Here is a 48568-nt window from a genome sequence, read left to right on the forward strand (position 1 = left end):
AAATCTTTTTTACGAAGTTTTGTTCCAACTACCACATCAATGGTTGATAAAATTATTGCAGTTGCCCTCAAGTTAATGAACCCTAAACATTTAAGAAATTGGTTTGCTAATTGCTGCTACTGTACCTCATAATAGCGGGAAACGCTGTAGTTAGTTGTTATCGGATTGAATGAGACTTGTCAGTAATTCCAACCAGCCTCCATCGGATCGGGAGCGGTAGAATCAGCCGTCAAGCAGATAGGTACAAGGCTAAAAAATTCATTCTTCACAGTATAAATCTGAAAGTGTTTCTCAAATGTTACAACTGCGTTGTGCCTACTTGAATGGTTAATTTGCAGTTTAATATTTTTGCAAAATCGGGATGATCCCGCGAAGCCTTCTTGTTAGAAGGATTATATAGAAAGTCTTCCACTTTGTCATATTTGCAAAGACATAAGCTGTTACGCATTTAAATGGGAAATTCGGGACAGGCTAGAAGCCCGTCCCACAAGAGTTTTATTGATTTTTGACACACAGTTTAAATGTAGAACAGCTTATCCATTCTAAACGATCGCCCCCACCCTCCAAACCCACCAACAGCCCCCTATCCCCATTTGTCATCAAATTCTGACATTTGCTGCAACACCGATCCCCCAAATCTCCCTAATGTCAAGATTCCCTGACAAACTGATCCCCAAACTCACGAAAATGCGTATAAGTACCCAGGATTGAGGCAAAAGACCCCTTGACCCGATCGCAAGTTGTCTGCAACATTAAGTCATGACAAAGCGATCCCAAAGAAATGCTTGGATTAAGCAGCCCTGGGAGTCGAATAGCGCGTGTGCTGCCAGCACAGCGTTGCTAGCAGCACCGATCGCACTCACAAAATCGATCTTGTCACTCAAGAATCGACAGATAAAGCTTTATTTAGATCGAACGGTGCGCGCAGAAGCCAATAAGTCCAAACCCTTGATCGCATGGGGGAAAAGACAAGCTAAAAACAAGCAAGGCTTCAAAGGTTGGAGAGATTTGGAAGCTCGATAATATGTGGATTTAAAAGAGTTTCTAACTCAAAAAGTCAACACAATTGTGTTGAAAGAAAAAAATCTAACCCGCCATCCCAAATTAGTGGAGAACGAACTCATGGCAAAAGAACGCCCACCATTAGAAGAGATGACTTTGCGACAACTCCGCAGAGTTGCTAGCGAATGTGGAGTCTCTCGCTACAGCCGGATGCGGAAATCGCAACTCCTGGCATCAATTCAAGAAATTCAGCGCACCAAATTTTCCTACAGCCCATCTCGCAAACTAGAGGCACAAGAAGCAGTGGAAGCAGCAAAGTTTGAACTCGGTCAAGAAGATAGAACAGGCGGTTCTTTGTCGTCTGTGGATGAAGGTTTAGCAGATTTGCCCAACGGCTACGGCGAAAGCCGGGTTGTGTTAATGCCACGCGATCCAGAATGGGCATACACTTACTGGGACATTCCCAATGATCGCAAAGAAGAGTTGCGTCGCCAAGGAGGACAGCAACTAGCCCTGCGGATCTACGATGTTACAGATGTTAACCTCGACATTCAAAGCCCGCACAGCATTCAAGAATATCCCTGCGACGAATTGGCGCGGGAATGGTACGTGCCAATCCCCGTGAGCGATCGAGACTACGCGATCGACATCGGCTACCGCTGTGCAGATGGCCGCTGGCTGGTATTGGCTCGATCGGCAGAAGTCCGCGTTCCTCCCGTCTATCCCAGCGACTGGATTGAAGATCAATTCATCACCCTCGATTGGGAAGAAGAGTTGCAAGGCAAAACCTTCGCCGAACTGGTTCCTCCGGCCAAGAAAATGGCACAAGCAGCCAATGGCTTCGGTTACAGCACCGAAAACGCTATCTACGAACAAATCTTCGGCATGGCAGAATCTGCCGAATCCCTGCGCGTAGCCGGTTCTATCTTCGGTTCCATGCAGCACGTCGCCGGTTCCGTCCAGCAAGTCGGCATCCACGAACAAGCTCTCAGTTCCTACGTGTTCCCCTCCGGCGTCGGAATGTGGGCGGCTCCCACCATGTCCGGCCTCACCGCGTCGGGTGTCGGTATGTCCGGCCTCACCGCGTCGGGTGTCGGTATGTCCGGCCTCACCATGTCGGGTGTCGGTATGTCCGGCCTCACCATGTCCGGTTTCGGTATGTCCGGTGTTGGTATGTCGGGAGTTGGCTTCGCCGCCCCGATGCGCCCCCGCCAGTTCTGGTTAGTTGCTGATGCCGAACTGATCGTTTACGGCGCCACCGAGCCCGACGCTACCGTCTACGTAGGCGGACAGCCGATTAAACTCAATCCGGACGGCACTTTCCGCTTCCAGATGTCCTTCCAAGACGGCTTAATCGACTATCCAATTTTTGCAGTAGCAGCAGACGGCGAACAAAACCGCGCCATCCATTTGAAATTCAACCGCGAAACCCCAGAACGGCGCACCAATACCAAGCAAGATGCCGTTGTGGAATGGTTGGGCTAATCCCAAAGGTCGATCGAGCAACGGGCGATCATGCAGGTTTGTGCCAATTTTTGAACCATCACAAGGTATAGCCTCAGCCGATCGTGATTTGTTAAGGTTAATCCCAGACAACAACCCATAACACCCCCTATACACCGTTCTCCTGTTTTGAGGAGCGGTGTTTTTTGTATTTAGAAGGAAGAAGGAAGTTCGGCAGCGGATTCTGTAACGGATGTAACGGATATAACGGATCCAAGGAAGAAGGAAGAAGGAAGAAGGAAGAAGGAATAGGGAATAAGCTGTTACGCATTTAAATTGGAAATTCGAGACAGGCTAGAAGCCCGTCCCACAAAAGTTTTATTGATTTTTGACACACAATTTAAATGTTGAACAGCTAAGGGAAGAAGGAATAGGGAAGAAGTTGCAATCAACCGTTTATGTTTGTGCGATTAAGAACGTCCTAATCATCTTGGCGGTTGCTATACAAAACCCGGTTGCTGGGTCTCAAAAGTGTGTAATACAAAATCCGGCTTTAATACCCCGTTGATTCTTTAGTCTCAAGCGAGAGGGACGAAAGTTTGACTCTTGAGCTGTTTCAACCGCCGACTTTTATCAAGTCAGACAATTCTCTCAATATCTATCTGTAGATAGATGTTTACTTAAATCCCATTCTAGCTAGTTAAATAAAAATTTGCACTCTTCACTCAAGCATTATTAAGTAAGCTAAAGTTTACTTAAATTTTTATTGCATAAACTCGGTAAATCCAGCGAAACAAAAGAAAGCGAGTTATGAGAGAAAGAAGGCGAGCGCACCGCCATTTCTCAAAAGCAAATGCAAAAAATAAATTCCCCGCAGCAACGAAGCCAGAAGCGTCCCCGTCTTTTAGCCTTATTCGCTGTCACATTAGCCACCGTCTTGCTTTTATTTATTCTGCCGGCACTGACTCAACAGCCAGTCGTGCTCACCATGTTAATGCAAGGTCAAGACCTTGTTAACTGGAAACCCTTTGTCAAAGAATTTGAACAGAAAAACCCCAAGATTCGCATCAACCTCATAGAAGGGCCTTTTGACAGCAACCTCATAGAAAATCTTTACACATCTGCCTTTCTTTTAGGCGAATCGCCCTACGACATCATCAACATGGATATTGTCTGGGTTCCCAAATTTGCAGCCGCAGGTTGGGTAAGCGATTTGACAGATAGAATTCCCCCCGAACAACTATCAAAATTCATCCAAGGTAACGTCGAAGGCGGGCGGTATCGGGGCAAACTTTACCGAATTCCCCATGCTTCCGATGCCGGAATGCTTTATTACCGCAAAGACATTTTAGAACAAGCGAAAATTCCAGCGCCGAAAACCTTTGAAGAGATGGTAAAAATCTCTCAAAACTTGCAGAAACAGGGAAAAGCAACTTGGGGTTATCTGTGGCAAGGCAAACAATACGAGGGAGTATCTGCGATGTTTGTCGAGGTACTCTCCGGTTTTGGCGGCTTCTGGGCAAACCCTCAAACTTTTGAAGTTGGGTTAGATAAACCGGAGGCAATTAAAGCAGTGGAATTTCTCAAAAATACGATCGCCTCTGGCATTTCTCCTCCGGGTGTCACCACCTACGGCGAAGAAGAAACCAGGCTTTTGTTTCAAAATGGCAAAGCGCTGTTTTTGCGAAACTGGCCCTATGTTTGGAAGCTGGCCAATGCCGAAGGATCGAATGTTAGAGGCAAAATTGCGATCGAGCCAATGCTCAGCAGTACGGGTAAAACAGGCGGTTCCTGCTTGGGCGGCTGGGGCTGGGGAATTGCCAAAACCTCAAAACATCCAGAACAAGCGTGGAAAGCAATTCAGTACCTTACCAGCGAGGAAACCCAGCGCAAATTTATTTTACAAACCGGTTTAGTTCCCAGTTATAAATCCCTATTTACCAACAAAGAAATAGTTGCCAAATATCCCCACTACCCGCAACTGCTAAAAGTAGTGGAACGGTCAGCTTTGCGCCCGCCCCTGGCACAATACGCTCAAGCTTCTGATATTTTGCAGCGTTATTTGAGTTCAGCTTTTACCGGGAGAATGAGTGCAGAACAAGCAATGAAAGCAGCAGCTAGCGAAACTCGCAATTTATTAGGCAGTTTGAAACAACCCCAAGCTTCGTAACTTCTTGCTTTCATATCGATCCCCCCTAGCCCCCCTTAATAAGGGGGGGACTGGAACCTTTAAAGTATTTTTTAAAAAGGGAAGAAGTGGAACCTTCAAAGTCCCCCTTATTAAGGGGGATTTAGGGGGATCGAGACTCGGCTACAAGCGAGAGATACAAAGTCCATCTTATTAAGATTAAACGAGAAAAAGGTGAAAAATATGCAATTAGACAAGATGCGAGAGCGCGAACAAACAACCGGATGGATATTAGTAGCACCAGCTTTGATAATTCTGCTGCTAGTATTTGCTTACCCAATATTGCGCGCTTTTTGGCTGAGTTTATTCACCCAAAACCTCGGTACAGAATTAAAACTGGTTTTTTCCGGTTTTGCTAACTACAGTCGAATGTTAGGCGACGGGCGTTTCTGGCAAACTTTAGGCAACACCACTGTATTTACTGTCGCCTCTGTTGTGCTGGAATTAATTCTCGGTATGGGCATTGCCTTAGTCTTAAATCAATCTTTCACAGGGCGCGGCATTGTTCGCACAATCTCCTTGCTACCTTGGGCGCTGCCCACTGCATTGATGGGAGTAGCTTGGGCGTGGATTTTTAATGACCAATACGGCGTAATTAACGATATTTTGATGCGTTTGGGATTGATTAAAAATAGCATTAGTTGGCTTGGAGATCCGACTTTGGCAATGATGGCAGTAATTACAGCAGATGTGTGGAAAACTACGCCCTTTGTCAGCTTGCTTTTGCTAGCGGGATTGCAGTCAATTCCCGGTGATTTGTACGAAGCCCACGCGATTGACGGCGCCAGTAACTGGCAGAGTTTCCGTCAAGTTACCGTTCCCCTGCTCATGCCCCAAATTGTGATTGCTTTGCTGTTTCGATTTGCCCAATCTTTCGGCATTTTTGACTTGATTCAGGTGATGACGGGAGGGGGGCCGGCGGGGGCAACGGAGACGGTTTCTATCTACATTTACAGCACGGTCATGAGGTATTTAGACTTTGGGTACGGGGCGGCTTTGGTGGTGTGTACTTTTTTGATGTTAGTGGCAGCAGTTGCGATCGCCGCTTATTTGTTATCGAGAGCCCGCACCAATGCAGCCGGAGGAAACTAAGACGATGTTAGATTGGGGATTGTAGATTTGAGATAACCCACAGTTGCACATTTATTTGATTGGTATAAATTATGTCGATCGCCCGCGAACAACCTAGCAAAAAAACCTTTGACATCCGGCAATTAATCTTGCCAATTTCAGCGATATTAATCGTCGCATATTTTCTCGCACCCATTATCTGGCAGGTGCTAACTTCTTTCAAAGTAAATGCGGATATTTCAGCGATTCCAAACGTCTACATTCCCAAACGAATTACTTTCGAGCATTACCTGTCGCTGTTCCAACGTCGCCCGTTTGCACTTTACATTTTAAATAGCGCTTTTGTTTCGATTACTTCAACATTACTGTGTTTAGCAGTAGGCGCTCCCGCAGCTTACGCTTTAGCCCGGTTGCGGCTGTGGGGCGAGAGAATCATCTTGGCAACTGTGACGATTGTGACGCTATTTCCGGCGGTGCTGCTATTTTTGGGACTGCTGGAAATTGTCAAAGCTTTGGATTTAGGCAATAATTATTTAGCATTAATTATTCCTTACACTGCTATCAATCTGCCGCTGACAATTTTGGTAATGCGAAGTTTCTTTCAACAGTTGCCAAAAGATTTGGAAGATGCGGCTAAAGTAGACGGATACAACACTTTCCAAATGCTGTGGCAAATCGTACTACCGATGACATTTCCGGCGTTAGTCACAACTGGAATTTTGACATTTATTTCAGCTTGGAACGAGTTTATTTTTGCACTAACATTTATGACTCGCGAATCTCTGAAAACTATTCCTGTCGCCACGGCTCAACTCAGCGGGGTGTCAGTGTTTGAGATTCCTTACGGCCCGATCGCCGCAGCTACCGTTTTGGGAACTTTGCCCTTGGTTTTGTTGGTTTTGGTGTTCCAGCGGCGCATTGTTCAGGGTTTAACTGCGGGGGCCGTAAAAGGATAAATCGATTTTAGATTTTAGATTTTAGATTTTAGATTGAACTGGTTCCGGGGCTCTTGCTGGGAACGAGTCAAACAACACAGTCAACAGTTAACAGTTAACAGTCAACAGTCAACAGTCAACACTTTAAAAATCATGGCAAAATTGCAACTCAAAAACCTCAATAAAACCTACAGCCCTAAAGTAGTTCCCGTAAAAGACATTAGTTTGGATGTCAGCGAAGGAGAATTTCTGACTTTGCTGGGGCCGTCGGGGTGTGGCAAATCTACGACGCTGCGGTTAATTGCAGGGTTGGAACAGCCGACTAGAGGCGAGATTAGAATTGGCGATCGCAATGTCACTTATCTCAGACCGGGCGATCGCGATATTGCAATGGTTTTTCAAAGTTACGCGCTTTATCCGCACATGACAGTATACGAGAACATGGCGTCGAGCCTCAAACTTCGGAAAATCTCCTCTAGCGAAATCAACCGATTAGTGACGGAAGTTGCAACCTCCCTCGGATTGACGGAATTAATCGATCGCAAGCCAGGAAAACTATCAGGCGGACAGCGGCAGCGAGTGGCCCTCGGCCGCGCATTAGTGCGCCAACCGGAAGTATTTTTGCTAGACGAACCTTTGAGCAATCTCGACGCATTATTGCGGGAAAAAGTTAGGGCAGAACTCAAACAATTATTTTCCTCCCAAAAAGCTCCTGTAGTGTACGTAACTCACGACCAAACCGAAGCAATGACGCTTTCTACCAAAGTCGCCGTTCTCAACAGTGGCAGCGTGCAGCAGCTAGACCCGCCACACTTAATTTATACCCGTCCTGCAAATCAGTTTGTAGCCGGTTTTGTGGGCAGCCCGCAAATGAATTTGCTAGTGCTTAAATGCCAGGGCAATTTTGCGATGTTAGGCGATTTTGGAGTTCCACTCCCCAATATGCCGACTGTGCCGCCAGAAATTGTGTTAGGAATTCGCCCGGAACACGTCGGTTTTGCAGATGCAGAGGCCGGCAATATAGCGGCCCCAGAGGCAATTAAAGGTGAGGTTTATTTGGTGGAAAACTTGGGAATGCAAAATTTAGTTAGCGTCCGAGTTAAAGGTGTGGACTCAGTAACGGTGCGGGCTTTGCTGCCAAATGACCGCCACTGGAATTCCAAAATTGTAGAGCTGGTTTTTCCGCCTCAGTTGCTGCACTGGTTTGACGTGAAAACGGGCGATCGCTTGCAATAAGAATTTGCCCTGCAGAGCATGATTGATTAAAAATTGTCTAACCATGTGTATAAAAATATGTTTTTTGCTTCTAACTAAGTTATGACTTTAGTTAGAGGTAGAAATATTTGGCGGCTGTTAACGTGATATTCATGTGTGAAAAAGCTAATTGGCTGACACATAGGTGGCGTGTTTACCAGATTTTATCGCTAGCCTATAACTCTATTTAAGTGGTTAATAGCAAGTTAAAGCTAAGTTGGCTTTACCTCGCATTAGCTGCTGATTTTGGAGCGAGTCAATTAGATGAAAAAATCTTGAAAATTATCACCAATTAACTTAGGGAGTATTACTGAGATGAATTTGATTTCCACAGCCATTGCTCGCATCAGTTCCCTGCTTAAGGGTTTTCAAGTCAAAAGTTTTTTGAGTGTTGTCCTAGTCGGTTTTCTGCTCCTAACAACAAATGTTGATTCGGGAAGCAGTAACAAAGGTTTTGGCGCGCAAGCCAGCTCAAAATCTGAGCTCAACAATCCTGAAAGACCCCAAACAACACGGGAATGGAGGCAAGAAGCTCGCGAAACCTCAGACTCTCCCGGCGAACGAGCCCAGAAGATTGGCCAAGAGGCAGGAGCAGCCGTGAAAGAAATGGGGGAGATGTATCAAGACACTGCTAAGAGAAGTATCCGCGAATTAAAGGATTAGTAGCTCCACCTAAAAAAATATAACACTTTGAGAAACCTGATTGCTTTCGGGGCGCAGCCAAGAGTGCTCGCCCTTCCGGGTTTCTGAACACCTCAAAAGTTTGACGTTTAAATAAGTTGAGCTACTTAATACGGCAGACGCAATCAAGTAGGCGAGCATAAATAAACTAGAACAGACGCTCAAAAACCCAGTTTCTCAGGTGAAACCGGGTTTTTGAGTTGGAAGTTTTTTCTGTGGTTAAATTAAATCAAATATGGGTTAAAAAACCGTTGATCAGACTCGGTGGTTAAAACTGAGATATTGCAGGATTCTCAATCAGCATTTCAAGGGCACGCTAGAAACAATAGCCCACAATATAGAATTTCTGCGTAATTCCTGATGAATAAATATATTAACAGTCTTTGCTTGACAGGCCTGCTGTTCATCTTGCCTGTTTCTCCTGCGACAATTGCCCGCGCTCAACTTCCCGAAACTTCGGAGACTAATGCCAAGCAAACAAATCTCCTCAAAGATGAACTGTATTTTGGCTTAACAAAACCGGGATGCGAGACAATTGATGAATCAGAATAGCAGGAGTTTGTCAAGGCAGTTATTGCCCCTAGCTTTCGGCAAGGGCTAACCGTATTAGACGGCTCCGGGCAGTTTCTCAACAGCTTTGGAATTCTGATTAGAGAAAACTCTAAAATAAATAGTTATTTTAATTTATGAAAGTAGTCCGGCAAAGAATCAAGCTATTCATGAAATTATCGAAACTTACAAGCACACTTTTCAGCAGGAGTAAGTGTTGCGGGCCACCAGCGAAGTTAAAGTATCTTTCTGATTCGGTCATCCAATCAGCGTATTTATGATATTATTCGTGGTAATCAAGGTCATATCCTCAAAGATAAGTAGGGTGCGGGTGCAAGAAAAATCATAATTTGTGGGTATCGATCGCACACTGCAAAAAATCGCTAGACAAACCTGCCCGGGAGAAAACAAAAACATGATGAACGACGGCAACCAAAAAGCTGAAGCGCCTGAAACCGAGGATGCACAAAATTTGTCCGGCATGGCGAAAGCTTTTCTTGTGAGCGTGGCTTGGTCTTACGCAGAGGCACTGGATCGCATGAAACGATCGCGAAATCCACAGCAACCCGCGCCGGAATCTCCGACAGAACAAGTCGAACCCGATCCTGAAAAAAATTAATGAAAGATTATTAATGCGATCGATTTGCCAAACTATCTGGGGGTGCGATCGAACGCAATAGTCAATTAGCTGTTTTGAGTTAAGAACAATCTACTCAGAACAGCGAACTGTGCAGCTTAAGCCGGATTTGTATTGGATTTTACAACAATCAAAAAAACTGAAAGCCCCGTGACAAGCGAATTTCAAAGGTGGTACTCGCCACGTGATTTATCCGTGGAATCAATCCACAATCTAAAATCTCAAATCCTCAACCCCCCAAATTTATCCGTGGGGTCAATCCAAAATCTAAAATCTAAAATCTAAAATCGAATGACCCTTCAACAAGCTCAGGAAAAGCTTTAGTCCGGCGATGACAACTGCGTTGCAGGTTTGAACCTCAATCTATATCTATCCCTAAAAGGAATTTAAACTAAACTAATGTACGGTTTTACCGCTACAGTGTACAAAACAAATAACCAATTTTTAGATCTGTCTCATGTCTAATTCAAAAATGATTGGTAAAGCGATCGCAGGTAGCCTTTGCTTGGGCATCCTCATTAGCTTCAACGCCTCACCCGGCCCCGCATCTGCAGCAACACCAACAATTGCTGAAGCTACAGCCCCGGCCACCAGCAACATCGACACGCAACTTCTAGGCCAATGGCAAGGCACAGCCTCAGGTCAGTCTTTCACCTTCATCTTTGCCCCAGAAGGCAAATTGTTCCTCATGGCTAAAGGCCCCGACGGAGCGGTCCGCGCCCAAGAAATGAGGTACAAAGTTAATCTCGGTGAAAAACCGATGCACCTTGATGTCGGCCTCAGCAGCACACAAACCGTTGAGACTGTTTTTGAGTTGACTGCCGAAGGTCAAATGCGTCTTCAGTTGCAAGGCACCAATCCCGGACAGGCGAGACCTAATGCCTTAAACGAACAGGCAACCGTGTTTAAAAAGGTCTCCGAAGCCACTGCACTTCCTGCTGACACTCAAATCATCGGTTTTTGAGGAAAATTGCAGGCAGAAGGCACTTATGGCAATTGTCAATTGAGTGAGGTACTGATTGGGATTTTCGATTTTCGATTTTCGATTTTCGATTGCGAAATTGGTAAGACAGCCGGCGAGTACCTCACCTGATTGAGATCCGCTATAACTAGCTCTGAGTTTTCTGATTGCCACGCTTCGCGAGGAACGAAGCAATCTTAAAACTTTCCCCGTGCCTTCTGCCTTGAACAGGCCCTGCTACAATCCACTTAATCTCCCTTTAATTTTTGCCATAGACTTCCATGAGTGAAACCGTCCTAGAAGTTCGCAACCTGCGGGTTCAATTTCAATCTGCGGACGCAGGCGATGCGTCTGCAACCGTCAAAGCGGTTGACGGCATTTCCTTTGAGGTCAAGCGAGGGCAAACTCTGGGCATCGTGGGAGAGTCGGGGTCGGGAAAATCGGTAACATCCCTCGCGGTTATGGGTTTGCTGTCGAGTTCGTCAACGAAAATCGATGGCGAAATTTGGTTTTCTCCGACAAAAGACGGCGCTAGCAATGGGCCTGTGAATCTGCTGGAAATGCCGGACAGGGAAAAACAAACATACCGGGGCAGCCAGATTGCGACGATTTTTCAAGAGCCGATGAGTTCGCTAAATCCCGTTTATACGATCGGATTTCAACTCACAGAAGCCATTTGTTTGCACCAACAGGTGTCGCAGACAGAAGCGCGGCGCCAAGCTGCTTCTCTGCTGCAAGAAGTGAAGCTGCTACCGGCCGACGATGAGATAAGGCAGCGGTGTTTGGCTTTGCGGCAAGAGCATTCCCGGACTGCTGCGGGGAATCAAGCACTTATGGAGGACGATCGCGATTTGATGCAGCTCGTCAACGGTCAAAAACAAGCTATGCTCGATCGCTATCCCCACGAACTCTCAGGCGGTCAAATCCAGCGCGTGATGATTGCAATGGCCATTTCTTGCAATCCAACTTTATTAATTGCTGATGAACCGACCACGGCTTTGGACGTAACCGTGCAGGCAACAATCTTAGCTTTGCTGCGCGAGTTGCGGGACTCTAGAGGCATGGCAATGATTTTTATTACTCACGATTTGGGCGTCATTGCGGAAATTGGCGATAAGGTGGCTGTGATGTACCGAGGCAAGATTGTTGAGTGCGGTGCGATCGAACAAATTTTCAGCAATCCCCAACATCCTTACACAAAAGGTCTGTTAGCTTGCCGCCCAACTCTCGATCGGCAACTGCGCCGCTTGCCGACAGTTTCCGATTTTATGGATGTCACCACCAATGCTAGCGGCGAATTAGTAATTGTCGAGAAAAATGCCGATTTAGACGGCGACAACAGCGGGGGAAATCCCGCTTTTGCCATAGGAAAACCGCCGCGGCTGCCGAATATTTCCCAGCCTTTACTAGCTGTTGATAACCTGGGAGTCGGTTTTCCGGTGCAGGGAATGTTTGGCGAAACTAAACGCTTGTTTATGGCGGTAAACGATATTTCTTTTGAGGTTTATCCGGGCGAGACTTTGGGTTTGGTGGGCGAGTCTGGCTGCGGCAAATCTACTTTGGCGAGAGCTTTGCTGCAATTAATTCCAATCACCAGCGGTAAAGTGTTTTTTGAAGGCCAAGAAATTACGCCTCCTGCGAAAAGTATTTCGGCATCGCAGTGGATGGCTAATTATCGGATGAAAAAAGAGTACGATCGCAAATTGCGCTGGCTGCGGCGCGATATGCAAATTATTTTTCAAGACCCTTTTAGTTCTCTCGATCCGCGCCTAAATGTTGGGGATGCGGTGATGGAACCGATGGTGATTCACCGTTTTGGTAAGAACCAGAAAGAACAGCGCGATCGCGCCGCTTATTTGTTGGATAGAGTGGGTTTAAATCCAGATTTTATGCGGCGCTACCCTCACGAGTTTTCGGGCGGACAGCGGCAGAGAATTTGTATTGCTAGAGCTTTGGCTTTGAATCCTAAGTTTATTATTTGCGATGAGTCGGTTTCGGCATTAGATGTGTCCGTGCAGGCGCAAGTTTTAAATTTGCTGAAGGAGTTGCAAACAGAGTTTGGACTGACTTATATTTTTATTTCTCACGATTTGAGCGTGGTCAAGTTTATGAGCGATCGCGCGATCGTCATGAACAAAGGTAAAATCGAGGAAATTGGCACTGCTGAGCGCATTTACCGCCAACCGCAGCAAGCTTACACGCGGCAACTTATAGCTTCTATTCCAGCAGGGAATTTGGAGCGAATTCGGCAACAGCAACTAGGTCGCCAAGCTGCGTGGCCCCCGTCGCCTGCAGATGAATCAGAACAAAATTGATATTTAGTGTTTTAAACTCGTATCAATTACCAATTACTAATTAGCCATTACGCGCGAACATATCGGGCTAGGAAAAACTGCTACGAAGATTTTTTTCCTTTTATCTTCCCAAATTAGCAGTTTATCTTTATTTTACCTTCATAATTTATGGTCAAATTCTACCTGCTTGAACTTGACTAACATTCCGGGTTTTTCAAACCACAGCCAGGGCGCTTCACGCAGTATTTTCCTACATCAAACCCTGTTATTTCTAGACGCAAACAGTGGGGTATAACACGCTACTCTAACACAGTAAGCAGCTTCAGAGGCCGCCTACATAATTAGGTTATGCACCCAGGAGTGCGAGTTTCTGCGTCCAGGACTAGCGAAATTAGGCCAAATGTCCAATGACTAACAACAATATGTCGCGTAGTATTATAAGTAAACTCTCTCGATGAGTCGGAAAAATTATAAAATGGGTACCCAAGCTAAAAAGAGATTGGTTGCTACTTCCGTAAATACACTTAATTATCGCCTCGTATTGCGTAAATTTACGTAATTATCCAATACTAGAGCTCGCCAAATAGGAAATATTTATAATATTTAAACATCTTTATTGTAATTCTTAAATCAGCACAACTCAAAGTAACTCTAGAGTAAAAGAATGAAACATTCAGTTCAACTAGAAGAATCCAAAAGCACTAAATTGGTGAAAGTGCTGCAAGTGTTGTGGAAAAAAATTACGGCAGCAGTCACCCGAATAGAAAAGGCAGAAGGCAGCAAGCAGTATGAAAAAAAAATCAGCTTAGGGACGATCGCCCCTGGCACTTTATTCTCAATTTTGATAATTGTACTGCTTGTCTTAAACGGGTGGCTCGTAGCTGGCAGCGGTGATAATTTCTACGATAGCCAACTCGCCCTGGGATTTTTGGCAATAGCAAATATTGTCTTTTTGGCAGTATCGGCGCGCTCAAACGCATCTGCTGTCGTAGCCCAAAACGATCGCCCATCCAGCGAACCCAACCGGGGCGATCGCTTTTTTAGCCTCTCGCTAGATCTGCTGTGCGTCCTTAGTTTTGACGGTTATATAACACTCATCAACCCAGCAGCAGAAAAAATCCTCGGCTATTCCCCAGGAGAAATGATTGGCCAACTCTTCATTGAATTCGTGCATCCAGACGATCGCGAAGCTACTTTAAAAGAAGCTGAAAGTATTGCTGCGGGGAATAATACCGTTGGGTTTGAAAACCGCTGGCGCTGTCGCAACGGTTCTTACAAGTGGATAGCCTGGACTGCTACCCGTTTCTGCGAGGAAGAATTGATCTATGGTGTCGGCCGCGACATTACCGCTCAAGAACAAGCAGAAGCAGCGCTGCAAGAGAGCCAGCGTTTTGTTGAGCGAATTGCCAATACCAGTCCGAATCTTCTCTTTGTTTACGACGAAACCGAGCAGCGAAATATCTACAGCAACCGCGAAATCACTGATACCCTGGGCTACACCGCCGAAGAAGTTGAAAACATGGGCAGAAATCTACTGCCCACCATCATTCACCCTGACGACTTAGCTAAGTTTCCCGGCTATTTTCAGCAATTAGAAAATGCTCCCGACGGCGAAGTTATTGAGTACGAATATCGGGTACGCGATCGACAAAATTGTTTGCACTGGTTAGTCAGCCGGAATATTGTATTTAGCAGAACCGAGGAGGGAAAAATTAAGCAGCGTCTCGGTGCTGCTACGGACATTACAGAGCGCAAAATAGCAGAACAAGCTTTAGCAGAACAATTGAAACTTTCTCTATTCACAGCAGATGTGGGAATTGTTCTAACTCAAAACCAGGGTTTGCGTACAACTTTGCAATATTGCGCCGATGCAGTTGTGCGCCATTTGGATGTTGCCTTTGCTCGGATTTGGACATTGAATGAAGACAGAAATGTATTGCAACTGCAAGCAAGCGCGGGGATATATACTCATATTGACGGCGCTCACAGCCGCATTGCTGTCGGCGAGTTCAAGATTGGTTTAATCGCCCTGGAGCGACAACCTCACATCACTAATTGTGTGAAAGAAGATCCCCTAATCCAGGACAAAAAATGGGCCTCACGAGAAGGAATGGTGGCTTTTGCTGGATATCCGCTAATTATTGACAATCAGTTGCTGGGAGTAATCGCGATGTTTGCTCGCCAAGAGTTGAACGAATCAACGCTGATTGCTTTGGCGTCAAGTGCCGATACGATCGCCCTGGGAATTAAGCGGAAACAAACAGAAGAAGCTCTCGCCAGACAACAGCAAACTTTGAGGGCAATTATTGACAACGCTCCGATCTGGGTATGGCTGACAAATGCTAGCGGGCGGATGTTATTAATTAACAAAACTTTCTGCGAAGATGTGGCTATACCTGAATCAAGATTTTTAGCAGCGTCTCACTATTCCGAAGTTTTGGGATTAGAAGCATCCGCTAACTGCATGGAATCTGACGCGCAAGCGTGGAGCCAAGATATTCCCTGTTATTCTGAAGAAATGATGCAGCTTGCGGATGGTAAAGAACATTATTTGGAGACAATTAAAACTAAGGTAAAAGATGATTCTGGTAACGCGATCGGCTTAATCGGTTTGGGTTTGGACGTTACAAAACAAAAAGAATCTCAAAGACAGTTGCAAAAGTCGGAAGCGAGATTCCGCAAATTAGCGGAGCAGGAAGCGCTGCTGAACCAGTTAGCTAGCAATATCCGCGAATCTCTGGATTTAGGTACTATTTTAGCAACAACTGTGCAGCAAATTCGCGACTTGCTGCAAGTCGATCGCTGTGTGTTTATCTGGTATTTGCCCGACGCTTCGCCACCTGCTTGGGATGTCGTCCACGAATCTAAAAATGACGACTTGTTCTCGCTTTTGGGTTATTACCCTGCTGACCCAACGGGCACGCTGCCGCAAAAAATCGCTAATTTGGAAGTTTATCAAATAGATGATGTTGCAACTTTCAGCAATCCAGTAGAAAGGGAATTCTTTTTGCAGGTGGGTTACAAGTCTGTCTTGGATTTGCCAATTAAAAGTGCCGGGGGTTTAACTGGTGTTGTTAGCTGCATTTCTTGCAGCGAGGTGCGTAAGTGGACAAAAGAGGAAGTGGAGTTAATGGAGGCAATTGGTGATCAATTGGCAATCGCCATTAGTCAATCTGAACTTTACACTAAAAGCGTCGATTCAGCTCGAATAGCGCAAGAACAAGCTGCCAAACTCGAAGTAACTCTGTGCGAACTCCAGCAAGCTCAAACTCAACTCGTGCAGGCAGAAAAAATGTCAAGTCTCGGTCAGATGGTAGCAGGAATTGCCCACGAAATCAATAACCCAGTCAGCTTTATTTTCGGCAATCTTACCTACACAGAAGAATACACCAGAAACCTGATGAAACTACTGCAAATGTATCGAGATGAATACCCGGAACCTTCTCCAGCGATTCAGGAGGAAATAGAAGTTTTAGAGCTGGATTTTGTGCTAGACGACTTGCCGAAAATGCTCTCTTCTATGCAGGTGGGAGCAACTCGCATCCGGGATATCGTGCGGAGTTTGCGGAATTTCTCTCGCCTCGATGAATCTGACATGAAAAAGGTTAACATTCACGAAGGCATCGACAGCACATTGATGATTTTAGAACACCGTCTGAAAGTTCATCCCGATAGCGTAGCGGCTACGGAGTACCATCGCCCCGCCATTCAAATCGTTAAAGAATACGGAAAATTGCCACTCGTGGAGTGCTACGCTGGACTGTTAAATCAGGTGTTTATGAATATTATTGCTAACGCTATTGACGTGTTACAAGAACCGCTCGAAAATCCGGGAATTATCCGCATTCGTACAGAGGTAGAAGGTACTCTCGCTGTGATTAGAATTGCTGATAACGGTGCAGGTATCACCGATCAAGTCAAGCAACGGATATTTGACCCGTTCTATACTACCAAACGGATCGGTTCAGGAACGGGGATGGGTTTAGCGATTTCCCATTCAATTATTGTCGAAAAACATAAAGGTGAAATTAAGTGTTTTTCTGTGGTAGGGAAAGGCACTGAATTTATCATCGAGATTCCGATTAAAAGGACAGAAAATTAAATTGCTTTGTCGGCGAAAATACTAAGGTTCGTCAGTTAGAAAACCCGATTTTTTTGTACTAACCTTAAGACTGACGCACCCTACAGGCTACAAACAGAAAAAAGTTATTTTACCAGAAATTTGTCTGGTGCGTATTGCCCACCCTCCAACTAAAATTGATATGATATTAAAAATCTAAAATCTAAAATCTAAAATCTAAAATGGCATTACCTCCCGGCAGTTTCGGTTTACCCCTAATTGGCGATACCCTCAACTTTTTGCAAGATTCCCAATTCGCCAAAAAACGCCACCAGCAGTACGGGCCCCTTTTCAAAACCAGCCTTTTCGGACAGCCTACCGTGTTTATGCGTGGCCAAGAGGCTAGTTTGTTTGTTCTAAGCAATGACAACAAATATTTTGTTGTGAGTTTTCCTCCGAGTACGAAAGCGCTTTTAGGGCCGCTTTCCTTGGCGCTGCAAACGGGTGCTAACCACCAAAATCGGCGCAAGTTGCTGTACCAAGCGTTTCAGCCACGATCTTTGGCAGGCTACATCGGCGCGATGGAAAATATTACTCAGCGCTATTTGGAAAAATGGGTCAAAATGGAAACCATGACTTGGTATCCTGAACTGAGAAATTATACTTTTGATGTGGCCGGTAAGTTGTTAGTAGGGATTAAAAATGGTTCGGAAACGGCGCTAGGACATAACTTTGAAACTTGGTCTAACGGTTTATTTTCGATTCCTTTAGATGTGCCTTGGACTAAGTTTGGCAAAGCGAAAAATAGCAGAAAGTTACTGTTGGCAGAACTTGAAAAGATTATTCGCGATCGCCAGCAAGGAACTCCAAGTGGCAATGATGCTTTGAGTTTGCTGATTTCGGCTCGCGATGACGAGGGAAATAGTTTGAGTTTGGAGGAGTTAAAAGATCAAGTGCTGTTGCTGTTGTTTGCGGGACACGAAACTTTAACTTCGGCGATCGCCTCTTTTTGTCTTCTCCTAGCTCAACATCCCGATGTGATGGCAAAAGCCCGCACCGAACAGCAGCAGTTCCCCGCTACGGAACCCCTAACATTGGAACAACTCAAACAAATGACCTATTTAGAACAGGTGCTGCAAGAAGTGCTGCGTTTAGTTCCACCAGTGGGAGGTATTTTTCGGACAGTCATTAATGCTTGTGAGTTCGGCGGCTATGAAATTCCAAAGGGTTGGACTGTGCTTTCTCAGATTAATCAAACCCATCAGGATAGTCAACTTTATCCTGAACCCGATCGCTTCGATCCCGATCGATTTAACTCCGAGCGATCGGCAAAACCGTTCAGTTACGTGCCATTTGGTGGAGGTTTGCGAGAATGTTTGGGCAAAGAATTTGCCCGGTTAGAAATGAAGTTGTTTGCGGCAAAGATTGTTCGGGAGTTTGAATGGGAGCTTTTACCGGATCAAGATTTGAATTTAATCCGAGTACCGACTCCCCATCCCCGCGACGGTTTGCGAGTAAAATTTCGGCGGAACTATTCTTAAGAACAGGCTTTCCGGCCTGTTCCACAATAGATGAATTTTATTGTGGGGAGTAGGGGTTGGGCTTCTAGCCCACCCTGAAAGCCTGATTGATAATGGTGCAAGATCTAAGCCTTAATCAACATCCAATTGCATCGACCCCAAATACTTAGTTAAATAAGGAGAAAAAACCTCATAAATCAGAGTCAATGGCTTCCCGTGATGCCAAAACAAATAGTGTCGCCCCCAAAAAGGCCCCGACTCTTCAAACGCTGATTCCAAAGCAGCCGAATTACCGCAATAAATGCCCTGCACATCGCGATACAATTCTGTCCGCAGTCTCGCTAAACTAGCCCAAATTGGCAAAGATTTATTTTGTAAATATTCGTCTACGTGGCTCGCTTCCCACCAAGAAGTTGCATAGGCTAGCCGCTGTCCAGAAGCTGTTCGCAGCCACACTTGTCGGCGCAGGCGCGGCCCCGGAACCGCGACAATTTGCTGGGGCGCGCCGTCTGCGTCTTCACCCACTAAAGACATATCGATCACATCTACTTCTGTGGGTTCCCCTGTCAGCAGTTGCAGGTGACGGGTGGGGGAACCGTCGCCTAGGAGCAGTATTTGCCATGCCGGTGCGAGCTTGGTGTGGGGCAAACCCTTCTGTACTGCGTCTTCGGCTCCTTGCCACAGAGGGTTGAGAGCGTGCCAGGTGCGGCTGTTTTTGGGTGTGAATGTTGCAGTCAAGGGTCTTTACAAAACTTAATTTTTTGTTTATTATAACGCTTCTTCAATTATCCACTCAAAAATCAAAAATTGATCGACCGAGGACGATCGCTCATAGGATGTCCAGTGAAATAGTTATAATACTTTTGTTCGGGATTTTTATTCTTCCTTCTTCCTTCTTCTTCCTGACATCCGTTACATCCGTTACATCCGTTACATCCGTTATATAATCCGTTGCCGAACTTCCTTCCGCTATATGTTACGAATAACCGAAATAAAACTCCCCCTCGATCATCCTCAAGATGCGATCGCCAGTGCCATTATCAAAAAGCTGCAAATTCCCCCCGAAGAATTGCTCAGCTATTCCATCTTCAAGCGCAGCTACGATGCTCGTAAAAAATCAGAAATCCTCCTTGTCTATATTGTGGATGTAGAGACGGCACAGGAAAAGCAACTTCTCCAACGCTTCAAAAAAGATCCTCATGTGATGGTAACACCAGACACGAGTTATCGCTATGTAGCCAAAGCCCCCAGCAATTTGACGGTTCGCCCCATTGTGATTGGTACAGGGCCGTGCGGGATGTTTGCAGGTCTGATGCTGGCACAAATGGGGTTTCGCCCTATCCTTTTAGAACGCGGAAAAGCAGTGCGCGATCGCACGGTTGATACCTTTGGATTTTGGAAGAAAAAAGCAGAATTCAACCCAGAATCTAACGCCCAGTTTGGCGAAGGTGGCGCGGGTACTTTTTCCGATGGCAAGCTCTACAGCCAAGTTAAAGATCCTCAACATTATGGGCGGAAGGTGTTGACGGAACTTGTGAATGCAGGAGCTTCACCAGAAATTTTATATATTAATAAACCGCATATTGGCACGTTCAAACTGGTGGGAATTGTCCAAAGTCTACGCGCCCAAATTGAAGCATTAGGCGGAGAAATTCGGTTTCAAAGTCGTGTAGAAGATATCCACATCGAAAATGGAAAAGTGCAGGGACTTACCCTCGCCAGTGGAGAATATATTGCTAGTAATTATATAGTTTTGGCAGTGGGACACAGCGCCCGCGATACTTTTGAAATGTTGTTTTCGCGCGGGGTTTACATCGAACCTAAACCTTTTTCCATTGGTTTTCGGGTGGAACATCCCCAAACTATTATCGATCGCTGTCGTTTTGGCGATCGGGCGGGCCATAAGCTTTTGGGTGCCGCCGATTACAAACTGGTTCACCATTGCCAAAACGGTCGTTCTGTATATAGTTTCTGTATGTGTCCCGGTGGTTTGGTAGTGGCGGCTGCGTCAGAACCGGGGCGACTTGTTACTAATGGGATGAGTCAATATTCTCGCAATGAACGGAATGCTAACAGCGGGATTGTGGTGGGTATCACGCCGGAGGATTATCCCGGTCATCCCTTAGCCGGAATTGAGTTTCAGCGTCGCTTAGAAGAACGGGCATTTGAGTTAGGTGGTGGCACTTACAACGCCCCTGGGCAGCTTGTGGGGGATTTTTTGGCGAATCGCCCTTCCACGGCGCTGGGCGCTGTGCAGCCGTCTTATACGCCGGGAGTTGTGATGACTGATTTGAGCGAAAGTTTGCCAGATTATGCGATCGCAGCTATCCGCGAAGCACTTCCGGCTTTTGACAAACAGATTAAAGGATTTGCGATGGATGATGCGGTTTTGACTGGGGTGGAAACGCGCACTTCTTCACCAATTCGGATTAAACGCAAGGAAGATTATCAGAGTTTGAATACAGAAGGTCTTTATCCTGCTGGGGAAGGTGCGGGATATGCGGGTGGAATCCTGTCGGCGGGGATTGATGGGATTAAGGTGGCGGAGGCGGTTGCTTTGAGCATATTGCAATCTTCAAACCACAAAATTTGATGCGGGATTTGAGGATTTTTAGATGATTTGAAGATTGCTGTCAATTGTCAACTGTCAACTGTTCAAACAGCAGCTAAACGCGATCGAATTTCCGTATCGGTATACTCCGGCGTCCAGCCTTCTTGCGTGGTAAAATAGCGCACCGCTTTAATTTTCCGCGCTGCTGTCAAATAAAACCAATGTTCTGTATTCGCCGGCACGTTGATAAATTCTTCCGGCTGCACTGTGAGTTCGACTTGGCTGCCGTCGGGCCGCACGAAGCCGAAAATGCCCTCGCCTGCTACGATATAGCGGACTTCATCATCGGCGTGGATGTGGCACTTGTTGAATTTGGACAGCATGGTGTCGAGGTTGGGAATGTCTGGGTGCAGTACGATTAAGTCTCGCGACTGATAGCCTGCGGTTTCCGACAATTGTTGAAAGTAGCCGTCGAGGGCTTGCAGCACTTGCTCTTTTTGATTGTCGTCAAGAGCATCTTTAGCTAACAAATTTTGAATTTCAGCGCTGTCACCCACGGGCCAGCGGTTGAGTTGAATGTTTAAGGAAGCGAGTTCGCGCGCAATGTCGCTTTGTTGAGTGTAGGTTGTACCGTTTTCGAGTTGCAGGATAGCCATTTTTGCACGTTCCAATTTTGGGGTGAGGCGATACACAGGCACTGTGAAAGATTTTTGTCGATCGCGCCTGTACCAGAATCACAATTTTAACGCTAATTTGAACAGGCTTTCCGCGCTGTTCCACAACAGTTCAATATTTGCCGCGATAATATTGATAAGTCAGGCGCCAGCTAGCACCAGCAGCGATCGGCAATCCTGATATCTTAAATGTAACTTTTGCAACAACTATGCCTACTTATACGGGAATTTCTAGCGAAGCATTTCAGCATCCCCTCGATCGCCAAGCTGAGGAAGCGCTGCGAAGCGTGCCTGGATTTGACTTAATTGCCAGCAAATTTGTAGAATTTGTCTACGAACGACCGCAATTCGTTTACCTAATGGGAAATAGCATTCAAGTCGGGCCCCGCCAATATGCCAGCATTTATCATATATTTCGCGAGTGCGTCCAGGCTTTAGATGTTTTTCCAGAACCGGGTTTGTTTGTTTCTCAGAATCCCTCAGTTAACAGCTATGCCCTGGGAAAAAACCAGCCTTATGTAGTATTAAACACGGGTCTTTTAGACTTGTTGGACGAGGCGGAACTGCGGGTAGTCTTGGCTCACGAGTTGGGACACATTAAATGCGGTCATCCAACTTTAAATCAAATGGCGATGTGGGCGATGAGCGTCGCATCGACAATTGGCGAGATGACTTTCGGTTTGGGAAATATGGTCGGTAGCGGTTTAATTTTCGCTTTTTACGAGTGGCGGCGCAAGGCTGAATTGTCGGCGGATCGGGCGGCTTTGTTGGTGACGGATGACTTGAACAGTGTGATGAAGACGATGATGCAACTTGCGGGAGTTAGCAGTAAATATGCTGACCAATGCAGTTTGCAAGAATTTATCCGCCAGTCTGACAATTATCAAGAGCTCGATCGAGACAATCTCAACCAAGTGTATAAATTTTTACTTTACAACGGGGGCCAAGGCGTGATGCTGAGTCACCCTTTCCCGGTGGAACGCCTGCGGTATTTGCGAGACTGGGCAAGTTCCGAGGAATACCGCCAAATTAAGTTGGGGAACTACAAGCGGGCTGTAGCTGAGGGTGCGGTTGATGTGAAGTCGCAAACGCCTAACAGCGAGACGGAGGCTTTGCGCCGTCAGATTGAAGAGTTGCAGCGGGAGATCGAGAGGCAAAAATCAAAGCGAAACTAAGTTTAAATTCCTCGTCCCCAGGCTGTGCCTGGGAACCAGCTAAATGTTTTGTTGAAGATTTACCGGATTTGAGGGAGGGAGAAACGTAAAAGGAAGGTAAACCAGTGAGAGACTTACTCGCAACTGGCCTCCAATCTAAAAACTGTCCCCTCCTTTCGGAAATCTGTTTCTGAGGAGGTGTAGTTTAAATCAAGAGAAGCTTATAAATCAACGGGGCTAAAAAAAATGAATATTGATAACGCAATGAATACTAACAAGCCAACTTCTAATTTTTTCGGCAATGTGGGAAAAGTCGCGATCGCGCTGACTCTTCTAGCTGCCGGCATGGCATTTACAAATCCTGGGAGAGACAAATACCTAACTTATGCTTCCGGGGTGCTACAAACCGAGTTGGAAAGCACTGTGTGTAAAGATTCTCGCGTTCCGAAAGCTTTGAGCGGCATTACAGATACTTTGATCGGCAGTTGCAAGAATTTGCTGACTTCGCAGCGCGACACGATCGAAAGCTTGCTCGACAATACAACGCAGCGTCAGAATTTAGGCGTTGTCAGTATTTACACAACTGAATTAGGTAAAAAAAGCTATCAAACGGTGGGAGCTTTTGGTAATTTTGTTACCCTACCACCTAGTTCTGAAAATGTTCAAAATTAGAGCCAGATTAAGTTCACTTGTTGAAACCGGGTTTTTTAGAAAGCCCGGTTTTTGCTTACATAATTCTCTCTCAGTAAATCTCAATAAATTCGGAGAGCAATAGCACATATTTTTAATGAGACCCGCTATTAGAGAGAAAATATTAAGTTTTCTTAAAGAAGAAAAGTTATTGTCCCAGTTAATATTAACATGAACGCTATAAAGTTTGATGTTTAACAAATAAGCAGATGGTAATGCAATTAAGTAAGGGTGAGAGATTTAATATATCTAAAGAAGCGCCCGGTTTGAAAAAAATGGCGATCGCCCTCGGTTGGCAGGTGACAGAGGCAGGACAAAGCTACGAGATTGATGTCTCTGCCTTTATGCTAGGTGCTGACGGCAAAATACCTAACGATAAATATTTGATATTTTACAATAATCTGCAATCCGGTGACAGTTCGGTACTGCAAGTGATTCGAAATAAAAACAACAGAAGTCAAGAGAATAAAACGATTTACGGTGTTATCTTAAAAAGAGTTAATCCTGAAATTGAGGAAATAACTTTTGTTGTCACTATTCACGAAGCAGAAAAAATTAATGCAAATTTTAGCAATATAAAAAATGCTTTTATTAAGATTTACAATTTGGATACAGAAAACGAACTTGTTAGTTATGAATTAAAAGAGAATTTTTTGCGAGAGACTGCTGTAGAATTTGGTCGCTTGTATAGAAAGAATGGAGAGTGGAGGTTTCAGGCGGTAGGAGCAGGATATCAGGCAGGATTGCAGAGTTTTGTTGATAAGTATTGCAGCTAAAGTAGCAGCGTTGAAAAAATCTCGCCTGTACATTCTGATAGCAGCAGCACAAGAACTCGGAGCAGGAGAAGAAGTAAAAGATAAACCCCAGTCACATTAGTCAATATAGCAACCGCCAAGACGGTTAGGACGTTGTTAATGGCTGAAACGATTGATTTTATTGCTTTTTCCTTCTTCCTTCTGCTATAGATGACAAAATCTGCTGGTAAGCATCGATGGTTTGCTGGGCGATCGCATCCCAGTTATAATGCTTTCTTGCGTATTCTTGGCCATTCAATCCCCGGCGTTGACGTTCCTGTGGATTCAGAAGTGCTGATTTGATTGAATTGGCGATCGCCCCTACTTCCAAAGGTTCCACCCAACCAGCTTCTGCTTGCTGTATGTCTTCCGCAATATGTATGCGATCGGAAATGGCGACAGGTACACCAGCGGCCATCGCTTCTGCTACAGCAATGCCAAAGTTTTCGTAATAAGAAGGCAACACAAATAAGTCGGCTTTTCTCAATAGTGCAATTTTTGAATCACCACTAACAAAGCCAGTGATTGTTGTAGACTTTCCTAAACTTGAATTTTGTATTTTTTCTTTAATTTTTGTTTCATAACCTGCATCTTGCGGATTGGAACCTGCTAAAACAAAATGAAAATTTATGCCTTCTGCCAAAATAGTTTCCAGTGCGGAAATTAGCAATTCTAACCCTTTTTTTGGTTCAATCCGCGACATAAATAATATTATTGGTATTTCAGAATCCGGCAATATATCAGAATAAAAATCTGCCCTCACACCCAAGGGAATCACCAAATCCTGTGGCACAGGCATCTTGCCTGTGCTGCCCAAACCAAATCTTTCTGAGATTTTAGCCTCTTCTTTACTTGTGAAATGAATTGCGGCTGCCCCTGCTAAATTAGGGCGTTCTAAAAGCGTGGCATAAATCTGTTTCAAGCGCTTTTTTTTCTGCAAATCGGCGGGGTCAAGCATACCGCAGGGACGCATAATATATGGCAACTTGTGCCCTCTGGCAATAGTAGCCGCGAGGGTAGTTACTGGTGAGAAAAGAGCGTGAATGTGAGCCAGGTCAAATTGTCGCGCATTTTCATTGAACCACTGCAATAACGAGAGGGAAAATTTATATCTGCGCCAGGGATAACAGCGGAAATAAATAATTTGATAACCGTTTTGTTGTAGTGGTTGATTTAGAGGAACATCTAAGGGAAGTTGACCGATATCTCCGTTAGAATCTGTGGTGATAATGGTGACATCAATGTTTTTTGCTGCGAGGGCCGCAGAAAGTCCGAGTACCATTTGACTTGGCCCGCCGTATACCAAGGAAATTGAGGGGATAATTTGGAGAATCCGCATCAGGGATAGTTATTTAAATCCACATACCAACATCTCCCATTACAAATTTAATTATCTGCAAAAGGCTTCCCGTCTAGCTGTTCAGCTTCCTCTCTCTTTGTTGCTGTAATTTGGGTATTGTGAGCCATTGTCTTGGAAAATTCATACATTTCAGTGGCTTTTGCTTCCGCAGCTTTCACAATTTCAAGGATTTCCAGCAGTAGGGTTTCATCTGGTAATTGTTTCATGGCAATGCTTCTAATCTCTCAACTACTTTGTCAATCATAATTCTCGATTCAGGAGCCATCTTTAGCAAGGCTGCTAAATAATCTCCTGCTTTTTGAACATCTTCATGGGGCACACCAGCCATCAATACATTGCCCACAATGTGTTCTGCTTGTAAGCGAGTACCTGCTACGTTGAATTGAAAATTGGTGATTGAAGAAAAGTATTGCATCAGTATTTCATTCTGGGGAAAAAGAGACATGGCTCTTCTAAGTGCAAAAAGTCCCAGCGTTGCTTGGCGCTCACTATCGTCTAGTACCTGGTAGAGTTCGTTAACCAAAGAGCGTATATCGGGAGGAATAGACATTTACCACAGTTTTTATTTAACACTTGCATTATAGCTAAAAGTTACAATAATTCTTTGTAGAATTCCAATAACTGCTCAGCTAAAGCTTTATTTGTATAATTGCTCATCGCTCTATGATAACCCCGATCGCCCAAATCAGCAGCCAACTCGCACCGCTCCATCAATTTCTGCAAACACTCTCGCAAAACCCCGGCATTTCCTTCTGGGAATAATAACCCCGCATTGCCGATGACGTGGGGAATTTCCCCGCAGTCGGAACCAATCACCGGAATGTGACAGGCCATCGCTTCAATTAAAACGTGACCAAATTGTTCTTTCCAGCCCACCGTGGTCAAAGTTTTGAATTTATAGCTAGTTTGCGAAGGCAATACCAAACAGTTCATTAAGTTAATGTAAGGGGGAATTTCTTCGTGGGAAACGCTTTCAACCCAGATTATTCGGTCGCTGATTCCCCATTCTCTACATTTTTCGGCGAGGTGCGCTCGCAATTTTCCTTGTCCTACTAACAGCCACTTCCAAGAGATTTTTTTTAACCCTGCCAAGGCTTCCGCTAAAGTCAACAATCCTTTTTCTTCGACAAATCGCCCTACAAATCCTACCACAAAATCGGTCGGTTTAATTCCTAACCTGCGCGATAAATCAGCGTCTTTACCAGTGCGGCGAAACAAAGTTTCATCTACTCCGAGTTGTGGCATTACTTTTACCGCACCTTGATAGCCCCGCTGCCGCAAAATTTTAGCTCCATCTAAGTTGCCTGCAATAATTCCGTCGGTGTGCTGAAGATTGTAATTTTCTAAGACTGAAATAGGCCAATTCAATTGATAAGGCAGATTCCACCAAGTAAATAATATATTTTTTGCTTGGAGTTTGAGCAGTTTATTTAGTAAAATTAATTGAGCACAAGCGAGAGATTTTGAACCTTGTTCAACTTGAATTATCTGGGGCTTAATTTTTTGCAAAAGTTCAATTAAATCTTTACCAAAAGTTAGCAATCCTTGATTGTTTTGACTAAAGTTGGAGACGGGGACTACTTTAAATGAGCCTTTTTGATAAAATTGCGTTTCTATAATTTTATTTTGTACGCCTCCAGGCTTCCAACGCTGCGGCACTACAACTGTTACTTCAATGTCGGGTTCTAGGTTGGCTAATATCTTGAATTTTTCCCGATTAATGTCCACAATATAGGTGTGACTAGCCACGAGAATTCTCATTTATTGGGAAGGGCGAATGGGAATAGGTAATTATTGAGCGTTAATCTTATCTTGATGGCTATAACTTTGTCCATCATTCCACAGAGATTGAATTAGTGTATTGATAGCACTGAGAAAACCCAGGATATAAAAAGAAAATCTAGTTATAATTTTAATGGGCGAGTGGCTTTTATAACAAGGTGGATTTCCCAAAACGTGGCAGTCAAATAGTTTGGCAAAAAATCGCAGGCATTGAAAAGCTGTTAAATTTTTCAATCCCATGAGGAAATGGTTGTGATAAAATGTTACTTGATATTCGATCGATCGCGTACTGACATCGTGACACCCGCCGCTCTCTTCCCCCAAGTGAACTAAACACGCCTTGGGATCGTACCAAATTTTCATGCCCGTCGATCGCAATCTCAAACAAAAATCCGACTCCTCCCGCACCGCACTCCCTGCAAACCGCTCATCAAACCTCAGCCCCCATTCGGCAAAAACCTGCCTGCGAAATGACATATTGCAGCCTCTAGCCGAGAGCACCTGCTGCGGTTTTACTGTATGCACCAAATCGATAAAATACCAGGCAATGCCCGCATCCATAGCTTCTGAGGGCAAATATTCAATCGCCAAATCGCCTCCAGAATTATCCAGTTTCATTCTGTCAAAAACCCTGCCCGCCACACATCCCACATCTGGTTTTTCTAAATAGTTGTCAGCATGAGCAGCCAAAAAACCCTCTGGCAATTGTACATCATCATCAATAAATAAAATAATCTCTCCAACTGCGCGTCGCACTGCATAATTTCGAGCCGCCGGCAAACTCGCCCAATCTACCCGAAACCAGCGAATTTGGCCCGCATTTGCCAATTTCTCTAAATAAACTTGAGTTTCCGATTCGTGGGTGCGAGTTTGATCAATTACCAGCACTTCAAAATTCGGGTAATTTTGCCGAATCGCATCAGCCAATGTCTCTCGCAGAGGTTGTTCACGGTTGTAGGTAGGTATCACAACAGAAATCATCATTTGCAGTTGCCACTTTGCTTATTTCTCTACACGCCAAAGCCAGCCATCGCCTGGTTTGTAAATTGATGTAATTTTATATTTTTGCACTTTTTCTAGTTCAAATTTTAATGCTTCTGTAGCTCGGTAGAGAAATACATCGCTAAAACCGTCAGGAATTTTGACTTGTTCGGGTTTAACTGCCAGCAAAAGCTGTACTTCCGGCTTCAGCAGATAGCTGACAGACAGTATTTTTCCTGTGATGTTGTTGCCTCCGTGAGTGATTACTAAAGGTTTTTTCGCTTGATTTACAATCGCCGCTACTTGCGGATTGTATTTAGTGCTAGAAGGATATTTGTTCCACCACAGTTGGGACTGTGAGCTGACGGCACAAGAAACTATTCCACTCGATATTAGCGCTATTAAACCGAACTGCCATAGCTTTTGTTGGCGGGGATTGGTAGCGACTTTAATTTTAGCGGTGAATAGGTAGGCAACAGCTATCTGGATTGCTAAAATATAGGGAACCAGATAGCGATCGGCAACGCCTCGCACTGCTATCAATACTATCGCTGTAATTCCGATCGCTGTCAAGACAAACAGCCAAACTCGTTTAGGAGTTGAGCGGCAGAGCGAGTATATTGAATGTGTGATCGCTAACAGCAATACGGCTACTACAATCACTCGGATTAAATCTGTAGTCATATTTATAGAACCAGATTTGATGATGCCACCTTCCCAATGCGTGTCGATAAACATTCGGCAGGTGATGAGAATTAAAGGTTGAAGTGAAGATATCAAAGGCATGAAAAAGCGGGGAAAGCCTACTGTTGACTTAATTTCTTCCGAATTATCAAGTAATATCCAAATCCAAGGCGCAAAAATAATTATTGCTGCCGCTGAAGCTAGTAAATAAGCAATTAATGTTTTGCCAAAACGCCAATTATCCTTAATAATTACATAGATGCCGTGGGCGCATACTACTAAAAAAAATAATAAACTAGAATAGAGTCCTAAAGTCAGGGCGATCGCATAAATAGACCAAACAGCCTTGCTCAATTTAGATGTGATCGGAGAATTTTGTAGGGTGATAGCCCGCAGCAGAATTGCATTCGACAGCAAAACCAGGACTGCAAACATCATGTAGGGTCTTGCCTCTTGCGCGTACAAGACGTGAAAGGGGGAAACAGCAACGATTGTAACAGCCACCCATCCCACAGACGCAGAGCGAAATAATTCCCAGCACAGCCAATAAATGCTGGGAAAAACTAACAAACTAATCAAAGCTGAAAGACTTCTGACAGTCGCCACTTGCGGGTCTAACAACTGCACCCAAAACCTGGCTAAAATAAAATACATTGGCGACAGTTGAGGTTCTTCTGTAGCTAAACCTTTAACAGTATCCCACCAAGTTTTTTCGGGACTTATCTGCTGGTATTTCCGCTGCAAATCTGCGACGCTAATTGTTTTGCCTTGAAAATCTTGCTGCACCATTTCCGTCCAGGTGTAGCCAGAAATTCGCAGCGAGGTGATAGATTCGTCGAACGAGTAGACTTTGCGATCCAGATTAGTAAAGCGAAACCATATCCCCGTTATTAATATGAGGACAATTAAAAAAATTAACGAAATGCGATGCAGCCGCCCATTTTGAATTGATTGGGTGTTCATACAATCAGAAATGGGGAAATGAAGAAAGAAGGATTTAGTTATTTAGGACAGAGGGAATAAGCAGGAGGGAATAAAGAATGAGAAATGGGTTTTAATATCCGCGATATTTCTCTAGATGCTTCTTTATTATTCCTTTTTCCTTATTCCTTCTGGCTTCTTGCTTCTTCCTTCAGATTAATTCCCCATTTTCATCAGATAGCTATGTGTTGCTGAACGGCTAAAACTAAATTTTCCGTCCAGAAATTAGCCAATTCGGCGCTGGCAGCTTCCACCATAACTCGGATTAGGGGTTCAGTGCCAGAAGCGCGAACTAAAACCCGTCCCTGTTCGCCCATTGCGGTTGTAGCACGTTCGATCGCCTTTTGCATTGCCTCGCACTCCTGCCATTTCAGGCGTTTTTCGCGATCCTCCACCCGAATATTTCGCAACAACTGCGGATAAGTTTGGAAACTGCCACTTACCAATTGTGCCAAAGATTGCCCGGACTGGCGCACCAGCGAAGCCAAATGCAAAGCTGTCAGCAAACCGTCGCCGCTGACACCATAATGCGGACAAAGAATGTGTCCCGACTGTTCGCCCCCCAACATCGCACCAGTGCGCTGCATTTCAGCGTGAACGTACTGATCTCCGACGTTGGTTCTAGTTAGTTTGCCGCCCAATTCTTCCCAAGCTCGCTCGAAGCCGAGGTTAGCCATTACAGTAGAAATAATTAAATTGGATGGTAACTGTTCGGAGTCGCGCAACTGCCGGCCCCACAGATAAAGAATGTAATCGCCGTCAATCGTTCGACCTTGGTTGTCAACACACAAAACTCGATCGGCATCGCCGTCAAAAGCAAATCCCAAATCGGCATTGTGTTCCAAAACAGCCGCTTGCAAACTGTCGAGATGAGTAGAACCACAGTTAACATTAATACGAGATCCATCAGGAGAGTCGTGCAAACAGATCACATCCGCCCCCATTTGCGCGAACACCGCCGGCCCCAAACCCGCGGCCGCCCCCCAAGCCAAATCCAAAACTATCCGCATTCCCTCCAAATTCATCTGTTGCAGCGAATCACAGAGCGAAGTGGCATAATCTTTAACCAACTCAGAGCGATGGTAGTGGTGTCCCCAAGCCAAGCTAGCAACCGGAACCTTTGCCCCTCGGATTCCCGCTTCGATTTGTTCCTGCAACTGCTGCGACAGCTTCGAGCCGTTTGAGTCGAAAAACTTAATGCCGTTGTCTTCTGGGGGATTGTGAGAAGCCGAAATCATCACTCCGCCGACCGACTCCGAAACGCTTGCCAGATAAGCAACGCAGGGAGTGGGACACAATCCCAAATTCCACACTTCCAAACCGGCGGCTGTCAAACCCGCTGACAGTGCCATTGCCAGCATATCGCTGGAATTCCTGCTGTCTTGCCCCAAAATCACAGGCCCCTGGTTGGAGGTATTTTGGCGTAGAACTTGTCCAGCCCAGAAGCCGACTTGCAGGGCTAGGGGTGCATTCAGCAATTCTCCAACTTTCCCGCGAATGCCGTCTGTGCCGAAGAGTTTCGTATTGGGCAGGGGGAGGCTATCTCCCAGCAGAATCGTATCGCGTTTGACTGGCTGTACCGAGTTAGCAGCCGGAAACTCGCTGCCACGAGGGCGCGAAGGTGTCTGAACCATATTCACTCCTTTAGGAATATTCACACTCACACTTTGGGTTCATGTTACAACTGAAAGTCTTTATTTTCAGCGTAAACTCCATTTATTTCGTCAATTGCTGAAGCAACTTGCTTTGACAACCTACGCACAAAGCTTAACTTCATCGGAAAAATTTGTATTGTACCCAAGGGAAAAACTTTTAGTCCCGGGCGCGCCAACGCCATAAAACCCGGTTTCTTTCTGCGTCGAGGAATGATGCTGCTGCTGTTTGAGCCTGTCAGGCACTGCGTGTGTAGAAGGTTAATGCTGTATTGCCGTATACTTTCTGGCGGCAAATTTCTAGGCCGGAAATCGCTGGTGCCGATCGCTCCGGGCTGTGTTCGATCGCGATTTCGCCGAGGAGTGCTAGCATTTCTTGGCTGGCGAGCGCGTTTAACACAGGTTCGTACAAGTCGCTGGCGTAGGGCGGATCGAAGTAAATGCGATCGAACTGCTGCCCCGCTAGTGCCGCCAATTTCGCCGTCGCGTTTCCCCGCAGTATTTGGAATGTTTGGGACGAGTCTGCTACTTGATCCCAGTTTTCGCGGATAATCGCACAAGCTTTCGCCGACTGTTCGATCCCAGTGACACTCGCGGCTTGCCGACACAAAGCTTCTGCACCCATCGAACCGCTGCCGGTACAAATGTCAAGCCATCTGCAATCTGCGATCGTCCCTTGCCAAATATTAAATAAAGCTTCTCTGACTCGCGAAGGTGTAGGGCGAGTTGCGAGTCCCGGCAGGGTTTTTATTTGGCGATTGCCACAGATTCTTAAACTCATTTAGGAAGAAGGAAGTTCGGCAACGGATTCTGTAACGGATGTAACGGATGTAACGGATTTAACAGATGTCAGGAAGAAGGAAGAACAAAGAAGAAGGAAGAAGACTTTTAAAAATGTCAAACCCGGTTTCGGCAATCTACCGGGTTTTTCAAGACTCATGCCACCTAAGCAGGTACTTTTTCCCTCACCCGACTGACAAAATTTGACAGCATTTGCAATCCCGTACTCGAAGACTTTTCCGGGTGAAATTGCACGGCCATCAGATTGTCTTTAGCTATAGCCGCCGTCACGTTTTGACTACCGTGAGTCACAATTGCCGATCGCACTTCCAAATCAACTGGATCGACATAATAAGAATGCACGAAATAAACCCAAGGATCAGACGGTAAATTTTGCCACAGCGGCAAACCCGGCTGAGTAAATTGCAATTGATTCCATCCCATGTGCGGAATTGTCAAACCAGGTTCCGAGCGAAATCGGCGCACTTTTCCGGCAATAACGCCCAATCCCGGTTCTACGCCTTCTTCGGAACTTTCAAACAGAATTTGCAAACCCAAACAAATGCCTAAAAAAGGTTTTCCCGATGCGATCGCCCTTTTTATCGGTTCTATCAAATTGCGCGATCGTAAATTCTGCATTGCCGGGTCAAACGAACCAACTCCCGGCAAAACCACCGCATCAGCCTGCTCGATTATAGCAGGAGAATCTGTAATTTGTGGCACTGCACCCACATTTTCCAAGCCTTTACAGACTGAGTGCAGATTGCCCATGTCATAGTCTACTACTGCAATGACAGACATTGACTTACTTGCCTTATATTATCAATATCAGTATTATTGCACAAATATGACGGCGAAAATCCTGCTAACCTCATTTGATACTTGGCTTCCCCATCAGCAATCCAACTCTTCGGACGACTTATTAGCCAAGATTTCCCAAATCAAATCTTTCCCTGATTCCCTGACTTTTTTGAGGAAACTGCCAGTAGATTTTCAGCTAGCACCTAATTTAGTGATCGCCAAAATCAACCAACTCCAACCCGACACTATTATCTGCTGCGGCATGGCCGAAAGCAGGCAAAAATTAACTATAGAATCTTGCGCTTGCTGCGATCGCGACATTCTGAAAACAGCAGTTAATCTCGAACCGCTAGTCGCTGATTTAGCTGCAACAGAAATCAGTCACGAAGCCGGAAAATTTGTATGCGAAGCCCTCTATTATGCAGTTTTAAAACACCTTGCAGATTCTCAACTTAGCACCAAATGTATTTTCGTACACGTACCAATTTTGACAGAAGAAAATGCCGACCAAATTGTCGCCGATTTTTTATTAATTTTAACTCGCCTCCCTTAACAACCGACAACTGACAACTGACAACTGCCAGTTGCCAACTGCCAAGTCTTTAGCCGCCGTAATTCCAACCGGTGCTTTCTAGCAGCAACGGATTGCCTTCTCGGTGGACGCCGGCTGCCAAAACTTCTCCCACATAAACTGTGTGATCCCCGTGTTCCACAGAACCGACAACTTTGCACTCGATGTAACCCAGAGAATCCGAGATAATCGGACAACCAGTTTCCGCGCCCGGATAAAATTCTACATCTTCAAATTTATTGCCAACGCGGCGCTGCTGCTTGAAGAATTTCTGGGCTAACTCTTTTTGCCCTGCTTCTAGGAAACTCAAAGCAAAGACACCGCTGGCTTTGATCATGCCGTGGGATTTGGAGTCTTGCTTAACGCAGTTGACAACTAAGGGAGGGGTAAAGGAAGATTGCATCACCCAGCTAGCGGTGAAACCGTTGACTTCCTCCCCGTCTTTGACACCGCAGATGTACAATCCGTGAGGGATTTTCCGCAATATGGTCTTTTTAGCTTGTTCGTCTAGCACGGGCTTACCTGTTCGATCGATAATTCTACACCGCCCAGTTTACCAATATCGGGATCGCAAACCCACCTGTCTTAAGGGCTATTCGCTAATATTGCCTTTTTAGATCCCAAACTTGACACCAGTTTTAAGTCAAAATTAACAACTCACAACTATGATGAAACTCCATACTTTTTAAACCAATCTTGCATCCGTTTCCAACCCTCCTCAGCTTCTTTTTTCCGGTAACTGGGGCGATAGTCGGCGTTAAAAGCGTGCGGCGCATCTGGATAAAGTACAATTTCCGAACCGCTGCTACCAGTTTTGAGAACTTCCCGCATTTTCTCGACTGTATCGTTGGGAATTGACTCGTCTTTGCCACCGTAAAGCCCCAATACAGGCACTTTCAAAGTTGCTGCAATGTCGATCGGCTGTTTGGGAGTTAAATCCGTAGAATTGCCAACCACACGCCCGTACCAAGCAACTCCCGCTTTGACTTTCGGGTTGTGAGAAGAGTACAGCCAAACAATTCTGCCACCCCAGCAAAATCCTGTAATTCCCAACTTATTAGTATTGCCTTTTCCTGACTTTTGTGCCCACTCTACGGTAGCATCTAAATCAGACATAACTTGAGCGTCAGGAACTTTCGAGACAACTTTACTAATAATTTCTTGAACCTCGGTGAGTTTAGAAACATCACCTTGACGGGAAAACATTTCTGGGGCGATCGCTAAATAACCTAATTTTGCCAAACGGCGGCAAATATCTTGAAGGTGGGCGTGAACTCCGAAGATTTCTTGAATTACTAAAATTACTGGAAAATTGCTGCCGCTGGCTGGCATGGCTCTGTATGCTGGAATTGAGCCGTCTTTTACAGGAATTTTTACCTCACCTGCAACTAAACCAGCAGCATCCGTATTGATAACGGCAGCCGCAAGAGGATGAACTGCTAAGGCAAATCCGGCGCTTAATGCGGTGACAGTGATAAATTGTCTGCGAGTTAAATCAGTCATGGCGATTTTAGATTTTAGATTTTAGATTGGGCAATTGGGAATTGGTAATTGGTAATTGGTAATTGGTTATTTCATAATTGCTCCTTCTTCCTTCTTCCTTCTTCCTTCTTTCTTTTTCCTGACATCCGTTACATCCGTTACAAAATCCGTTGCCGAACTTCCTTCGATTGTCGGAAAAGCCGATCGTGCTCTGGATTGTACAAGCGCGATCGCCCTGCTGCTGATTTTCCCAATGCCGGACTAATCACATACATTGTCGTTCTGATCAAATTATTTTCACGGGTAGCAACCGCCATTTTGTCAAGGGAAACCAGCACAATTTTTTCATCGGGCCAGCCCAACCGATAACAAATCGCTACAGGCAAATCCGATGGGTAATGTTCCATCAATTTAGCTTGAGCTTTTTCCACATGGCGAGCACTCAAATACAGGCACAAACTCGCTTGATGAGCCGCTAAACTCGCCAATTCTTCGCGTTCCGGTACTTCGGTTCTGCCACTAATTCGCGTCAAAATAATTGTCTGCACAACTCCCGGAACTGTCAACTCAATTTTAAGTTTAGCCGCGGCAAGTTGGAAAGCGCTAATTCCCGGAATTACCTCAAAAGCAATTCCCTCGGAAGCCAAAGCTTGCATTTGTTCCCCGACAGCCCCGTAGAGACAAGGATCGCCGGAATGGAGGCGGACGACGCTTTTTCCGGCCTGCACTCGTTCCACCATCAAAGGTACAATCTCTTCGAGGGTCTTATCCGCAGTTTGAATAACTTCAGCATCTGCGCGCACCCCCTGCAAAATTTGCTCTGGGACTAGCGAGTCAGCAAATAATATGACATCGGCCGCAGCCAGTAATTTTTGAGCCTTAACAGTCAACAAATCCGGGTCTCCCGGGCCTGCACCTACAATGTATACCCCTGGAATTAGGGATTCAATCTCTGTCAAACTCATGGCTGCTAAAAAATTTGCTAAATTTACGAACGCTTCCGGATGTACCTATTTTGGTTGGAAGTAAGAGATGGTAGATGCACCCTGGTTTTGAACCCTAGAGACTAACCTCTCTGGGGTTTTTTATTGATCCTCTGGGGATTTCTGAGTGATCTTTCCCCGATCGCTATTGGGGGAGACAACATCGGGTAAAGGTCGATCGAGCAAATACAGCCAAGCTAACCCGCCCAACCCTAAAACAATCCCAGTCAAGCTTACCATCTGTGCCGTCCGCAGCGGCCCGAACATCAAACTATCAGTCCGCAACCCTTCAATCCAGACTCGACCGGAACTGTAAGCTGCGATATAAACCAAAAATAAAGCACCAATTTTCAAGCGAATTTTGCCCTGCAAATCTCGGAAAAACAAAGTCAGAAGCAACCCAAATACTGTCAAATTCCAGAGAGATTCGTAGAGAAATGTGGGGTGGAAGTATTCAAAATTAGCGTAGGCGGGCGGGCGGCTGCTGGGGGGAATATAAAGTTTCCAGGGCAAATCCGTAGGACTGCCAAAAGCTTCCGAGTTAAAGAAATTTCCCCAACGTCCGATCGCCTGACCCAGAATTGCCGAAGGTGCGATTAAATCTGCCAATTGCCAAAAAGAAACTCGCTGGATTTTCGCAAAAATTAAAGCTGCGATCATTCCACCCAAAATCGCCCCGTGAATGGCAATTCCGCCTTTCCAAATTGCAATAATATCTTCAGGCCTCTGGGCGTATTGCTGCCACTCAAAAGCCACGTAATAAATTCGAGCACAGGGAATAGCACCGATAACCAGCCAAATTGCCAAATCACCCAATAATTCCGGGTTGACGCGGCGCTTTTCGGCCAAATATTGGGACAGACTGACCCCAATCAAGACGGCAGAAGCTATTAACAGCCCGTACCAGCGAATGGCTACGGGGCCAAGTTGAAAGATAATTGGGCCCGGCGATGTAAATTGAAACGCTAAGGGCAACGCAAGAATATTTAGCACCATAAAAGTTGCATTAATTGTGATGGAAAGCTGTCAAATTTGCATACCATTTAACAAACTCCAGAGTTTATTTTAGGGGGCTGTGGTCATTTACACGCAATATTTGGGGAATTGTACCAAAAATTAACTGGATTCTTGATTGTGCAGATTTCTGTCTGGAGTTTTCTTTGTGAGTCCACAATAAGAGCCCCCCTAACCCCCTTTTTTAAGGGGGGAACCGGATTATTCTCAAAGTTCGCCTGATTAAGGGGGATTTAGGGGGATCGAGACTTCTCCTTTTTGACGATTAACTGCCGCTTGGGTCGAGAAGTTTTAATATAGAAGGTGGCTTTAAATTTTCTGATGACCTATGTCTCCTACTTCCGTTTCTCAAGTGTACTCTTCTGGTAATTCCAAGGGTGCGAATCAGTCTCGCAAGACTGCTGCTTTGGCTGTTGAGTCGCATAAAATTCCGCCTCTGTTGGGGGCGAGTTTGGCTGAGTTAACGGAGTGGGTGCAGCAAAACGGGCAACCTGCTTATCGCGGAAAGCAGTTGTACCAATGGATTTACGAGAGAGGTGCGCGATCGATCTCTGACATTTCTGTATTCTCGAAACAGTGGCGCGAGACTGTTGCTAAAATCCCGATCGGGCGATCGACCATTCACTATCGATCGGTCGCACCAGACGCCACGGTAAAGTATCTCTTAAAATTGGCAGACGGTCAAATCATTGAAACAGTCGGCATTCCCACCGATAAACGGCTGACTGTCTGCGTCTCAGCCCAAGTTGGCTGCGCGATGGGCTGCGACTTTTGCGCTACCGGAAAAGGCGGTTTCAAGCGCAATTTAGAAAAACACGAAATCGTCGATCAAGTCTTGACAGTACAGCAAGATTTCGGCCGCCGAGTCAGCCACATCGTATTTATGGGAATGGGCGAACCCTTGCTGAATTTCGATAATGTTGTAGCTGCTGTCAAGTGTTTGAATCAAGACGTAGGAATTGGACAGCGAAATATCACCATTTCCACAGTCGGGATTCGCAATCGCATCAGCCAACTAGCTGAACATCAACTGCAAGTTACCCTCGCCGTCAGCCTCCACGCTTCCAATCAAAGATTGCGCGAAGAGTTGATTCCTAGCGCCCGCCCTTATCCTTTGGGTGAGTTAATCGCAGAATGTCGGGAATATGTGCGATCGACGGGGCGCAGATTGAGTTTTGAATACGTGCTTTTAGCAGGTGTGAATGACTTACCGGAACACGCAGCCGAGTTAGCAACTCAGTTGCGCGGTTTTCAGTGTCACGTCAATTTGATTCCTTACAATCCGATTCAGGAAGCTGAATATAAGCGACCGACTCCCAATCGAATTAACAGTTTCGTTGCGACTTTGAAGGAAAAGAAAATTGCAGTTAGCGTGCGGTATTCTCGCGGCTTAGAAGCAGATGCAGCCTGCGGACAATTGCGGGCATCCGAGGTTTAGAATTGGATTTTTAACCGTTAAAAATTGTCCTACGTGCGTCAGAGTGCATTATTTTATCAATTATTGAGAAACTACATCCTGACGCACCCTACTATTTTAGCTACAAGCGTTTAACAAGTATCCACCGCAACTCTAACGGCGGTGTTTGTTGCACAGAAAATAAATCGCGCCCGCTAGCCCAACTGACAAACCAAGGTGTCGGGGGCCACGCAGAATCAGGCAAATGTTTCTGTTCGTATTCAATAACAGATTCATCAGAAATAATTTCTAACGGCAAACCCTCTATTGCTGCTTGCAATTCTTGTCTGGTAATCAGATAAGACCAACACAATTCAGACATTTGTTTTGCCATCTCGTCTGGTTTGTACCCATCTACAGCTAAAAAAGCACTGAATAAGATAAACCCGCCGCTTAAAACAGCATCTGACATTTTGCCCAGAAAAAGACGAATTTGTTCGGGGTAGCGGAAATGAGAGAGAACTTCGGTAGCAATGGCTAATTTGTACCGATAAGTTTTCATCCTCAATAATGGATCTAAAACGTCGCCTTGGGTGACATTTATCGGCAAGTTTTCGGCGGTGGCTGCGGCTGATAGTTTCTCGGCAAATATCGGTGTTAGTTCGATCGCATCCACGGAATGACCTAACCTTGCTAAAGGCAAACTATTGCGCCCTGGGCCCGCACCGACATCTAAAATAGGTGTTTTTCCCGGTTCGCCTAATTCGGCGGCAATGGCGGTGACTTTGGCATCGGGATGGCTGCCGAATAAAGGTTCGGGGCGAATATCCGGCCAGCTATGATATTTCTGCGCCATCGATTCGACTTGAATCTTGGTATTCAGAGTAATGCCGCCGGCTAAACCGGTTTGGGAATTGGCGGGAAAATATGAGACTATGAGATTAGCGTGGGGGGAATTTTTGAATCCTTCTGCTAAGGCGTTGCCGATTAATGTCCGTAAGTTTTCGGCTTGGGCAGCGTCGATGTTTTGTCCGAGAATGTTTAAGAAGTCTGAGAGTAATTTAAGATAGTCGTCTAGCATTGATGGCAAGCAAGGCAGATAGAATTCTCCCTTGAGGCCAATGCTCTTTTTGAGCCTTTCTTTGAGAATTAATTTCAGGCGATTGGAGTCTGTCAGCGGCAGGTCTATTTCGGGTGATTCGCTGACAGACAATTCCGGGGAAGATGCAGCACTGGTAAGGTTTTTAGTCACAATATTTTCGATTAGATTCGGCAATAAGTGCGATCGCACCGAGCATAATCTTGTGCTCTTGCACCTGAATTCGAGCGTGCAACGTTTCTGCGGTATCATCAGGCAATACTGGCACTGCAGCCTGCATTAAAATCGGCCCGCTGTCTACTTCTAAACGGGCGATATGCACCGTACATCCGGTGATTTTAACCTTGGCAGCTAGTGCTTGCTCGACAGCGCGAATTCCTGGAAAACTCGGCAGTAAGCTGGGGTGAATGTTAATAACGCGATCGGCAAAAGCATCAAGCAAAACTTTGGTAACAATTCGCATCCAACCCGCCATCACTACCCATTCTACATCATATTCTTGAAAAGTTTTGACAATTTTTGTATCTAATTCTTCGCGGCTTTTGCAGTCGCGGTGATTGAGCAGAATCGAGGGAATGCCGTATTTTTCGGCTCTGGCGGCGGCTTTGGCTTCGGGGTTGTTGTAAATTAATACTGGGATTTTAGCGTTGAGTTGTTGGTTTTGGATGGCTTGGGCAATTACCTCGAAGTTGCTGCCGCTACCAGAGGCTAAAACTCCTAGTTTTAAGGGCGTGGCCATATTAGCCTTTCCCTCTATGAGTGCGAGAGGAATCGCGGGAGAAATTAAACAGTCTGTAGAATTAGTATGTGCTGCAATCATCAAAGTTTCACCGTGTTATCAAATAGGAACCTGTTGGGCATTCAAAATTGTCTGGAGCCTTATTTTTAGGAAGAAGTGGTATTGGAGGTACAGTAGAGGGTTCATTTGTTGCGCAACTAATTGCAACGGTAGCTTGGATATCGTAGTCTTTATAATTGACTAAAAAAACGGCACTTGTGTAACTTTTTAATTCAGGTTTCTTAGCTTGTACCGTCATAATTACATCTGCCGTAAAATTACTTTGAGATACAAATTGATAGCGGTAATTTTCTTCGTCTAACTTCATTCCGATACCGAGTTCCTCAAATGTTGAAGAAAATTTGTTATATTCGGCATAGAAAGCTTGTTGAGCCGTATTCGCTTGGCGAATATATTGCCCGCTTTCATATACTTGTACTTGTGGCGGAGTATCTGGTTCAAACGGATTAAATGTTTCTAATGTTTCTATTCTTGTGTTTTGAGGCAAAGTTGTAGCTGTGGAAACTTTTTCGAGAAGAAATGCACTTTTGGTAAAAGTAGTTGGTCTGGCTTCTCCTGACTCTATACCCCTTGACTCTACAAGCATTTGACCGTTGGGAGTAAATTCAAAAATTGTCTGCAAAGTTTGGCCTTCACTATCAGTTATATCCATTTCCATCGGCTGCGAAGTCTGGTTAATTTTGTATGTAAATTCATAGACTGTTATCGGTTCAGTTAGAGATACAAAAGGAACTGATAAAGGGAGTAGAAATAACTTGCCTTCTTGTGTAAAAATTAGTGTTACCGGACTCTGGAATACGTATTGCAAATGCCAATGTCCTACTAATTGTTCGGTAACAGTTTTGGCGGTGGGAGTTGTTTGGGCGGGGACTGTGGCTCTCGGTGTGAGCGGTTGGGCGATCGCACTTATAGCAAACCTGCTCATAGAGAACAGGTAACAGCCAGCAATCAGCAATCTGGAAATATTTAAGTATGTTTTTTGCATAAATGTCAACCCTGACGTGCACAATCATTGTACCGCTTGCTGGCAGCGCTATTCTGCTCGATCGCTAAAAAACTCTTCCCTGAGAATCGAATAAAGTTTTAGATCCCAATATCTGTATTTCACAAATAGGTGCTGGCGCAATACCCCTTCCAATTGCATCCCCACTTTTTCCATCACCCTAGCGGAAGCAATATTGTTAACTTCACATCGAGCCATAATTCGATTCAGCAACATCTCCCGAAAGCCGAATTCAATAACTGCATTAACAGCCTCGCTCATGTATCCTTCGCCCCAATAGCTCCTAGAGAGTGCGTAGCCAATTTCCGCGCGGCTGTGCGTCATGCTCCATTCCACAAATCCGCAAGTGCCGATAAATTTTTTCTCGGCTTTGTGGACGATTCCCCAATCTACCAGCTCTCGTCTTTTGTACATTTTAGTAATGGATTTTAGAAAGTATTTAGTATCTTCTATCGATGTGTGAGTTGACCACATTGTGTATTCTGATACTTCCGGGTTGCAAGCATACTCAAACATATCGCTAGCATCGTTTAAAGTGATTTTCCTGAGCAGGAGCCTTTCAGTTTCTATAGTGGGTAAATGAGCTAATATATCGAGAAGATTCATTTTGACATTGACCTATATTGTGATACCATTTGAAACTAAAAGCTAAAATTTACAAGCCAATGGTTCGGATTAAATTTGGGCGTTTTAACTGGTTGGATAATGATGCGATCTCAGCTTGGACTTTCTTGGCCCCAGCTTTGCTGTTTTTGGGTACTTTTTTGATTTGGCCGATCGCCTATTTATTTTACCTCAGCTTTACCAGCGGCAGCTTTACCCAGTCGGGAGTGCGTTGGATTGGCTTCAACAACTACTGGCGTCTAGTCACAAACCCGGATTTCTGGCAAATTCTCCAAAATACGCTCTATTTTACTACTGCAACAGTCATTCCGAGTTTAGTGATTCCATTGGGCTTAGCAGTTTTGCTAAATCGCTCGTTTGCTTGGCGAGGATCTCTCCGCACCGCTTATTTTATTCCTTCGATTACCTCTTTAGTTGCAGTGGGCTTGGGTTGGCGGTGGTTGTTTCAAACCGAAGGCCCGGTGAATAATGCCCTAAGTGCGATCGGCTTAAATCCAATTCCTTGGCTGAGTAGCACAGTTTGGGCAATGCCAGTGATCATTCTGCTCAGTGTTTGGAAACAATTAGGCTTTAATATGGTAGTATTTTTAGCAGGATTACAAGCAATTCCGGTAAATCGTTACGAAGCCGCAGAATTGGATGGAGCTAATGCTTGGCAGCAATTTTTGTACATCACTTTACCCGGTTTGCGGCCGACTTTAGTATTTGCTACCGTCACTACTGCTATTTTTACCCTGCGGAGTTTCGAGCAAGTTTACGTCATCACCGGCGGCGGCCCTTTGAACTCTACTAATTTGCTAGTTTATTATATTTACGAGCAAGCTTTTTCGCAATTTGATTTTGGCTATGCAGCCGCTGCGGCAACTTTCCTGATGGCTATAGCTTTGATATTAGTCTATTTACAACTAAAAGTTTGGGGCGAAGATGCTTGAGATCACGTCCAGTAGAATCCTTCGTCTATGGGCGGGGCGGGTTTACCGAATTGTTTGTTGTAGGCAATTATGGTTGGTAAAACCCGCCCCAACGCGCAAATTATACAATTAACAATGCCCGATGCCCGATGCCCAATGCCCAATTACCAATTCCCAATTTTATACTCCATGTGCTCTGCTGTTTGTTCAGCTTGTGCTGTACCCAAAAGTTTCTCGACAACGTGCAAAGACATATCAATTCCCGCAGCAATTCCCCCAGACGTGATTATTTTGCCGTTATCTACAAATCGCTGATTTTCGATAATAGTTGTGTTGGGAGCTAATTCTCTCAATAACTCCAATGCCTGATGGTGGGTAGTTGCTGCCAAACCTTCCAACAAGCCAGCTTTTGCTAAAAGCAGCGAACCCGTACAGACAGAAAGCACTAATTCTGCTGTTGGCGCACAATCTTTTATCCAATTAACAACTGTTGAATTATTAATTAACTTTCTCGTACCTTGCCCTCCCGGTACAATTAAAATATCCGGTGGCGGACAATCGAAAATGGTGCAGTCGGGATTTATGCTCAAACCGTTGCGGGCGTAGACAGCACCGGGATGTTGGGCTACGGTAGAGACGGCAAAAGGTTGATCGCCTTTACTTAATTCTGATGTCACCGAAAACACTTCAAAAGGGCCTGCAAAGTCCAGTACCTCGACATCATCGAACATTAAAATAGCTACATTCCTACTTGCCATAAGACATACTTCTGATAGAGACCCAAAATATCGGCGATTTGTTATCGTAGAACTGGTATAATTTAAATTATTAAAGCTATGCCGAAAAAAAATCGCCATCGCGCCCTAAAAATCAGTTTTTTGTGTCTGGCTTGTGCCTTAGCAATTGCTGTAGCACCAATTTTTACACCAGCTCAATCCACAAGTCAATTAGAATTTCGCATTACTCAATTAGAACGTCAAATTTCTGAACTCCGAGGACAAATCTACAGTTTGCAGAATCAAGGTTCTAGAGTTACCAGACCTCAGTCTCCTTCCGGTTCTGGTCGGACAAATGCTAGAATGCTGTCAGGAGACCCGCTGTTTGACAATTTAGCAACTTTGGCAATTGAAACTAAGCAAGATGTTATTAAAATTCAAGAACGCTTGTCAAAGCTAGAAGCGTCGAGAAATCGCTAGAGAAGGAAGAAGGAAGGCACGACACGGATTTGGACACGGATACACGGATTAATTATTGAGCAAAAGTCGGGATTCAGGAGTCACGAGTCAGAAGGAAGACGGAATAGGGAAGAGGAAAGGTACGACACCGATACACGGATTAATTATTGAGCAAAAGTCGGGATTCAGGAGTTACGAGTCAGAAGGAAGAGGGAATAGGGAATAGGGAAAAAGTTAGTAGTCAGAAGCAAGAGGGATGAAGTCATATTCTCCCCAACTCAAAACTCAAAACTTTCTCCCTCTCCCCCTCTCCCATTCTCTGACGTTGAGGTCGAGAACAGCAGGGTCTGCTAAAAATTAAGTTGCAGAACTATTCAATGATATGGAAATAATAGGCTGCAACCAAAAAATTGATTGCTAACAGCAAGAGAAACCAGCCTGCGCGAAATGTGTAAGGGAATTTGCCCGTTTTCATCACGGAGTCGGATTTTAATTGGTTCTTCGCTATCTCTGCCATAGGTAAAGCTCCTAATTCATAATGTCACTCTATTTACAAATAGCAGAGAGCGTCGCACTTATGCACAATCCTCTAGAGTTATTTTTTGTAACAAGGAGTTTATACCGAGTGGAATTCAAATTAATTTCAATCGCTCTCTCCGGCGTGGTAGGAACTGCGGACGAGAGGCCCCGATCGCACGCGCTCAAACCCCATCTCCCGCGCGATCGACCCAAAACGGTCAAATTCGGCCGGCGTCCAGTATTTACGCACTGGGAGGTGCTCTAGAGATGGTCTCATGTATTGACCGAGGGTGAGCCGATCGCACTTGGCATCCCGCAAATCTGTCATCGCTTCGACTATCTCGGCTTCGGTTTCCCCGTGTCCCAACATCAAACCCGATTTGGTGGGAATAGTTGGGTCATATTGCTTAACAATACGCAGAACGTCGATCGAGCGATCGTACTTGGCCCCCCTCCGCACCGACCCTTGCAAGCGACGCACCGTCTCAATATTGTGGTTGTAACAAGCCGGTTTAGCCTCCACCACCGTGCGAATCCGCTGTCGCTGCAACTCATCGAGGCTGGAATTCTCCCCATCGGGGGCGGGCACGGGGGCACCGCCCCTACCCGTTCCCCCCCAAAAATCCGGCGTCAGCACCTCCACTTCAGTATGCGGGTTAAGAAGGCGGATTTGGGCGATCGTCCTGGCAAACCAACTCGCACCCCCATCCGGCAAATCATCCCTCGCCACCGAAGTCAGCACCGCATAGCGCAAACCCAACAACTGCACAGCCTCCGCCACCTTTTGCGGTTCCTCCGGGTCTAGCGGCATCGGAGAATGGCCTTTATCTACTTGACAAAAAGCACAAGCGCGGGTACAAGTGGGCCCCATCAACAAAAAAGTGGCCGTTTTTTGGGCGTAGCACTCGCCCCGGTTGGGACATCTGCCCTCCTCGCAAATCGTGTGAATTTGCCGCTGTTTGATAATTTTTTGCACTTGGGAAAGTTCGCTAGCTTTGCCAACGGGCCTACGCAACCACTCCGGCATCGCCTCGATTTCACCCCGCATTTGGGCGGCAACTGCTTTGACAGTAGGAGTTTTAGGAGTTTGGGGCGACATATAATTAAGTGGCGAGCGAGTTAATTCCTTCGATCGTATCCGAAATCAAAGCCCCTGAACTTGTAGAACTATCAGCCGAAATCAGAATCGCGCCGACGTGCAACAAAACTAAACTCGCCCAGAATTATGGGTAGAATTCTGTTAGGGATATACTGAAGGTTGCAAATCATCACTCATTCATTACTGAAGGAGTCAGTCGTGGCTGGTCAAAAAATCTTGGTAATCGATGACAGTAAAGTCATCCGCCTCCGAGTCCGAGAGATGTTGCCTCAGGGTAACTTTGAAATTCTAGAAGCAAAAGACGGCGAAGAGGGACTCAAACTGATCCGTCAAGCCCGGCCAAATCTAATTATGTTAGATTTCCTACTGCCCAAAGTCAGCGGTTGGGAAGTGTATCAAAAAGTGCAAGCCCATCCTGAGCTTTCTAAGATACCTTTGGTGATCATGTCGGGCCGCGAAGAAGAGGTGATGGAAAAAATTCCGAAACCCTTTGAGAAGCATTTTTTTGCATTCATCGCCAAACCGTTTGAGAAAAAGCAGCTAACCGAGGCGATCAAATCGGCGATGGTACTGGCCAAAAAGAAACCAGTGCCGGAAGCCCCAGCAGCCGCCGCTGCACCCAGCTCTGGAGCGGGCGCCGCCGAAATTCAGGCGATGACTGCGAAAATGGCGAAAATGCAAGCGGAAATTGATGCACTCAAAAAACAAATGACTCAGGTGATTACGATTATCAAGCAGAAATTGAAATAATTCTGCTGTTTTTTGAAGGCACTTATGTAGAAGGAAACTTCCACACCGTGAAACTTTCAGTTGAGTCTCAAAGGCTGCGATTTTATCCGCATTTTTTTGCCAAATTGTTTGAGCGAGTGCGATCGCCAATAGCCTGCAACTGGTTTATCAAAATCCCAGTGAGAAAATCAATTAAAAGTTAAAAATAAAACAAGGGAGGAAATTAATTATTAATTAATATTAGGATTTTTAATTCCCGCTCGTTCCACACTCAATTATCAACTCCTCAGTCTCATTTTTTTGGTTAATGACTAACGACTATTCCGATTTTTTGCCTCAACTGCGTGCCTCAACAGAGCAATTATTGAAAAGATTAGACTGCTTCGATCAAGCGCAGGTATTAGCGATCGGAGATTTGACCTTGGACGAGTTTCTTACCGGACAAGTAGAGCGAATTTCCCGCGAAGCACCTGTGTTGATTTTGCGCTACGAAAATACTCAGCAAGTACCCGGAGGTGGCGCAAATGCTGTCTATAATTTAGCCAAACTGGGAGGCAAAGTAAAAGTTGCTGGTTTGGTGGGAAAAGACGACCAGGGAAAGGCTTTGTGCGGTATTTTTGAGGCAGCGGGAATTGATACGGGTGGGATTTTAATCGATTCGCAGCGTCCAACTGTCACCAAAACTCGAATCTCCGGGCACGCGCGGCAGTCGGTGACTCAGCAAATTGTTCGAGTCGATCGCAAATCGGACGAGTTGCCGGATTTAGATTTGCAGTTGCAACTGGCAGACTACATCCGGCAGCAAATACCGACAATAGATGCCGTGGTTTGTTCCGACTACGGCGACGGAGTTTTGACGAATTTGGCGATCGAATCGGCAGTGGTTCCCGGCAAAACAATTGTAGACGCTCAAACCAATTTGCAGCGATATTCTGGAGCAATGTTATTTACTCCGAACTTGCCTGAAGCCGAGCAAGCCGTCGGATATGCTATCAAAAACCCTCAAACTTTAATGCAAGCAGGACGCGATTTATTGAACTTAACTCAAGCTCAAAAAATCCTGATTACTCGCGGCGAAGAAGGGATGACTTTGTTTGAAAGAGCCAACAGCGAAGAAATCAAAAATTCACCCCCTCCAACATCCATTTGTGAAAAGGGGGAATTTGCCATTCAAAGTTGGGACATTCCCCCTTTTAACAAGACTGATGTATTCGACGTAACTGGTGCTGGAGATACAGTTGTAGCAGCAATGACTTTAGCTTTGTGCGTCGGTGCATCGGGTTGGGAAGCGGCAGTTTTGGGCAATTTGGCGGCTAGTATTGTCGTGCGTCAATTCGGTACGGCAACGACGACTGTAGAAGAGATGAAAGAAGCTTTGAAAGCAATGATTGATGACTAATTATTGGTAATGGCGAATCGGGAATTGGGAATGGGGAATGGGGAATTGGTTATTAGTTGTTGGTTATTTGTGATTAGTTATTGGTTATGGGTTATTGATTATTAGTTACTCGTTACCCATGCCCCATGCCCCATGCCCCATGCCCCATGCCCCATGCCCCATGCCCCATGCCCCATGCCCCATGCCCCATGCCCAATTCCCAATAACTACTTAGGGCTTGCTGAATATATCGATGGCACTTGACGTAGCCTGGGTTATGCGCTCGCGAGAGCGAGGGTAAAGTGCA

At 45.4% G+C, this 48568-nt stretch carries 47 protein-coding genes and 1 pseudogene; 25 read left to right on the plus strand and 23 right to left on the minus strand.

What is annotated here, in order from left to right:
* Window positions 1-189: 189 nt before the first annotated feature.
* Window positions 190-331 (plus strand): annotated as a pseudogene (locus QUA10_RS20395) (ISKra4 family transposase); the annotation flags it as partial.
* A gap of 421 nt (window positions 332-752) precedes the next feature.
* On the opposite strand, the gene QUA10_RS20400 reads toward QUA10_RS20395, so the two are convergent.
* On the minus strand, window positions 753-884 hold the full coding sequence (locus QUA10_RS20400; protein WP_333086355.1) for a hypothetical protein: 132 nt from the start codon (window positions 882-884) through the stop codon (window positions 753-755).
* A 238-nt stretch (window positions 885-1122) separates the two neighbouring features.
* Here QUA10_RS20400 and QUA10_RS20405 point away from each other — a divergent pair, with 238 nt between their 5' ends.
* The 14 genes from QUA10_RS20405 to QUA10_RS20470 all read left to right on the plus strand — a co-directional run bounded on the left by QUA10_RS20405 (window position 1123) and on the right by QUA10_RS20470 (window position 18616).
* A complete protein-coding gene (locus tag QUA10_RS20405; protein ID WP_333084388.1) occupies window positions 1123-2487 on the plus strand; it encodes a DUF4912 domain-containing protein in 1365 nt (454 codons plus the stop codon).
* A gap of 811 nt (window positions 2488-3298) precedes the next feature.
* Entirely contained in the window at window positions 3299-4615 is a 1317-nt protein-coding gene (locus tag QUA10_RS20410) for an ABC transporter substrate-binding protein (RefSeq protein WP_333084390.1), read from the plus strand.
* Window positions 4616-4816: 201 nt separating this feature from the next.
* Window positions 4817-5725, plus strand: a complete 909-nt coding sequence (locus QUA10_RS20415) for a sugar ABC transporter permease (RefSeq protein WP_333084391.1) — start codon at window positions 4817-4819, stop codon at window positions 5723-5725.
* Window positions 5726-5796: 71 nt separating this feature from the next.
* On the plus strand, window positions 5797-6660 hold the full coding sequence (locus QUA10_RS20420; RefSeq protein ID WP_333084392.1) for a carbohydrate ABC transporter permease: 864 nt from the start codon (window positions 5797-5799) through the stop codon (window positions 6658-6660).
* Window positions 6661-6792: 132 nt separating this feature from the next.
* Entirely contained in the window at window positions 6793-7875 is a 1083-nt protein-coding gene (locus QUA10_RS20425; RefSeq protein ID WP_333084437.1) for an ABC transporter ATP-binding protein, read from the plus strand.
* Between the two features lie 333 nt (window positions 7876-8208).
* A complete protein-coding gene (locus tag QUA10_RS20430) occupies window positions 8209-8556 on the plus strand; it encodes a hypothetical protein (protein WP_333084393.1) in 348 nt (115 codons plus the stop codon).
* Window positions 8557-8934: 378 nt separating this feature from the next.
* Entirely contained in the window at window positions 8935-9126 is a 192-nt protein-coding gene (locus tag QUA10_RS20435; protein ID WP_333084395.1) for a hypothetical protein, read from the plus strand.
* Between the two features lie 21 nt (window positions 9127-9147).
* Window positions 9148-9264, plus strand: coding sequence for a DUF3574 domain-containing protein (locus tag QUA10_RS20440; RefSeq protein ID WP_333084438.1), 117 nt, complete (start codon window positions 9148-9150; stop codon window positions 9262-9264).
* Window positions 9257-9337, plus strand: coding sequence for a hypothetical protein (locus QUA10_RS20445; RefSeq protein WP_333084440.1), 81 nt, complete (start codon window positions 9257-9259; stop codon window positions 9335-9337). Before QUA10_RS20440 ends, QUA10_RS20445 begins: the two co-directional genes overlap by 8 nt.
* Before the next feature lie 138 nt (window positions 9338-9475).
* Window positions 9476-9742 carry a hypothetical protein gene (locus tag QUA10_RS20450; protein WP_333084396.1) on the plus strand — a complete coding sequence of 89 codons (267 nt, stop codon included), beginning with the start codon at window positions 9476-9478 and terminating at the stop codon, window positions 9740-9742.
* A 475-nt stretch (window positions 9743-10217) separates the two neighbouring features.
* Complete coding sequence (locus tag QUA10_RS20455) at window positions 10218-10724, plus strand: hypothetical protein (RefSeq protein ID WP_333084397.1); 507 nt, start codon at window positions 10218-10220, stop codon at window positions 10722-10724.
* A gap of 278 nt (window positions 10725-11002) precedes the next feature.
* Window positions 11003-13036: an ABC transporter ATP-binding protein gene (locus QUA10_RS20460; RefSeq protein ID WP_333084399.1), complete on the plus strand. Its 2034-nt coding sequence runs from the start codon at window positions 11003-11005 to the stop codon at window positions 13034-13036.
* A 643-nt stretch (window positions 13037-13679) separates the two neighbouring features.
* Window positions 13680-17117, plus strand: coding sequence for a PAS domain S-box protein (locus QUA10_RS20465; protein WP_333084402.1), 3438 nt, complete (start codon window positions 13680-13682; stop codon window positions 17115-17117).
* Between the two features lie 200 nt (window positions 17118-17317).
* Entirely contained in the window at window positions 17318-18616 is a 1299-nt protein-coding gene (locus QUA10_RS20470) for a cytochrome P450 (RefSeq protein ID WP_333084403.1), read from the plus strand.
* A 111-nt stretch (window positions 18617-18727) separates the two neighbouring features.
* Here QUA10_RS20470 and QUA10_RS20475 read toward each other — a convergent pair whose 3' ends face one another.
* Window positions 18728-19333: a chorismate lyase gene (locus QUA10_RS20475; protein ID WP_333084404.1), complete on the minus strand. Its 606-nt coding sequence runs from the start codon at window positions 19331-19333 to the stop codon at window positions 18728-18730.
* Window positions 19334-19568: 235 nt separating this feature from the next.
* Between QUA10_RS20475 and QUA10_RS20480 the strand changes: the two genes are divergently transcribed.
* Window positions 19569-21188, plus strand: a complete 1620-nt coding sequence (locus QUA10_RS20480) for an NAD(P)/FAD-dependent oxidoreductase (protein WP_333084405.1) — start codon at window positions 19569-19571, stop codon at window positions 21186-21188.
* Window positions 21189-21250: 62 nt separating this feature from the next.
* Here QUA10_RS20480 and QUA10_RS20485 read toward each other — a convergent pair whose 3' ends face one another.
* Window positions 21251-21802, minus strand: coding sequence for an acireductone dioxygenase (locus QUA10_RS20485; protein WP_333084406.1), 552 nt, complete (start codon window positions 21800-21802; stop codon window positions 21251-21253).
* A 227-nt stretch (window positions 21803-22029) separates the two neighbouring features.
* On the opposite strand from QUA10_RS20485, the gene QUA10_RS20490 reads away from it, so the two are divergent.
* The 3 genes from QUA10_RS20490 (at window position 22030) to QUA10_RS20500 (ending at window position 24440) form a co-directional block, all read left to right on the plus strand.
* Window positions 22030-22995: a M48 family metallopeptidase gene (locus QUA10_RS20490; protein ID WP_333084407.1), complete on the plus strand. Its 966-nt coding sequence runs from the start codon at window positions 22030-22032 to the stop codon at window positions 22993-22995.
* A 225-nt stretch (window positions 22996-23220) separates the two neighbouring features.
* Window positions 23221-23646 carry a DUF4359 domain-containing protein gene (locus QUA10_RS20495; RefSeq protein ID WP_333084408.1) on the plus strand — a complete coding sequence of 142 codons (426 nt, stop codon included), beginning with the start codon at window positions 23221-23223 and terminating at the stop codon, window positions 23644-23646.
* A 227-nt stretch (window positions 23647-23873) separates the two neighbouring features.
* Window positions 23874-24440, plus strand: a complete 567-nt coding sequence (locus QUA10_RS20500; RefSeq protein WP_333086356.1) for a TerD family protein — start codon at window positions 23874-23876, stop codon at window positions 24438-24440.
* A 157-nt stretch (window positions 24441-24597) separates the two neighbouring features.
* Here the strand turns inward: QUA10_RS20500 and hpsP are convergent, their stop codons facing one another.
* From hpsP to hisH, 9 genes are all read right to left on the minus strand, one after another.
* On the minus strand, window positions 24598-25797 hold the full coding sequence (gene hpsP, locus QUA10_RS20505; protein WP_333084410.1) for a hormogonium polysaccharide biosynthesis glycosyltransferase HpsP: 1200 nt from the start codon (window positions 25795-25797) through the stop codon (window positions 24598-24600).
* Window positions 25798-25844: 47 nt separating this feature from the next.
* Window positions 25845-26024: a hypothetical protein gene (locus QUA10_RS20510; RefSeq protein ID WP_333084411.1), complete on the minus strand. Its 180-nt coding sequence runs from the start codon at window positions 26022-26024 to the stop codon at window positions 25845-25847.
* Window positions 26021-26368, minus strand: a complete 348-nt coding sequence (locus QUA10_RS20515; protein ID WP_333084412.1) for a hypothetical protein — start codon at window positions 26366-26368, stop codon at window positions 26021-26023. Before QUA10_RS20515 ends, QUA10_RS20510 begins: the two co-directional genes overlap by 4 nt.
* 41 nt (window positions 26369-26409) lie before the next feature.
* Window positions 26410-27579: a hormogonium polysaccharide biosynthesis glycosyltransferase HpsO gene (gene hpsO / locus QUA10_RS20520; protein WP_333084413.1), complete on the minus strand. Its 1170-nt coding sequence runs from the start codon at window positions 27577-27579 to the stop codon at window positions 26410-26412.
* A gap of 30 nt (window positions 27580-27609) precedes the next feature.
* A complete protein-coding gene (hpsN, locus tag QUA10_RS20525) occupies window positions 27610-28584 on the minus strand; it encodes a hormogonium polysaccharide biosynthesis glycosyltransferase HpsN (RefSeq protein ID WP_333084414.1) in 975 nt (324 codons plus the stop codon).
* Between the two features lie 18 nt (window positions 28585-28602).
* On the minus strand, window positions 28603-30228 hold the full coding sequence (locus QUA10_RS20530) for a glycosyltransferase family 39 protein (protein ID WP_333084415.1): 1626 nt from the start codon (window positions 30226-30228) through the stop codon (window positions 28603-28605).
* 191 nt (window positions 30229-30419) lie between these two features.
* On the minus strand, window positions 30420-31880 hold the full coding sequence (glmM, locus tag QUA10_RS20535) for a phosphoglucosamine mutase (protein WP_333084441.1): 1461 nt from the start codon (window positions 31878-31880) through the stop codon (window positions 30420-30422).
* A gap of 256 nt (window positions 31881-32136) precedes the next feature.
* Window positions 32137-32679, minus strand: a complete 543-nt coding sequence (gene rsmD, locus QUA10_RS20540; protein WP_333084416.1) for a 16S rRNA (guanine(966)-N(2))-methyltransferase RsmD — start codon at window positions 32677-32679, stop codon at window positions 32137-32139.
* 164 nt (window positions 32680-32843) lie between these two features.
* Window positions 32844-33479 (minus strand): imidazole glycerol phosphate synthase subunit HisH, encoded by a 636-nt coding sequence (hisH, locus tag QUA10_RS20545; protein WP_333084417.1) that lies wholly within the window; start codon window positions 33477-33479, stop codon window positions 32844-32846.
* Here hisH and QUA10_RS20550 point away from each other — a divergent pair.
* Window positions 33469-34032 carry a pyroglutamyl-peptidase I family protein gene (locus QUA10_RS20550; protein WP_445243598.1) on the plus strand — a complete coding sequence of 188 codons (564 nt, stop codon included), beginning with the start codon at window positions 33469-33471 and terminating at the stop codon, window positions 34030-34032. The two genes, hisH and QUA10_RS20550, sit on opposite strands and share 11 nt — an antisense overlap.
* Before the next feature lie 49 nt (window positions 34033-34081).
* Here the strand turns inward: QUA10_RS20550 and QUA10_RS20555 are convergent, their stop codons facing one another.
* From QUA10_RS20555 to lgt, 4 genes are all read right to left on the minus strand, one after another.
* Complete coding sequence (locus QUA10_RS20555; protein ID WP_333084418.1) at window positions 34082-34564, minus strand: flavin reductase family protein; 483 nt, start codon at window positions 34562-34564, stop codon at window positions 34082-34084.
* Window positions 34565-34713: 149 nt separating this feature from the next.
* A complete protein-coding gene (locus tag QUA10_RS20560; RefSeq protein WP_333084421.1) occupies window positions 34714-35553 on the minus strand; it encodes a dienelactone hydrolase family protein in 840 nt (279 codons plus the stop codon).
* Window positions 35554-35690: 137 nt separating this feature from the next.
* Window positions 35691-36497: a precorrin-4 C(11)-methyltransferase gene (cobM, locus tag QUA10_RS20565; RefSeq protein WP_333084422.1), complete on the minus strand. Its 807-nt coding sequence runs from the start codon at window positions 36495-36497 to the stop codon at window positions 35691-35693.
* Window positions 36498-36617: 120 nt separating this feature from the next.
* Entirely contained in the window at window positions 36618-37511 is an 894-nt protein-coding gene (gene lgt, locus QUA10_RS20570; protein WP_333084423.1) for a prolipoprotein diacylglyceryl transferase, read from the minus strand.
* Window positions 37512-37857: 346 nt separating this feature from the next.
* Between lgt and rlmN the strand changes: the two genes are divergently transcribed.
* Window positions 37858-38967, plus strand: a complete 1110-nt coding sequence (rlmN, locus tag QUA10_RS20575; protein ID WP_333084424.1) for a 23S rRNA (adenine(2503)-C(2))-methyltransferase RlmN — start codon at window positions 37858-37860, stop codon at window positions 38965-38967.
* 100 nt (window positions 38968-39067) lie between these two features.
* Here the strand turns inward: rlmN and QUA10_RS20580 are convergent, their stop codons facing one another.
* The 4 genes from QUA10_RS20580 to QUA10_RS20595 are packed head-to-tail and all read right to left on the minus strand — an operon-like array spanning window position 39068 to window position 42432.
* The gene (locus tag QUA10_RS20580; protein WP_333084425.1) at window positions 39068-40177 is read right to left on the minus strand and encodes a class I SAM-dependent methyltransferase; all 1110 of its coding nucleotides are present in this window, start codon (window positions 40175-40177) and stop codon (window positions 39068-39070) included.
* On the minus strand, window positions 40170-40844 hold the full coding sequence (purN, locus tag QUA10_RS20585; protein WP_333084427.1) for a phosphoribosylglycinamide formyltransferase: 675 nt from the start codon (window positions 40842-40844) through the stop codon (window positions 40170-40172). Before purN ends, QUA10_RS20580 begins: the two co-directional genes overlap by 8 nt.
* Window positions 40845-40851: 7 nt before the next feature.
* A complete protein-coding gene (locus QUA10_RS20590) occupies window positions 40852-41808 on the minus strand; it encodes a type IV pilin-like G/H family protein (protein ID WP_333084428.1) in 957 nt (318 codons plus the stop codon).
* Window positions 41809-41856: 48 nt separating this feature from the next.
* Window positions 41857-42432, minus strand: coding sequence for a GNAT family protein (locus tag QUA10_RS20595; RefSeq protein ID WP_333084430.1), 576 nt, complete (start codon window positions 42430-42432; stop codon window positions 41857-41859).
* A gap of 59 nt (window positions 42433-42491) precedes the next feature.
* Here QUA10_RS20595 and QUA10_RS20600 point away from each other — a divergent pair, with 59 nt between their 5' ends.
* Window positions 42492-43382 (plus strand): sugar ABC transporter permease, encoded by an 891-nt coding sequence (locus QUA10_RS20600; RefSeq protein WP_333084431.1) that lies wholly within the window; start codon window positions 42492-42494, stop codon window positions 43380-43382.
* A 143-nt stretch (window positions 43383-43525) separates the two neighbouring features.
* Here QUA10_RS20600 and QUA10_RS20605 read toward each other — a convergent pair whose 3' ends face one another.
* Window positions 43526-44119, minus strand: a complete 594-nt coding sequence (locus tag QUA10_RS20605; protein ID WP_333084432.1) for a DJ-1/PfpI family protein — start codon at window positions 44117-44119, stop codon at window positions 43526-43528.
* Between the two features lie 78 nt (window positions 44120-44197).
* Between QUA10_RS20605 and QUA10_RS20610 the strand changes: the two genes are divergently transcribed.
* Entirely contained in the window at window positions 44198-44557 is a 360-nt protein-coding gene (locus tag QUA10_RS20610; RefSeq protein ID WP_333084433.1) for a hypothetical protein, read from the plus strand.
* A gap of 349 nt (window positions 44558-44906) precedes the next feature.
* Here the strand turns inward: QUA10_RS20610 and QUA10_RS20615 are convergent, their stop codons facing one another.
* Together QUA10_RS20615 and QUA10_RS20620 are read right to left on the minus strand one after the other, a co-directional pair.
* Window positions 44907-45053, minus strand: a complete 147-nt coding sequence (locus tag QUA10_RS20615; protein WP_332954628.1) for a photosystem I protein PsaX — start codon at window positions 45051-45053, stop codon at window positions 44907-44909.
* 126 nt (window positions 45054-45179) lie between these two features.
* On the minus strand, window positions 45180-46154 hold the full coding sequence (locus QUA10_RS20620) for a lipoyl synthase (RefSeq protein WP_333084434.1): 975 nt from the start codon (window positions 46152-46154) through the stop codon (window positions 45180-45182).
* A gap of 198 nt (window positions 46155-46352) precedes the next feature.
* Between QUA10_RS20620 and QUA10_RS20625 the strand changes: the two genes are divergently transcribed.
* Complete coding sequence (locus tag QUA10_RS20625) at window positions 46353-46904, plus strand: response regulator (protein ID WP_333084435.1); 552 nt, start codon at window positions 46353-46355, stop codon at window positions 46902-46904.
* Between the two features lie 286 nt (window positions 46905-47190).
* The gene (locus QUA10_RS20630) at window positions 47191-48282 is read left to right on the plus strand and encodes a PfkB family carbohydrate kinase (protein WP_333084436.1); all 1092 of its coding nucleotides are present in this window, start codon (window positions 47191-47193) and stop codon (window positions 48280-48282) included.
* Window positions 48283-48568 lie beyond the last annotated feature (286 nt).

Origin of the sequence: Microcoleus sp. Pol8_D6 (genome assembly GCF_036700965.1) — a bacterium.
Taxonomy (GTDB): Bacteria; Cyanobacteriota; Cyanobacteriia; order Cyanobacteriales; family Microcoleaceae; genus Microcoleus.

Bases quoted from the DNA above. Each gene is read 5' to 3' on its own strand.
- QUA10_RS20455 (WP_333084397.1), top strand. From the start codon at position 10,218: ATGTCTAATTCAAAAATGATTGGTAAAGCGATCGCAGGTAGCCTTTGC.
- QUA10_RS20630 (WP_333084436.1), top strand. From the start codon at position 47,191: ATGACTAACGACTATTCCGATTTTTTGCCTCAACTGCGTGCCTCAACA.
- QUA10_RS20405 (WP_333084388.1), top strand. From the start codon at position 1,123: ATGGCAAAAGAACGCCCACCATTAGAAGAGATGACTTTGCGACAACTC.
- QUA10_RS20495 (WP_333084408.1), top strand. From the start codon at position 23,221: ATGAATATTGATAACGCAATGAATACTAACAAGCCAACTTCTAATTTT.
- QUA10_RS20435 (WP_333084395.1), top strand. From the start codon at position 8,935: ATGAATAAATATATTAACAGTCTTTGCTTGACAGGCCTGCTGTTCATC.
- QUA10_RS20490 (WP_333084407.1), top strand. From the start codon at position 22,030: ATGCCTACTTATACGGGAATTTCTAGCGAAGCATTTCAGCATCCCCTC.
- QUA10_RS20605 (WP_333084432.1), bottom strand. From the start codon at position 44,119: ATGGCAAGTAGGAATGTAGCTATTTTAATGTTCGATGATGTCGAGGTA.
- QUA10_RS20550 (WP_445243598.1), top strand. From the start codon at position 33,469: ATGACAGACATTGACTTACTTGCCTTATATTATCAATATCAGTATTAT.
- QUA10_RS20470 (WP_333084403.1), top strand. From the start codon at position 17,318: ATGGCATTACCTCCCGGCAGTTTCGGTTTACCCCTAATTGGCGATACC.
- hpsN (WP_333084414.1), bottom strand. From the start codon at position 28,584: ATGATGATTTCTGTTGTGATACCTACCTACAACCGTGAACAACCTCTG.
- lgt (WP_333084423.1), bottom strand. From the start codon at position 37,511: ATGGTGCTAAATATTCTTGCGTTGCCCTTAGCGTTTCAATTTACATCG.
- QUA10_RS20415 (WP_333084391.1), top strand. From the start codon at position 4,817: ATGCAATTAGACAAGATGCGAGAGCGCGAACAAACAACCGGATGGATA.
- hpsP (WP_333084410.1), bottom strand. From the start codon at position 25,797: ATGCGGATTCTCCAAATTATCCCCTCAATTTCCTTGGTATACGGCGGG.
- cobM (WP_333084422.1), bottom strand. From the start codon at position 36,497: ATGAGTTTGACAGAGATTGAATCCCTAATTCCAGGGGTATACATTGTA.
- QUA10_RS20485 (WP_333084406.1), bottom strand. From the start codon at position 21,802: ATGGCTATCCTGCAACTCGAAAACGGTACAACCTACACTCAACAAAGC.
- QUA10_RS20465 (WP_333084402.1), top strand. From the start codon at position 13,680: ATGAAACATTCAGTTCAACTAGAAGAATCCAAAAGCACTAAATTGGTG.
- QUA10_RS20425 (WP_333084437.1), top strand. From the start codon at position 6,793: ATGGCAAAATTGCAACTCAAAAACCTCAATAAAACCTACAGCCCTAAA.
- purN (WP_333084427.1), bottom strand. From the start codon at position 40,844: ATGATTGCAGCACATACTAATTCTACAGACTGTTTAATTTCTCCCGCG.
- QUA10_RS20590 (WP_333084428.1), bottom strand. From the start codon at position 41,808: ATGCAAAAAACATACTTAAATATTTCCAGATTGCTGATTGCTGGCTGT.
- QUA10_RS20480 (WP_333084405.1), top strand. From the start codon at position 19,569: ATGTTACGAATAACCGAAATAAAACTCCCCCTCGATCATCCTCAAGAT.
- rlmN (WP_333084424.1), top strand. From the start codon at position 37,858: ATGTCTCCTACTTCCGTTTCTCAAGTGTACTCTTCTGGTAATTCCAAG.
- QUA10_RS20430 (WP_333084393.1), top strand. From the start codon at position 8,209: ATGAATTTGATTTCCACAGCCATTGCTCGCATCAGTTCCCTGCTTAAG.
- QUA10_RS20560 (WP_333084421.1), bottom strand. From the start codon at position 35,553: ATGACTGATTTAACTCGCAGACAATTTATCACTGTCACCGCATTAAGC.
- QUA10_RS20600 (WP_333084431.1), top strand. From the start codon at position 42,492: ATGGTTCGGATTAAATTTGGGCGTTTTAACTGGTTGGATAATGATGCG.
- QUA10_RS20615 (WP_332954628.1), bottom strand. From the start codon at position 45,053: ATGGCAGAGATAGCGAAGAACCAATTAAAATCCGACTCCGTGATGAAA.
- rsmD (WP_333084416.1), bottom strand. From the start codon at position 32,679: ATGAGTTTAAGAATCTGTGGCAATCGCCAAATAAAAACCCTGCCGGGA.
- QUA10_RS20620 (WP_333084434.1), bottom strand. From the start codon at position 46,154: ATGTCGCCCCAAACTCCTAAAACTCCTACTGTCAAAGCAGTTGCCGCC.
- QUA10_RS20515 (WP_333084412.1), bottom strand. From the start codon at position 26,368: ATGTCTATTCCTCCCGATATACGCTCTTTGGTTAACGAACTCTACCAG.
- hisH (WP_333084417.1), bottom strand. From the start codon at position 33,479: ATGTCTGTCATTGCAGTAGTAGACTATGACATGGGCAATCTGCACTCA.
- QUA10_RS20500 (WP_333086356.1), top strand. From the start codon at position 23,874: ATGGTAATGCAATTAAGTAAGGGTGAGAGATTTAATATATCTAAAGAA.
- glmM (WP_333084441.1), bottom strand. From the start codon at position 31,880: ATGGTTCAGACACCTTCGCGCCCTCGTGGCAGCGAGTTTCCGGCTGCT.
- QUA10_RS20410 (WP_333084390.1), top strand. From the start codon at position 3,299: ATGCAAAAAATAAATTCCCCGCAGCAACGAAGCCAGAAGCGTCCCCGT.
- QUA10_RS20595 (WP_333084430.1), bottom strand. From the start codon at position 42,432: ATGAATCTTCTCGATATATTAGCTCATTTACCCACTATAGAAACTGAA.
- QUA10_RS20510 (WP_333084411.1), bottom strand. From the start codon at position 26,024: ATGAAACAATTACCAGATGAAACCCTACTGCTGGAAATCCTTGAAATT.
- QUA10_RS20460 (WP_333084399.1), top strand. From the start codon at position 11,003: ATGAGTGAAACCGTCCTAGAAGTTCGCAACCTGCGGGTTCAATTTCAA.
- QUA10_RS20610 (WP_333084433.1), top strand. From the start codon at position 44,198: ATGCCGAAAAAAAATCGCCATCGCGCCCTAAAAATCAGTTTTTTGTGT.
- QUA10_RS20530 (WP_333084415.1), bottom strand. From the start codon at position 30,228: ATGAACACCCAATCAATTCAAAATGGGCGGCTGCATCGCATTTCGTTA.
- hpsO (WP_333084413.1), bottom strand. From the start codon at position 27,579: ATGAGAATTCTCGTGGCTAGTCACACCTATATTGTGGACATTAATCGG.
- QUA10_RS20420 (WP_333084392.1), top strand. From the start codon at position 5,797: ATGTCGATCGCCCGCGAACAACCTAGCAAAAAAACCTTTGACATCCGG.